The sequence below is a fragment of the Rhodopseudomonas infernalis genome (assembly GCF_022271405.1).
In the GTDB taxonomy this organism is placed as follows: domain Bacteria; phylum Pseudomonadota; class Alphaproteobacteria; order Rhizobiales; family Xanthobacteraceae; genus Rhodopseudomonas; species Rhodopseudomonas infernalis.
In genome coordinates, this window is the sequence record NZ_JAJNAL010000018.1 from 1 (window position 1) to 55987 (window position 55987).

Genomic DNA, 55987 nt, shown 5'->3' on the forward strand with positions numbered 1-55987 from the left:
GTCGCTCACTCCAAACCCAGCGCCACCCGGAGGATATGGTCGCAATGCGCCTTCACGGTGTGGTGGGCCAGCACGTGGTCGCGCGCGGCCGTCGCCATGGTGCGCAGCTTGTCCTTGTCGGCGAGTGCACCCAGCACGGCGCGCTCCAGTCCGCCGGGCTCGATGTCGTAATAGACGCCGTGCTGGCCCGCCAGCAGCGGCGCGTAGCGCGCGATGGTCGGGTTGTTCATCACCGGCACCGCCTGCACCAGCGGCGCCTCGTAGTGGCGATAGCAGTCCCAGCCCATGCCTTCCGGCGACCACGCCAGCCAGGAATGCGACATCCGCTCCATGAAGGCATCGTAGGGTAGCCGCTCGGTCGGCTGGTCGATCCGCACCCCGGCGGCCCGCAGCCGCTCCAGCTCGGCGAGCCCTGCGGCGCGCACGGTCGAGTTGCCGACGATGCCGCCGGAGAAGAACAGGTCGTGAGTCTTTTCCGGAAACGGCGCGTCGCGCCAGCGGCTCTCGAATCGATATTGCGGCAGTGAGATCGGTCGCAGCCGCTCGATGCGTTGCTGCCATTTGGCGCTGCGCCGGTAGCGCAGCGTCGGCAGATGCGGGTGCACCGTGCCGGCCAGCACCTGCCAATTGTCGGCCGGTAGCTCGCGTTTGAAATACGCCTTGGCCTTGTCGAGCAGGAACACGCTGCTCTTGGAGATCTGGAACGAGTCGTCCATCTCGACCGCGACCAGCGGCACCGGCACGTCGAGCCAGCGCAGCATGCTGGGTCCGAACTGCCGCGTCAGCGCGGCCCACGGGTTGGTCGGGGTGTAGAAGATGCCGCGCGCCCAGTAGCGCGGATGCCAGGGCGAATAGCGCAGGCTGTTGACCACGACGACATCATAGGCCCCGTCTCGCGCCGCGCGCAGCTCGCGCCAGATCCGATCCGGCGTCGAGAAGCCGTCGAGCTTGCCGAAATCGTCGGTGAGCTTGGTCCAGGTCCACAGGCAGGTGGTCCGCTCGGGATACTGCAGCTTGAAATAGCCGCCGCCGATCTCGAGGATCCGGGCCTGCGAAAGATCCTTGCTGGTGGTCGGACGGTGGTCGGCGGGTTTGGGCGTTGCGGGATGATCGCTCATGAAGGTGGGATCGCCTGCAGGCACGCTCGCCCTGAATTCGCGCGGATCGACGTGATCCCGCATCCGCGGCCGGCACGCATGCGCCGCTGGCCGGTTCGGCGCTTGCCTAGCATGGGGTTTCTTGCCATTCAATGCGGCGGAAAACGGCCGTCGCGACACGAGGGCGCGTGCATTTGACAGCCATTCCGGCAGCCGTCCGCGAACGTGGACGCACCGGGACGAGGCTCCAGCCCAGGACTGCGCGATGCGATTGTCTCGTCGAATTCTCGTCAGCGGCGGCGCCGGCTTCATCGGCTCGCATCTGTGCGACAAGCTGCTGGCCGAAGGCCATGAAGTGCTCTGCGTCGACAACTACTTCACCGGCTGGCGGCGCAACATCGAGCATCTGGTCGGTGCACCGCGCTTCGAGGTGATGCGCCACGACGTCACCTTCCCGCTCTATGTCGAAGTCGACGACATCTACAATCTCGCCTGCCCGGCCTCGCCGGTGCACTACCAGCACGATCCGGTGCAGACGCTGAAGACCAGCGTGCACGGCGCCATCAACATGCTGGGCCTCGCCAAGCGCACGCGCGCGAAGATCTTTCAGGCCTCGACCAGCGAGGTGTACGGCGATCCGAACGTGCATCCGCAACCCGAGAGCTATTGGGGCCACGTCAATCCGCTCGGCATCCGTGCCTGCTACGACGAGGGCAAGCGCGCCGCCGAGACGCTGTTCTTCGACTACCACCGCCAGCACAAGGTGCGGATCAAGGTAGCGCGGATCTTCAACACCTACGGGCCGCGGATGCATCCGAACGACGGCCGCGTGGTGTCGAACTTCATCGTCCAGGCGCTGTCCGGCCAGGACATCACCATCTACGGAGACGGCAGCCAGACCCGCTCGTTCTGCTACGTCACCGACCTGCTCGACGGCTTCGCCAGGCTGATGGCGAGCGACGACGCGTTCATCGGTCCGGTCAATCTCGGCAACCCGGTCGAGTTCAGCATTCGGCAGCTCGCCGAGTTGGTGATCGAGTTGACCGATTCGAAATCCAGGATCGTCGCGCTGCCGCTGCCGTCCGACGATCCGCGGCAGCGCCAGCCGGATATCACGCTGGCGCGCAACGCGCTCGGCTGGGAGCCGAAGGTCGCGCTCGCCGACGGGTTGAAGGAGACGATCGTCTACTTCCGCACGCTGTTGGCGTCGTGAGCGAGCCGGCGCCCACCGAGTCCCCATTGTACCGGCGCAATGTCGGCATCGCGCTGTTTAACCCCGAGGGCCGCGTGCTGATTGGCCGCCGGTTTCGCGACGACGGTCCTGAGATCGTCCTGCCCGGCCTCGAATGGCAGATGCCGCAAGGCGGCATCGACGAAGGCGAGGTGCCGGAGGTCGCGGTGATGCGCGAGCTGTGGGAGGAGACCGGCGTGCGGCACGCCGACATCCTCGGCGAAACGGACTGGATGAATTACGACTTCCCGCCTTACGACGGGCCGCCGCATCGGCTCGGGATGTTTCGTGGCCAGCGGCAAAAGTGGTTCGCGCTGCGCTACACCGGCGACGAAAGCGAGATCGACCCGCTCGCGGTGCGCAACGACATGCCGCCGGAATTCGACGCCTGGCGCTGGGAGCGCCTCGACCGCGTCGCCGATCTGGTGGTGCCGTTCCGGCGCGACGTCTACCGCGAAGTGGCGCGGAGTTTTGCGCGGTTCGTGTGACCCATCTCCCCCGTCATTCCGGGGCGCTTGCGTAGCAAGCGAACCCGGAATCCCGAGCTGGTGAGCAATCGTTTCCACAACCTCCGGATTCCGGGTTCGCGGGCTTCGCCCGCGCCCCGGAATGACATGGCTTGGGCCCCAGGCAGTGATTTAGTTCAGCACCGCAAAGCGAACACCGGCCCGCGGCTCAGTGCATCGCGGTGGTGTTGAGCTGGTGCTGGATGCTCTTGTAGTGATCCAGCCGCTCGATCGAGCGGTCGAGTTCGTCGCCGACCTTGCCGGGGAGCTGCTGCTCCATGGTGGTGATGGTCTCGGCAAAGCCCTGCAGGTCCATCTCGGTCGCCGCGGTGGCGACGTCGGCCAGCACGGTCAGACCCTTCTCGGACACTTCGGCGATGCCGCCCAGCACCACGATCTTGCGCTGGCTGCCGCCGGCCGTCACCGTCAGGATGCCGGGACGGATCGTCGCCACCACCGGCGCGTGGCCGGCGAGCACGCCGAAATCACCCTCGGTGCCCGGGATGTCGACCTGATCGACCTCGCCGGAGAAGGCGACCATTTCGGGCGAAACCAGATCGAAGTGGAAGGTGGCCATTGGAAGTACCTGCGAATAGCGAATAGCGAATGGCGAATGGCGAGGGAGCAGCGGCGGCGAGACTATTCGCTATTCGCTACTCCCTATTCGCTCTCTTAGGCCGCTTCCGCAGCCAGCTTCTTGCCCTTTTCGACGGCTTCTTCGATGGCGCCGACCATGTAGAACGCCGCTTCCGGCAGGTGGTCGTACTTGCCTTCGCAGATCGCGCGGAAGCCCTTGATGGTGTCGGCGAGGTCGACGAACTTGCCCGGCGAGCCGGTGAAGATTTCGGCGACGAAGAACGGCTGCGACAGGAAGCGCTCGATCTTGCGGGCGCGGGCGACCGCGAGCTTGTCCTCTTCGGACAGTTCGTCCATGCCCAGAATGGCGATGATGTCCTGCAGCGACTTGTACTTCTGCAGCACCTGCTGAACCATACGGGCGGTCTGGTAGTGCTCCTCGCCGACGATCAGCGGCGACAGCATGCGCGAGGTCGAGTCGAGCGGGTCCACCGCCGGGTAGATGCCCTTTTCGGAGATCGCGCGGTTCAGCACGGTCGTCGCGTCCAGATGGGCGAACGAGGTGGCGGGCGCCGGGTCGGTCAAGTCGTCGGCCGGCACGTAGATCGCCTGCACCGAGGTGATCGAGCCCTTATGGGTGGTGGTGATGCGCTCCTGCAGCGCACCCATGTCGGTCGCGAGCGTCGGCTGATAACCCACCGCCGAAGGAATACGGCCGAGCAGCGCCGACACTTCCGAGCCGGCCTGGGTGAAGCGGAAGATGTTGTCGACGAAGAACAGCACGTCCTGGCCCTGATCGCGGAAGTGCTCGGCGACGGTCAGACCCGACAGCGCGACGCGGGCGCGGGCGCCGGGCGGCTCGTTCATCTGGCCGTACACGAGGGCGCACTTGGAGCCTTCGCCGCCGCCCTTCTTGTTCACGCCGGATTCGATGAACTCGTGATAGAGGTCGTTGCCTTCGCGGGTGCGCTCGCCGACGCCGGCGAACACCGAGTAACCACCGTGGGCCTTGGCGACGTTGTTGATCAGTTCCTGAATCAGCACGGTCTTGCCGACGCCGGCGCCGCCGAACAGGCCGATCTTGCCGCCCTTGGCGTAGGGCGCCAAGAGGTCGACGACCTTGATGCCGGTGACGAGAATTTCAGCTTCGGTCGACTGGTCGGTGTAGGTCGGCGCTTCGGCGTGGATCGGGCGAAGGCCTTCGTTCGACACCGGGCCCTGCTCGTCGACCGGCTCGCCGATGACGTTCATGATGCGGCCGAGCGTACCGACGCCGACCGGCACCATGATGGGCGAACCGGTGTCGGTGACTTCCTGGCCACGGACCAGACCCTCGGTGGTGTCCATCGCGATGGTGCGGACGGTCGATTCGCCGAGATGCTGGGCGACTTCGAGCACCAGGCGGTTGTCGCCGTTCTTGGTCTCGATCGCGTTCAGAATGGCCGGCAGGTGGCCTTCGAACTGCACGTCGACGACGGCGCCGATGACCTGGGTGATGCGTCCGGTCTGATTGGCGGGTGTAGCCATTAAACTCTCTCCCTGAAGTCCGAAATCGAAATCGCGGTCGTCGACCGGATGTAAGCCTGAAGAAGTGCGGTCAGATCGCCTCGGCGCCCGAGATGATCTCGATCAGTTCCTTGGTGATCATCGCCTGCCGGGTGCGGTTGTAGATCAGCGTCTGCTTCCTGATCATGTCGCCTGCGTTGCGGGTGGCGTTGTCCATTGCGCTCATCTGCGCGCCGTAGAACGATGCGTTGTTTTCCAGAAGCGCCCGGAAGATCTGCACCGCGAGGTTGCGCGGCAGCAGCGTCGAGAGGATCTCGTCCTCTTCGGGCTCGTAGTCGTAGGACGTCGCCACGGTGCCGGCGGCGGGCGCCTCGACAACCAGCGGGATCAGCTGCTGCGCGGTCGGGACCTGCGAGATCACCGATTTGAAGCGCGAATAGAACAGCGTGCAGACGTCGAATTCGCCGTTGTTGAAGCGGGCGATCACCTTGCGGGCGATGTCTTCGGCGTTGACGAAGCCGAGCTGGCGCACGGAGCGCAGCTCGATGTTCTCGATGATCTGCTTGTCGAAGGTGCGGCGCAGCTGCTCGTAGCCCTTGCGGCCGACGCAAAAGAATTTGACTTCCTTGCCCTGGTTCATCAGCGCCAGCGCGCGTTCGCGCGCCAGGCGGACGATCGACGAGTTGAACGCGCCCGACAGGCCGCGCTCGCCGGTGCACACCAGCAGCAGATGAACCTGATCCTTGCCGGTGCCGGCGAGCAGAACCGGTGCGCCGGGCGAGCCCGCCGCGGCGCCGGCGATGTTCGAGATCACCGCGTCCATTTTCTCGGCGTAGGGCCGGGCGGCTTCCGCCGCGGTCTGGGCGCGGCGCAGCTTCGAAGCCGCGACCATCTGCATCGCCTTGGTGATCTTCTGCGTCGCCTTGGTCGAGGCGATGCGGACGCGCATGTCCTTAAGTGAAGCCATTCTCAGTCCACCCCGACGATCAGATCGACAATCCGACCGCAAACCTCACATTCGTCATGCCCGGGCTCACCCCGGGCATCCACGATTTTGAAATCTCGCGCACAAGATGCGGATGGCCGGCTTACGCCGGCCACGACCGCTCTTAGGCGAAGGTCTTGGCGTAGCTCTCGACCACCGCCTTCAGCTTGGCGGCCGTGTCGTCCGACAGGTCGCGGCTGGTGCGGATCGCGTCGAGGATCGCCGACTCCTTGCCGCGCAGCAGCGACAGCAGGCCGTCCTCGAAGGCGCGAACCTTGGCGACCGGCAGCGCATCGAGATAGCCGTTGGTGCCGGCCCAGATCACCACCACCTGCTCTTCCATCTTCAGCGGCGAGAACTGCGGCTGCTTCAGGAGTTCGGTGAGGCGCGAGCCGCGGTTCAGCAGACGCTGGGTCGAGGCGTCGAGGTCGGAGCCGAACTGCGCGAACGCCGCCATTTCGCGGTACTGCGCGAGCTCGCCCTTGATCTTGCCGGCGACCTTCTTCATCGCCTTGGTCTGCGCCGACGAACCGACGCGCGACACCGACAGACCGACGTTCACGGCCGGACGGATGCCCTGGAAGAACAGATCGGTTTCCAGGAAGATCTGGCCGTCGGTGATCGAAATCACGTTGGTCGGGATGTAGGCCGACACGTCGTTGGCCTGGGTTTCGATGACCGGCAGGGCGGTCAGCGAGCCGGCGCCGTGATCGTCGTTCAGCTTGGCGGCGCGCTCGAGCAGGCGGGAGTGCAGATAGAACACGTCGCCCGGATAGGCTTCGCGGCCCGGCGGACGGCGCAGCAGCAGCGACATCTGGCGATAGGCAACGGCCTGCTTGGACAGATCGTCATAGATGATGACGGCGTGCATGCCGTTGTCGCGGAAGTATTCGCCCATCGTGCAGCCGGTGAACGGCGCGATGTACTGCATCGGCGCCGGGTCCGACGCGGTGGCGGCGACGACGATCGAATATTCCAGCGCGCCCTGCTCTTCCAGCACCTTGACGAACTGGGCGACGGTCGAACGCTTCTGGCCGACCGCGACGTAGACGCAGTACAGCTTCTGCGATTCCGGCGCGCCTTCGACGTTGAGCGGCTTCTGGTTCAGAATGGTGTCGAGCGCGATCGCGGTCTTGCCGGTCTGACGGTCGCCGATGATCAGCTCGCGCTGGCCGCGGCCGACCGGGATCAGGGCGTCGATCGCCTTGAGGCCGGTCGCCATCGGCTCGTTCACCGACTTGCGCGGAATGATGCCGGGCGCCTTGACGTCGACGCGCTTGCGTTCGGTCGCCTGGATCGGACCCTTGCCGTCGATCGGGTTGCCGAGCGCGTCGACGACGCGGCCGAGCAGGCCCTTGCCGACCGGCGTATCGACGATCGAGCGCGTGCGCTTGACGGTCTGGCCTTCCTTGATCTCGCGGTCGGCGCCGAAGATCACGACGCCGACGTTGTCGGTTTCGAGGTTCAGCGCCATGCCGCGCGTGCCGTTCTCGAACTCGACCATTTCACCGGCCTGAACGTTGTCGAGACCGTAGACGCGGGCAATGCCGTCGCCGACGGACAACACCTGTCCGACCTCGGTGACTTCGGCTTCCTGGCCGAAATTCTTGATCTGGTCCTTGAGGATCGCGGAAATTTCCGCGGCGCGGATGTCCATCAGCCTGCCTCTTTCATCGCGTGCTTAATCGAATTGAGTTTGGTGCGGATCGAACTGTCGACCATGCGGCTGCCGAGCTTAACGACAAGCCCGCCGATGATCGCCGGATCGACGTTGACATTGAGGGTGACGTCTTTGCCGGTCACCGACTTCAGCGCGGTCTTCAGCGCTTCCAGATTCTTGTCGCTGAGGTTCTCGGCGACGGTGACGTCGGCGGTCGCCTCGCCCTTGAACCTTGCCACCAGCGACCGAAAGGCGCGGATCACATCGGCGACCACGAACAGGCGGCGATTGGCGGCGAGCAACTTCAGGAAGTTGGCGCTGATGCCGGCGATGCCGGCCTTGTCCAGCACCGCGCCGAGCGCCTTGGCCTGAACGTCGGCGCCGAACACCGGGCTGCGCACCAGGCGCAACAGGTCCGGGCTGTCCTTCAGCAGGGCGCTGAACTTGTCCAGATCGGCCTTGACCACATCGATGACTTTCTCATCGCGGGCCAGTTCAAACAGGGCGGTCGCGTAACGACCAGAGACTCCGGAAACCGATGGATCTTCAGATGCCACAGACGCGCTCTTTTGTGCTGTCAAATTGCCAAGAGACAAACCGTCGCCAAGTCGCGGCGCCCCGATTTAAGCCCTTGGAATTCAAGCTGGACTTGGATTTTGGACCGGCACGACGGAGCCGGCGACCTTTAAAATCGCGGCTTTGCTAACATAGCGCGCGCACGCGTGCAACATGACGCACCACGTCCGGACGGTCTGTCGCATTTCTTCTTTGCGGCAACGCCGCGCGGCGGAATTCGGCGCGAGCCTCCCGCCCGCCGCTCCGGCCTCCCGGCGCCGGCTCCAAAGCCGTTGCAGAGGCCCACCGGTGCCTGCCAGCGCCTCCATCAAGTCTTGCGCTCGACTTGGCGAACCAAAGGTTGGCCCTAATAAAGACTTACGCCTTTAGTATTCGAGTGTATCCGAAAGCCGTAGTAAGAATTTCCGCGTAACGCAATGCTGGGCTTTTTGATCCGGCTCATCGCTTCAAAGTTTATTTCAGCGGAGAAACGATTCGATCGTTCGTCAACATCTTGCCTCATTACGCAGCGAACGCTCCACCATCGTAAATGGGACGGGGGTTCCACTTACCGCACGTGTGGTAATACTGAGGGCTTACATTAATGACTAATACGAAGAAGTCTCCGCCGGGACTCGTAACCCGGCCGCGTACGGCGGTTGCCTTGATCGCCGCCACTGTCCTGATCAGCGGGGCTATCACCAGCGAAGCCTCGGCGCGCTCGAAGCGCCATCATCACCACCACAGCCACAGCCACAGCCATCATCACCGCCATCACGCCCAGACCGATTGGCGCGACGCCAATGCGTCGCTTGCCTCGAACGGCGGCGGCCGCAGCTTCTCCGGGATGGCGTCGTATTACGGCAACGAGTCCGGCAGCCGCACCGCCTCGGGTCAGCGCTTCAATGCCGGCGCCATGACTGCCGCCCACCGCAGCCTGCCGTTCGGCACCAAGCTGCGCGTCACCCATGGCGGCCGCAGCGTCGTCGTCACCATCAATGATCGCGGGCCGTTCATTCGTGGCCGAGTGCTCGATCTGTCGACCGGCGCGGCGCGCGCGATCGGTCTCACCAGCCGCGGGGTCGGCCGTGTGGTTGCGGAAGTGATGTAACCGCAGAGCGGTCCGCTTCCTCTCTTTAGAAAAACATATCGAGTCCGAATGGCCGCGATCCGTCGCGCGCCCAATCTGCGGCCTGCCGTCAGCCCGACGGCAGGCTTTCTTTTTGCGCGTCGGGCGAGTGTGCCTGCGCGACGTGCGCATCGGCTGCACGTGAGTAACGCACCAACCACCGCAAGGTTTCGGCCGATCACGGATCGAACAAGACTACAGGAAGCTTTGCGGATCGACGTCGACTTCGAGCTTGAGATTTCCCTTGGTCTTCGGTGCCTGCGCCAGCCATGAGCGCAAATAGTTCGACAGATCGAACGATCGCACCGATTTCACCAGCAGCCGGAATCGATAGCGCCCCTTGATCACCGCGAGCGGCGCCTCGGCGGGGCCGAGCACCTGGACGCGCTCGTCGACCGGCGCGCAGCCCGCGAGCTTGCGGGCGAAGCCTTCGGCGGTCGGCCGGTCGCCGGCCGAAATGATCAGGCTGGCGAGTCGGCCGAACGGCGGATACAGCGTGCGCTCGCGGAGATCGATTTCGCTGGCGTAGAAGGCCTCGCGATCGGACGCGACCAGCGCCTTCATCACCGGATGCTCCGGCTGATGGGTCTGCAGGAAGCCGACGCCGCGGCCCTGCTCGCGGCCCGCGCGGCCGATCACCTGATTGAGCAACTGAAAGGTGCGCTCGGCGGCGCGCGGATCGCCGTTGCTGAGGCCCAAATCCGCATCGACCACGCCGACCAGATTGAGCCGCGGAAAATTGTGGCCCTTGGCGACCAGCTGGGTGCCGATGATGATGTCGACGCGGCCCTCGGCGATGTCGTTGAGCTCGCTCCGCATCGCCTCGATCGAGGTGATCAGGTCGCTCGACAGCACCATGGTGCGCGCATTCGGAAACAGGCTCGCCGCTTCTTCTTGCAGCCGCTCGACGCCGGGTCCGACCGCGACCAAAGATTCCTCGGCTCCGCAATGCGGGCACTGATGCGGCCGAGGCATCGAGAAGCCGCAGTGATGGCAGACCAGCCGCTGCCGGAAGCGATGGTCGACCAGCCAGGCGTCGCAGATCGTGCAGGCGAAGCGATGGCCGCAGGCCCGGCACAGCGTCAGCGGCGCATAGCCGCGCCGGTTGAGAAACAGCAGCGCCTGCTCTTTGCGCTCGATGGCGTGGCTGATCTGCTCGGCCAGCACCGGCGAGACGAAGCGGCCGCGCGGCGGCGGTGCGCGCCGCAGATCGATCGCCTCGATCTGCGGCATGTGCTGGCCGCCGAATCGCGACGGCAGCGGAATCCGCTGGTAGCGGCCCTTGCGGGCATTGACCTCGGTCTCCACCGACGGCGTTGCGGAGGCCAGCACGATCGGAATCTTGGCGATGCTCGCCCGCACCACCGCCATGTCGCGGGCGTGATAATGCGCGCCGTCTTCCTGCTTGTAGGCCTGGTCGTGCTCCTCATCGACGATGATCAGGCCGAGATCGGCGTAAGGCAGAAACAGCGCCGAGCGGGCACCGACCACGACGCGTGCCTCGCCGGCCGCGATCGCCGCCCAGTTGCGGGCGCGGGTGCGCGGCGTCAGTTCGGAGTGCCATTCGAGCGGCCGCACGCCGAAGCGCAGCGCGAAGCGGTCGAGGAATTGCCCGGTCAGCGCAATCTCGGGCATCAGGATCAGGGTCTGACGGCCCTGCCGAATCACATCTGCGACGGCTTCGAAATACACTTCGGTCTTGCCGGAGCCGGTGACGCCGTCGAGCAGCGCCGCCCGGAAGCCGCCGCCCGCTTTGACCAGTTCGCGCATGGTCTCGGCAGCTTGCGCCTGATCGGGCGAAAAATCCGCCGGCGCGAAATCCGGATCGGGCAGCGGCGCCGCCGGCTCGCGCGGCATCGCTTCGACGTGCAGGGTGCCTTCGTCGACCAGGCCGTCGATCACGCCGGGGCTGACGCCCGCTTCCCTGGCGACGTCGGATTTGCCGTGCAGCAAGCCGTCAGACAGGATCTCGATCAGCCGCCGCCGTGCCGACGTCATCCGCTGCGGCGGCGGTCCCACCAGCCGCACGCCCATCCGCTGACGTTCGGGACCGAGCTCGCCCATCCGCAGCGTCATCCGCAGCACCTGGCCGCGCGGCGACAGCGTGTAATTGGCGACCCAGTCGACCATCCGCCGCAGCTCTTCGCGCAGCGGCGGGATGTCGAGCTTTTCGGAGACGTCCTTGAGCCGGTTGTGCAGCCGCGGGTCGGGATTGGGATTCTCGGCCCACACTACGCCCAGCACCTCGCGCGGCCCGAGCGGCACGCCGACGACATCGCCCGGCTTCAGCTCGAGCCCGCGCGGCACCCGGTACGAATAGGCCTGATCGACCGCGACCGGCACCTGCACGTCGACAACGCGCATCGCCGAAGGCGAGGCCGGGCTGGTTCGGGAGTCGTCCATCGCCCCGGTGTGACGCCAAAGCCGGCTTTCATCAATGGGAAAGGAAATCGGCTATGATCGGCCACGACCTCCGCGTCATTGCGAGGAGCTAAGCGACGAAGCAATCCAGCTCCGTGCACTGCGCTGGATTGCTTCGCGGAGCCTGTCATCGGGCGGCGCTTTGCGCCGACCCGTTGGCTCGCAATGACGGAGAGGCTCCCGTTTCAATCGGCATTCACATAAGCACCACATGGCCAAAGCACAGCCTGCCCCCGCCCCGATCGATCTCGACTGCGCGGCCGCTGACCTCAATGCGGAGTTCACCCGCTGGCTGGCGCATCTGCGTGCCGAGCGGCGGCTGTCCGGCAAGACGCTGGAGGCCTATGCGCGTGACCTGCGGCAGTTTCTGCTGTTTCTCTCCGGCCATTGGGGCGGCGAAGTCACGCTCGGCCGGTTCGCGCGGCTGGAGGCGACCGACGTGCGCGCCTTCATGGCGGCGCGGCGGGCCGATGCGATTGCCGGCCGCTCGCTGATGCGGGCGCTGGCGGGGCTGCGCTCGTTCGGCCGTTTCCTCGAACGCGAGGGCAAGGGCCGGGTCGGCGCGCTGGCGGCGGTGCGGGCGCCGAAGATCAAGAAGAGCCTGCCGAAGCCGATCCAGATCGCCGCCGCCAAGCGGCTGGCCGACGCCGATGAACGCGCCGGCGAGGATCGCGAAACCTGGGTGCTGATTCGCGACGCCGCCGTGATGGCGCTGCTGTACGGCTCCGGCCTGCGTATCTCCGAAGCGCTCGGGCTGAAGCGCCGCGACGTGCCGGCGCCCGGCAAGGGCGATACGCTGATCGTGCTCGGCAAAGGCAACAAGACCCGGATGGTGCCGGTGCTGCCGAGCGTGCTGGCGCAGATCGCCGACTACGCGGCCGCCTGCCCGCACCCGCTGCCGCCGGACGGCCCGATGTTCCTCGGCGCCCGTGGCGGGCCGCTCAGTCCCCGCATCATTCAGTTGGCGATGGAGCGGCTGCGCGGCGCGTTCGGGCTGCCGGATTCAGCCACCCCGCATGCGCTGCGCCACTCCTTCGCAACGCATCTGCTCACCCGCGGCGGCGATCTGCGCGCCATTCAGGAATTGCTCGGCCACGCCTCGCTGTCGACGACGCAGGTCTATACCGGCATCGACACTGAACGGCTGCTCGACGTCTATGCCAGCGCTCACCCGCGCGCTTAGGATGCCTCGGGTGAAAAGCGCAGGCGAAGGTGTTAGCAGCCCATCGCCGGGCTTGACCCGCTCTGCCTTCCAACTGACAAGTTCCTGATCTGATGATCACCAGCCCCGCATCGGGGCATGACGAATCGATGACAGGAGATACGCATGGGCGCGCACGAGAGCATGGAGCATGCCGAACACGCGGAGCATGCATCCGGCTCGAACAAGAAAATCGCGCTGCTGATTTCGGTCATCGCGCTGTTTCTCGCCTTCTCGGAAACGCTCGGCAAAGCATCACAAACGGAATCGCTCGCCAAGAACGTGGAGGCGTCGAACCTGTGGGCGTTTTTCCAGGCCAAGAGCATTCGCCGCACCGTGGTGCAGACGGTATCCGAAGAGGCGCGGCTCAGCATGAGCACGGTCGGCGACGAAGCCGCCAAAGCCGCGCTGCAAAAGCAGATCGAGGAATGGCAGAAGACCGCGCAGCGCTATCGCTCCGAGCCGGAGACCGGCGAAGGCTCCGAGCAGCTCGCGGCGCGCGCCAAGCACGCCGAGCATGACCGCGACCTGGCCCAGGCCCGCTACCATCATTACGAGCTGGCATCGGCCGCCTTCCAGATCGGCATCGTGCTGGCCTCGGCGACCATCATCACCGGGATGATCGCGCTGGCCTGGATATCCGGCGCGCTCGCCTTGACTGGACTCGCCTTCACGGCGATCGGCCTGTTCGCACCGCACGCGGTGCACCTGTTCTGATCGAAGCTTTTATTGATCGAAGAGGCGCCGCACCTCAGCGCGTCGCCCGGATGCGCTTGCGAAACTGCATTGCCTTGCGCAGCACGCGCTTGAACGGGCCGTCGCCCTCGCCGACGAAGGCGCTTAGTTGCGCGCGAATGCGCGCCATCACCGGGGCGACGATGTCGTGCGCCTTGGCCTTCACCCTCAGCACGAAGTCATAGACGCGCACGAACCACGCCATCTGCATCAGCTTCGGCTTGGTGACGTCGAAGATGAAGGCGATCAGGCCGAGCCCGACGAACTGCGCCAGGGCGAAGGCCAGGATGCCGGCGACGAAGTGCTGGGTGGCGATCAGCCACAGCGCGAAAAGCTTGAACGGGTAGAGCGGGATCAGCGGCACCACGAACACGATCAGCGCCATCGGCGGCGACAGGTGCGCGACGCGTTCGGTCGTCCAGGCCTTGATGGCGCGCAGCGGGACCGCGGCGACGATCCGCGCCACCCACGGTTCGAGATGCTCCCACAGCCACGCCTCGACCAGAAACAGGACGGCGAGGATGAACCAGAGCGGCTGCAGCAGACGGCGTTTCATGTCCCTCACGCTCCTGCCCGGCGCATGGCCCGGGCAGGTCATAGGCGAGAGTCACATATGGATGGCGCGTTTTCCGACCGCAAGCGCGGCTTCCTTTACGGCTTCCGAGCGGGTCGGGTGGGCGTGGCAGGTTCGGGCCAGATCCTCGGCGGAGCCGCCGAACTCCATCAGCACCGCCGCCTCGTGGATCATCTCGCCGGCCTCGCGGCCGACGATGTGGACGCCGAGCACGCGGTCGGTCTTGGCGTCGGCGAGGATCTTCACGAAACCATCGGTGGTCTGGTTGACCTTGGAGCGGCCATTGGCGGTGAACGGGAATTTGCCGACCGTGTAGGCGATTCCGGCCTGCTTGAGGTCTTCCTCGGTCTTGCCGACGCTGGACACTTCCGGCGTCGTGTAGACCACGCCCGGGATCACGTCGTAGTTCACGTGCCCGGCCTTGCCGGCGATGATCTCGGCGACCGCGACGCCCTCGTCTTCGGCCTTGTGGGCCAGCATCGGCCCGCGCACGACGTCGCCGATCGCGTAGACGCCCTTCACGGCGGTGGCGAAGTGATTGTCGATCTGCACCCGGCCGCGCTCGTCCAGCGCCACGCCGGCTTCCTTGAGACCGAGGCCCTCGGTGTAGGGCACGCGGCCGATCGCCACCAGCACGACGTCGGCTTCGAGCGTTTCCGGATTGCCGCCGGCCGAAGCTTCGACATTGACCTTGAGCTGATTGCCTGAGCTGTCCACGCCGGTGACCTTGGCGCCGAGCTTGAAGGCAAAACCCTGCTTCTCGAGGATGCGCTGGAACTGCTTGCAGACCTCGCCGTCCATGCCGGGCAGGATGCGGTCGAGGAATTCGACCACGGTGACCTGCGCGCCGAGCCGGCGCCACACCGAGCCGAGCTCGAGGCCGATCACGCCGGCGCCGACCACGATCAGCTTGCCCGGGACCTTGTCGAGCGCCAGCGCGCCGGTCGACGACACGATGCGCTTCTCGTCGATCTCGATGCCCTTGAGCTGGGCAACCGCCGAACCGGTGGCGATGACGATCGACTTGGTGTCGACGGTCTGTGCTTTGCCGTCGTTGCCGGTCACTTCGACCTTGCCGGTACCCAGCACCTTGCCGCGACCGACAATGACGTCGATCTTGTTCTTCTTCATCAGGTATTCGACGCCCTTGACGTTGCCGTCGATGCCCTGCTGCTTGAAGTCCATCATTGCCGGCAGATCGAGCTTCGGTGCCGGCACCGAGATGCCCATCTTGGCGAACGAATGCCCGGCCTCTTCGAACAGTTCGGAGGCATGCAGCAATGCCTTCGACGGCATGCAGCCGACGTTCAGGCAGGTGCCGCCGAGCGTGGCGTTCTTCTCGACCACCGCGACTTTGAGGCCGAGCTGGGCTGCGCGGATCGCGCAGACGTAACCGCCGGGGCCGGTGCCGATGACGACGAGATCGTAGGAGGCCATAGAACAATCCTGTAGTTGGCGCCGGGACGGCTAACGTCCGCCCGAGATATCGAAGATGGCGCTGGTGACATAGGAGGCCTCGTCCGACAGCAGCCAGACGACGGCATTGGCGATTTCGTCGGCGCGGCCGACGCGCCGCATCGGCACGTTGACGCTGAGCCGATGCGCGCGGTCCGGATCGCCGCCGGACGCGTGGATCTCGGTATCGATCAGACCCGGGCGGATCGCGGCGACGCGGATGCCTTCGCCGGCGACCTCGTGACCAAGCCCGATGGTGAAGGAATCGATCGCGCCTTTGGAGGCTGCGTAGTCGACATAGGTGTTGGGCGAGCCGAGCTTGGCGGCGACCGACGACAAATTGACGATGACGCCGCCCTGGCCGCCATGACGCGTCGACAGACGCTTCACGGCCTCGCGCGCGCACAGGATGCTGCCGGTGACATTGACCGCCATCATCCGCTGGATACGCTCGGCCGACATCTCATCGACCCGCGCGGTGGGACCGACGATGCCGGCGTTATTGACCAGGGCGCCGAGCGGGCCGAACCGGTCGGCCGCCGCGAACAGCGCCAGAATATCCGCCTCGCTGCCGACGTCGCATTTCACCGCGATCGCCTTGCCGTTGCTGGCTTCGATCTCCGCCACCGCCTCGTCGGCCGCGGCGGCGTTGCTGGCGTAGCCGACCACGACCTTGAAGCCGCGCTTCGCGCAGCCGAGCGCAGTGGCGCGGCCGATGCCGCGGCTGCCGCCGGTGATGATGACGACGCGATCGGTCATGCGCACCTCAGCTCAGCAGACGGATCAGCATGGCGACCAGCGCCAGCAGCGCCACGAACCAGACGATGCTGCGGGCGAACGGAATCTCGATGATGTAGAGCGGCGCATACAGAGCGCGGGCGACCAGCCAGACCACCGAGGCCGTCGCCGCGTAGCCGCCGGTCTTGCCGGTGACCGCCAGCGCCAGCGCGAGGCCGATGAAGGCCGGGTAGGTTTCGAGCAGGTTGCGGAAGGCGCGCGAGGCGCGGCCGGCGAACCGCCCCTTGGGCGTCCGTGGCTCGTCGCGGGGGCCGGCCTGATAGTCGCCCCCGAGCTCCATGGTGGTCGGGATCGAAGCGAGGAACATCTGCACGATCAGCAGCACCACACTCCAGCCCAGCACCGTGATCTCGGTCGGCATCGGCGGCATCAGTCCCCCCTAAGGTCCGCGGCGGCGCGCAGTATCGCGCCGCTCGCACTGACTTCAGTCTTAGAGATCCAGCACCAGACGGGCCGGATCTTCCAGGCTCTCCTTGACGCGGACCAGGAAGGTCACCGCTTCCTTGCCGTCGATCACGCGGTGATCGTAGCTGAGCGCCAGATACATCATCGGCCGAATTTCGATCTTGCCGCCGACCACCACCGGACGCTCCTGGATCTTGTGCATGCCGAGGATGCCGGACTGCGGCGCGTTCAGGATCGGCGTCGACATCAGCGAGCCGTAGATGCCGCCATTGGTGATCGTGAAGGTGCCGCCCTGCATCTCGTCGATCTTGAGCTGACCGTCACGGGCGCGCTTGCCGAAATCGACGATGCTCTTCTCGATGTCGGCGATCGACTTGGTATCGCAGTCGCGCACCACCGGCACGACCAGGCCCTTGTCGGTGCCGACGGCGACGCCGACATGGTAGTAGTTCTTGTAGATCAGGTCGGTACCGTCGATCTCGGCGTTGACGGACGGGATGTCCTTCAGCGCCTGGACGCAGGCCTTGGTGAAGAAGCCCATGAAGCCGAGCTTGGCGCCGTGCTTCTTCTCGAACACGTCCTTGTACTGCGCGCGCAGCGCCATGACGTTGGTCATGTCGACCTCGTTGAAGGTCGTCAGCATCGCGGCGGTGTTCTGAACTTCCTTGAGCCGGCGCGCGATGGTCTGGCGCAGCCGGGTCATCTTGACGCGCTCTTCGCGTGCGGCGTCGTCGGCCGGCGACGGCGCGCGGACCTGCACGGCGGCAGCCGGCTGATTGACCGGGGTCGGCGCGGCGGCGGCCTTCTCGATCGCCGCCAGCATGTCGCCCTTGGTGACGCGGCCATCCTTGCCGGAGCCCGGCACGGTCGAGGCATCGACGCCGCTCTCGGCTGACAACCGGCGAACCGACGGCGCCTGCGGCGCATCGGCCGGCGGCGCCTTCGCGGCTTCCTTGGCGGGAGCCGGAGCAGCGGCCGGAGCGGGCGCAGCCGCCGGGGCCGCAGCTTTGGCGGGCGCCGGCGCAGCAGCGGCCGGCTTGGCGGCGCCACCACCTTCGGTGATTTGGCCGAGCAGCGCGCCGACCGCGACGGTCTCGCCATCCTTGGCGACGATTTCGCCGAGCGTGCCGGCGGACGGCGCCGGCACTTCGATGGTCACCTTGTCGGTTTCGAGTTCGACCAACGGTTCGTCGACCGCCACCGAGTCGCCCGGCTTCTTGAACCAGCGGCCGATCGTCGCTTCGGTCACCGATTCGCCGAGGGTCGGAACGCGAATTTCAGTCATCGTCTGTTTTCCTTTTGCGGCGCTGCGGCCTCGTGCCGGCGCCAGCCCGTGAACCTATTCTCAGGAAGTCCGGAAGGCCGCCGGGCGGCGGCCTCCGCGGCTCAGCGCAGCGCCTCGTCGAGGAACGCCTTGAGCTGAGCGACATGCTTGGACATCAGGCCGGTCGCCGTCGCGGCCGAAGCGGCACGGCCGACATAACGCGGACGACGGTTGGTCGCGCCGGCCTGGTTCTGCACCCACTCCAGATACGGCTCGATGAAGTGCCAGCCGCCCATGTTGCGCGGCTCTTCCTGACACCACACCAGTTCGGCATCCTTGAACCGCGACATCTCGTGCACCAGCGTCTTCAGCGGCACCGGATAGAGCTGTTCGACGCGCAGCAGATAGATGTCGTCGACGCCGCGCTTCTCGCGCTCTTCGTAAAGGTCGTAGTAGACCTTGCCCGAGCACATCACGACGCGGCGGATCTTGGCGTCCGGCACGAGCTTGATCTTCTCGTCCGGCAAGGTCTGGGCATCGTCGAGCAGCACGCGGTGGAAGCTGGTGCCGGGGCCGAGCTCGTCGAGCCGCGACACCGCCCGCTTGTGGCGGAGCAGCGACTTCGGCGTCATCACGATCAAGGGCTTGCGGATCTCGCGCTTGAGCTGACGGCGCAGGGCGTGGAAGTAGTTCGCCGGCGTGGTCGGATACACCACCTGCATGTTGTCTTCGGCGCACATCTGCAGGAAGCGCTCGAGCCGGGCCGAGGAGTGCTCGGGGCCCTGGCCTTCGTAGCCGTGCGGCAGCAGGCAGACCAGGCCCGACATGCGCAGCCATTTGCGTTCGCCCGACGAGATGAACTGGTCGAACAGCACCTGCGCGCCGTTGGCGAAATCGCCGAACTGGGCTTCCCACAGCGTCAGCGTGTTCGGCTCGGCCAGCGAGTAGCCGTATTCGAACCCGAGCACCGCCTCTTCGGACAGCAGCGAGTTGATCACCTCATAGTGGCCCTGATCCGGGCCGAGGTGATTGAACGGCGTGTAGCGGGTCTCGTCTTCCTGGTCGATCAGCACCGAATGGCGCTGCGAGAAGGTGCCGCGCTCGCTGTCCTGACCGGACAGCCGGACGCGATTGCCCTCGTTGAGCAGCGACGAGAACGCTAGCGCTTCACCGGTCGCCCAGTCGATCCCGTTGCCGGAATCGATCGCCTTGGCGCGGTTTTCAAGGAAGCGCATCACCGTGCGGTGCAGGCGGAAACCTTCCGGCACCTTGGTGATCTTGGCGCCGATCTCCTTCAGCGTCTTGAGGTCGACGCCGGTGATGCCGCGGCGCGGATCCTCTTCCTGATCGGCCGACTTGAAGCCGGCCCATTTGCCGTCGAGCCAGTCGGCCTTGTTGGGCCGATAGGACGAGCCGGCTTCGAGCTCGGCGTCGAGCCGGGCGCGCCAGTCGGCCTTCGCCTTCTCGACCTCGCCCTCGGTGATCACGCCGTCGGCGATCAGCCGCTTGGAGTACAGCTCCAGCGTGGTCGGATGGCCGGCGATCTTGCGGTACATCGACGGCTGGGTAAACGACGGCTCGTCGCCTTCGTTATGGCCATGCCGGCGATAGCAGAACATGTCGATGACGACCGGCTTGTGGAACTTCTGCCGGTACTCGACCGCGATCTTGGCGGCGAACACCACCGCTTCCGGATCGTCGCCGTTCACATGGAAGATCGGCGCGTCGATCATCTTGGCGACGTCCGACGGATAGGGCGACGACCGCGAGTAGCGCGGATAAGTCGTGAAGCCGATCTGGTTGTTGACGATGAAGTGAATCGAGCCGCCGGTCCGATAGCCCTTGAGGTCGGACAGCGCGAAGCACTCCGCCACCACGCCCTGGCCGGCGAACGCAGCGTCGCCGTGCATCAGCAGGGGCAGCACCGAGACGCGCTCTTCCGGCAGATCGCCGTGCTGGTCCTGCTTGGCGCGGACCTTGCCGAGCACCACCGGGTCGACGATCTCGAGATGGGACGGGTTGGCGGTCAGCGACAGATGGACCTTGTTGTGGTCGAACTCGCGGTCCGACGAGGCGCCGAGGTGATACTTGACGTCGCCGGAGCCTTCGACTTCGTCGGGGTTGGCCGAGCCGCCCTTGAACTCGTGGAACAGCGCGCGGTGCGGCTTGCCCATCACCTGGGTCAGCACGTTGAGGCGGCCGCGATGCGGCATGCCGAGCACGATCTCGCGCACGCCGAGATTGCCGCCGCGCTTGATGATCTGCTCCAGCGCCGGAATCAGCGCTTCGCCGCCGTCGAGGCCGAACCGCTTGGTGCCGGTGAACTTCAGATCGCAGAACTTCTCGAAGCCTTCGGCCTCGACCAGTTTCATCAGGATCGCGCGCCGGCCCTCGCGAGTGAAGCTGATCTCCTTATCGGGACCTTCGATCCGCTCCTGCAGCCAGGCCTTCTGGGCGCCGTTCGAGATATGCAGGAACTCGATGCCCATGGTCTGGCAGTAAGTCCGCTCGCAGATCGCGACGATCTCGCGCAACGACCCGTATTCGAGGCCGAGCACGTGATCGAGGAAGATCTTGCGGTCGAGATCGGCCTCGGTGAAGCCGTAGCTGCGGATATCGAGCTCTTCGTGATCTTTGGCGGCTTCCAGTCCGAGCGGATCGAGCTTGGCGTGGAAATGGCCTCGCATGCGGTAGGCGCGGATCAGCATCAGGGCGCGAACGGAATCGCGGGTCGCCTGATTGACGTCGGCGGTCGACAGCTCGACGCCCTTGGTCTGCGCCTTGGCCTGAATCTTCTGGCCGACGGTCTTTTCGACCTGGGCCCAGTTGCCGTCGAGCGCCGAGGTCAAATCGTCGCGCGGCGTCAGCGGCCAGTTCGGCTGCTCCCAGGACGGACCCTCGGCGTTCTTCTGGATGTCGCCCGGATTGTCTTTCAGACTCCGGAAGAATGCCTGCCAGTCGGCATCGACGGAAGACGGGTCGTTTTCATAGCGGGAGTAGAGGTCGTCGATGTAGGTGGCATTGGCGCCCTGCAAAAACGAAGAGAGGGCGAAAGCGGCATTCGCGTCCTGGCGAGACATGATTGCTTCCTGATTACATTTATCGCGTCGGACACGCGATAAGCTGATCCGGTTACCGGATCAGCAACATAGTGCACCTTTTACCGAATTTCCTGGAAATGTAAGCTCGGAACTACACAAGGGTTGAATTAGGACTTCAACTTTTCGGCAAGCGTTTTGCCGAGCCGCGCCGGCGAGGGCGAAACGGTGATGCCGGCCGCTTCCATGGCGGCGGTTTTCGACGCGGCGTCGCCCTTGCCACCCGAAATGATCGCACCCGCATGACCCATACGCCGACCTGGAGGGGCGGTGACGCCGGCGATGAAGCCGACGGTGGGCTTGCTGCGGCCGCGCTTGGCCTCGTCGATCAGGAACTGGGCGGCCTCTTCTTCGGCCGAGCCGCCGATTTCACCGATCATGATGATCGAGGTGGTTTTGTCGTCGGCCAGGAACATCTCCAGCACGTCGATGAACTCGGTGCCCTTGACCGGGTCGCCGCCGATGCCGACCGCGGTGGTCTGGCCGAGGCCTTCGCTGGTGGTCTGGAACACGGCCTCATAGGTCAGCGTGCCGGAGCGCGACACGATGCCGACCGAGCCCGGCTTGAAGATGTTGGCCGGCATGATGCCGATCTTGCAGGCGCCGGCGGTCATCACGCCCGGGCAGTTCGGCCCGATCAGCCGCGACTTGGAACCGGCCAGCGAGCGCTTCACCCGCACCATGTCGAGCACCGGGATGCCCTCGGTGATGCAGACGATCAGCGGGATCTCGGCGTCGATCGCCTCGCAGATCGCATCCGCGGCGCCCGGCGGCGGCACGTAGATCACCGAGGCATCGGCGCCGGTCTTCTGCTTGGCTTCGGCCACGGTGTCGAACACCGGCAGGCCGAGATGCGTCGCGCCGCCTTTGCCCGGCGAGGTGCCGCCGACCATCTTGGTCCCGTAGGCGATCGCCGCCTCGGAATGGAAGGTGCCGTTCTTGCCGGTGAAGCCCTGGCAAATGACTTTGGTGTTGCTGTCGATCAGGATGGACATAGGAGAATTGCTTTCGCGGTCGAACGGGTTGGTCGGAAGCGAGCAGGGCCGGGGCGGCCTCAGGCTCCCTTGACGGCGTTGACGATCTTCTGCGCGGCGTCGTCGAGATTGTCGGCGGGCAGCACGTTGAGGCCGGAGTGCTTGATGATCTTCTTGCCCTCTTCGACATTGGTGCCTTCGAGGCGGACCACCAGCGGCACCGAGAGGCCGACTTCTTTGACGGCCGCGACCACGCCCTCGGCGATCACGTCGCACTTCATGATGCCGCCGAAGATGTTGATCAGGATGCCCTTCACGTTCGGATCGGCGGTGATGATCTTGAACGCCGCCGTCACCTTCTCCTTGTTGGCGCCGCCACCGACGTCGAGGAAGTTGGCGGGCGACATGCCGTACAGCTTGATGATGTCCATCGTGGCCATCGCCAGGCCGGCGCCGTTGACCATGCAGCCGATGGTGCCGTCGAGCGTGACGTAGTTGAGGTCGTATTTCGACGCTTCGATTTCCTTGGCGTCTTCCTCGCTCTCGTCGCGCAGCTTCTGGATGTCGGCGTGGCGGTACAGCGCATTGCCGTCGAACGACATCTTGGCGTCGAGGCACTTCAGATCGCCCTGCTTGGTCAGCACCAGCGGGTTGATCTCGAGCATATCCATGTCCTTGGCGACGAACGCCGCATACAGCTTGGCCACCAGCGCTTCCGCCTGCTTGGCCTGCTCGCCCTTCAGGTTGAGCGCCTTGGCGACGGCGCGGCCGTGATGACCCATGATGCCGGTGGCCGGATCGACCGTGAACGACAGGATCTTCTCGGGGGTGTCGTGGGCGACGTCCTCGATCGACATGCCGCCTTCAGTCGAGACCACGAACGAGATCCGCGAGGTGGCGCGATCGACCAGCAGCGACAGATAGAACTCCTTGTCGATCTCGGAGCCTTCCTCGAGGTACAGCCGGTTGACCTGCTTGCCGTCGGGGCCGGTCTGCACCGTCACCAGCGTGGCATGCAGCATCTGCTGGGCGAACTCCTTGACCTCGTCGACCGACTTGGCGAGACGGACGCCGCCCTTGTCGCCGGCGGAGGCTTCCTTGAACTTGCCCTTGCCGCGACCGCCGGCATGGATCTGGCTCTTCACCACCCAGACCGGGCCGCCGAGCTGCTTGGCGGCTGCTTCGGCCTCGGATGCCTTGAAGATCGGGTAGCCGTGCGACACCGGAACGCCGAATTCGCGCAGCACCGCTTTGGCCTGGTATTCGTGAATATTCATCGATTGCCCCTCGCCAGATCGCATCCAGCCGGTTGAGTTGCGGCGCGCTCCCTGGCGGAGCGCGCCACGGTCAGTTCAGGTCGTTAGTGCCCCAGCAGATCGGGGGCGATCTTCTTGCAGGCGTCGACCAGGCCCTGCACGGCGCCGACCGACTTGTCGAACGCTTCGCGGTCCTTGCCGGCGAGCTCGATCTCGACGATGCGCTCGACGCCCTTGGAGCCGATCACCACCGGCACGCCGACATACATGTCCTTGACGCCGTATTCGCCGTTGAGGTGAGCCGCGACCGGCAGCACCCGCTTCTTGTCCTTCAGATAGCTCTCGGCCATCTGGATCGCCGAGGCGGCGGGCGCGTAGAACGCCGAGCCGGTCTTCAGCAGGTTGACGATCTCGGCGCCGCCGTTGCGGGTGCGATCGACGATCTCATCGAGGCGCGCCTGCGAGGTCCAGCCCATCTTCACCAGGTCGGGCAGCGGAATGCCGGCGACCGTCGAGTACTTCACCAGCGGCACCATGGTGTCGCCGTGGCCGCCGAGCACGAAGGCGGTGACGTCTTCGACCGAGACGTTGAACTCATCGGCCAGGAAGTAACGGAAGCGCGCCGAGTCCAGAACGCCGGCCATGCCGACGACCTTCTTGGCCGGCATGCCGGAGGCCTTCTGCAGCGCCCACACCATCGCGTCGAGCGGGTTGGTAATGCAGATGACGAACGCGTCGGGGGCGTACTTCTTGATGCCGGCGCCGACCTGCTCCATCACCTTGAGGTTGATGCTGAGCAGATCGTCACGGCTCATGCCCGGCTTGCGCGGCACGCCGGCGGTGACGATCACCACGCTCGCACCTTCGATCGCCTCATACGAGTTGGCGCCGGTCAGATTGGAGTCGAAGCCGTCGACCGGGGAGGATTCCGCGATGTCGAGCGCCTTGCCCTGCGGCACGCCTTCGGCGATGTCGAACATCACCACGTCGCCGAGCTCTTTCAGCCCGATCAAGTGAGCCAGCGTTCCGCCGATCTGACCAGAGCCGATCAAAGCAATCTTGTTACGCGCCATGGGGAAACAGTCCTTTGAGCCCGAAGGTGGGAGGGGTGGGAAATCCGCTTGGGTGGTTATCCCTTTCGTCGGAAGCGTTCAAGTCGGGCCGGGTTCATTTCTTGGCCGGCCGCCCTGACAAAGGCGCTCCTCATGTCTCGACAAGACCGGTGGTCGCGCCGGTGGCGGCAGAGTCACTGCGCCCGTGCGGCAGCGCCAGATATGATTCCGAGCCCATTTCGATCAGCCGGGAGACGGTGCGATTGAACGCCATCGCTTCGTAGCCATCGGTGGCGCGGTACAGATCAGCCGGCTCCGCCGCGGCCGAGGCCATCAACTTGACAGCGTTATCGTAAAGCGTGTCGACCAGTGTGATGAACCGTTTGGCGGCATTGCGGTCGGCGTAGTCCATCACTGGAACGTGGTCGATGATCAGCGTGTGGTACTCGTGCGCCAGTCGCAGATAATCCGACGCGCCGAGCGGCTTCTCGCACAGACCGGCGAATGCAAAGCGCGCGACGTGATTGTGCGACCTCGGGATGTGTAGCAGCCGCCCCTTGATCGAAATGTCGCGCGGCGCACCGTGCGCGTTGCCGGTAATCCGGTTCCAGGCGCGATCGAGCGCGGCCGTCGCCTCGCCGTCGTCCGGCGTCAGCCAGACCTTCATGCCGGCGAATTTCTCCAGCCGGTAGTCGGTGCGCGCGTCGAGCCGGATCACCTGCATGTGCTGCTTGACCTGGCCGATGAACGGCACGAACAGCGCGCGGTTCAGGCCGCCTTTATAGAGGTCGTCGGGCGCCACGTTGGAGGTCGCCACCACCACGGTGCCGAGTTCGAACAGCTTGCCGAACAGCCGCGACAGGATCATGGCGTCGGCGATGTCCGTGACATGGAACTCGTCGAAGCACAGCAGCCACGCTTCTTCGAAAATCGACCCGGCGGTCAGGCCTATCACGTCGCCGTCGGGGATCTCGCCGCGCTTGATGTTCTGCCGGAACGCGTTGATGCGCTCGTGCGCCTCAGCCATGAACTCGTGAAAATGCGCCCGGCGCTTGTGCACCACCGGGCTGGCCTCGAAGAACAGGTCCATCAGCATGGTCTTGCCGCGGCCGACCTCGCCATGGACATACAGCCCCTGCGGCGGCTCGGATTCGCTGCCGCCGAACAGTCGACCGAAAAAACTCTGCCTTTTCGGGGGCTTATAGCTCGCCAGCAGAATATCGAGGTCGCCAAGGGCCTCGACCGCCCGGGCCTGGGCCGGATCAGCCTCGATGGCGCCGGACGAAACCAGCGACTGATATTGGTGGCGGAATGAGAGCGGAGCGGACATGAACGCTCTTACCGCCCCACCGCGGTGCAAAAAGCAAGAACTGAATGGTGCTGAGAGCTATGCGGTCCGCAGGACCCGGCTCTCCTCGGGGGATTTCAATTCATAAGGCGCCTCGACCACATAGGGCCCCCCGCCGGTCGACGCCCGCGACGAGAACAGCACGAAGCGCTCGGCGCGGAACGCTCGGGTCGGGAAATAGCCGCGGATCGACAGATATTGGGCGACGTCCTGGCAGGACACGTCGCGCAGCCGCGCCAGCGTGACGTGCGGGGTGAATTTGCGGCCCTCCGGATCGAGCCCGACCCGCTGCATCAGCCGCTCCAGCTCCGCTTGCAGCTCGAGCAGCGGCCGGGACGGCACCACCGAAGCCACCACCGCGCGCGGCTTGCGGCCGCCGAAGCTCGACAACCCCTGCAGCTGCACCTCGAACGGCTTGCGGTTCACCCGAAACAGCGTCGAGGCGATCTCGTTGGCGGTGGCGCCGTCGATGTCGCCGATGAAGCGCAGCGTCAGGTGGTAGTTCTCCGGCTCGATCCAGCGGGCGCCCGGCAAGCCGCCGCGCAGCATGGCCAGGGTCTGGGTGATGTCGGTGGGGATCTCCAGTCCAGTGAACAGGCGCGGCATCGGAACTCCCCTTTTTTGGGCCCCGATCGCGGCAGCTGTCCCTGACGTCCGGGACTTTGCACTCCGCAATCGTCCGGCGAATCAACTGACCAATTGTGTAGCCGGTTTGTGTAACAACGCTACCGAGACAACTTCCGGCGGCTGAAAAAGTTGAGGGCAATCCAGCCCTTAGACTGCCGTCTGCCGGTTTTTCAGCGCTTCTGCTCAGCCACCGTTCGGAGGAATGCCTCGACGCTGGGCAAAATGTTCTCGACGACGCGGTCGACGCCGGCGGCGGTCGGATGCAGGCCGTCCGGCTGATTGAGCCCCGACACCGTCGCGACGCCCTCCAGAAAAAACGGGTACAGCGGTACGGAATACTGCTTGGCGAGGTCGGGATAGATCGCGTTGAACTCGCGTGCGTAGTCCGGGCCGTAATTCGGCGGCGCCAGCATGCCGGCGAGCAGCACCGGGATGTTGCGGGCCTTGAGCCGCTTGAGGATTTCCTCCAGCGCCTGCCGCGGCACCTTGGGATCGGTCCCGCGCAGCGCATCGTTGGCGCCGAGTTCCACAATCACCGCATCGGCGTCGGGAGGGATCGACCAGTCGAGCCGCTCGAGCCCGCCACTGGCGGTATCACCCGAGACGCCGGCATTGATCATGGTGGTGGCGATGCCCTTGGCGGCGAGCGCCTTCTGCAGCTTGACCGGGAACGCTGCGTCGGCGGGGAGTCCGTAACCGGCCGTCAGCGAGTCACCCAGCGCCACCACTTTCAGCGGCGGCGTCTCCTGCGCCCCTATCCCAGAGCCCGGCAACGTCATCGACAGCATTCCGATAACCATCGCCCACGCAAACGTGCGGCCGAGCCTCTCGACCGCCACGAAACAATTGCCATATGCAGCAGCCATGGACAGCAGCTTCATCGAACCCTCGTCGCGGCCCGGCCAACAGCCGGACACCATCTCCATTTCGAACGTCAATCTGTCGCTGGGCAGTGGCGCCGCGCGGGTGCACATCCTCAAGGATATCAGCCTGCGCGTCGCCCAGGGCGAAGCGATCGGCCTGATCGGCCCGTCGGGATCGGGCAAATCCACCCTGCTGATGATCATGGCCGGGCTGGAGCGGCCCGACAGCGGTGAGGTGGTAGTCAACGGCACGGCTTTCAATGGCCTCGGCGAGGACGCATTGGCGCGCTTTCGCGGCCGCGAAGTCGGAATCGTGTTTCAGTCCTTTCATCTGATTCCCACCATGACGGCGCTGGAGAATGTCGCGGTGCCGCTCGAACTGGCCGGCGCGGCCGATGCCGCAGCCCGCGCGGCGCGTGAACTTGCCTCGGTCGGGCTCGGCGAGCGGCTGCATCACTATCCGTCGCAGCTGTCAGGCGGCGAGCAGCAGCGCGTCGCTCTGGCGCGGGCGCTGGCACCCGATCCGGCGATCCTGGTGGCCGACGAGCCGACCGGCAATCTCGACGAGGCGACCGGACGGCAGATCGTCGACCTGCTGTTCACCAAACACGCCGAGCGCGGCATGACGCTGGTGCTGGTCACCCACGACACCAGCCTCGCCGAGCGCTGCGACCGCGTGGTCCGGCTGCGCTCCGGACGGATCGACACCACGCAGCCGGGCCGCGCCGCGCGAGCCTCGGCATGAGCGGCCGATCGCGAATGCCTTGCACAGCATTAGCCCCGTCATTGCGAGCGCAGCGAAGCAATCCAGCGCCGCATGCGGGGCGTGGATTGCTTCGTCGCTGCGCTCCTCGCAATGACGGAGAGGCTTTTCGGAAGGTCACGCATCCATGAGCGTCATCGCCGAACCGATCGCGCGGCCTCGTCGCACCGGCCTGCCGTTCCGCTATGCGCTGCGCGAGATGCGCGGCGGCCTGAACGGCTTCTACGTCTTCATCGCCTGCATCGCGCTCGGCGTGATGGCGATCGCCGGCGTCGGCTCGGTCGCCGCCAGCCTCGGCGAGGGCCTGGCCCGTGAGGGCCGCACGCTCCTCGGCGGCGATGTGGCGTTCTCGCTGATCCAGCGCGAGGCGACGCCGCAGGAGCTGGCCTATCTGCGCGGACGCGCCCCTGTGTCGGTCGCCGCGACGATGCGCGGCATGGCCCGAACGCCGGCCGGCGCTTCGGCGCTGGTCGAGATCAAGGCGGTCGACAATCTCTATCCGATGCTCGGCGAACTGAAGCTGGCGCCGCCGATGCCGCTCGGCGATTTGCTGGCCGAACGCGACGGCGCATTCGGCGCGGCCGCCGACGCCGCTTTCCTCGCCCGGCTCGAGCTCAAGATCGGCGACCGCGTCACGATCGGCAGCGCGACGTTCCAGGTCCGCAGCGTGGTCGAGTCAGAGCCCGACAAGCTCGCCGGCAATGTCGGCTTCGGGCCGCGCTTCCTGATCAGCGAGGACGCGCTGCGCGCGACCCATTTGCTGCAGCCCGGCAGCCTGGTGCGCTGGATCTATCGGGTCCGGCTACCGGACAACCGCACCGACGACAAGGCCGCGCAGGACTTCGCCGACGCCACCCGCGCGGCGCTGCCGCAGGCCGGCTGGGAAATCCGCAGCCGCGGCAACGCCTCGCCGCAGCTCGAACGCACCATCACCCGCTTCACGCAATTCCTGACGCTGGTCGGTCTCGCCGCGCTGCTGGTCGGCGGCGTCGGCGTCGCCAACGCGGTGAAGAGCCACATCGACCGCCGCCGCGACGTGATCGCCTCGTTCAAGGCGCTCGGCGCCACCGGGCGCGACGTGTTCGCGATCTATCTGACGCAGGTGCTGGTGCTGGCGACGATCGGCTCGGTGATCGGGCTGGCGCTCGGCGCCGCGCTGCCATTCGCCATCGTCGGCCTGTTCGGCAAGCTGCTGCCGCTGCCGGTGGTGCCGGCGCTGCATTGGGGCGAGCTCGGCCTGTCGCTGGTCTACGGCCTCCTCACCGCCCTGGCGTTCGGTCTGTGGCCGCTGGCGCAGGTCCGCGACGTGCCGGTCGCGACGCTGTTCCGCGAGGCCGCGACCGCCGACGCGCACCGGCCGCGGCTGCGCTACATCATCGGTATCGGCGCCGTGATCGCGCTGCTGCTCGCGGTGGTGATCGGCCTGTCTTACGACAAGCGCGTCGCGATCGCCTTCGTGGTCGCCTCGGTGCTGGTGTTCGGGCTGCTGCGCGGCGTCGCCGCCGGCCTGATGGCGATCGCGCGCCGCCTGCCGCGCTCGCGCAGCACCATGCTGCGGCTGGCGATCGCCAACATCCACCGGCCCGGCGCGCTGACCCCCTCGGTGGTGATGTCGCTCGGCCTCGGCCTAGCCGTGCTGGTGACGATCGCGCAGATCGACGGCAATCTGCGGCGACAGTTCACGGCGGCGCTGCCCGAAAAGGCGCCGGCGTTCTTCTTCATCGACATCCCGTCGAGCGAAGCCGAGCCGTTCGGCGCTTTCCTCAAGCAGATCGCCCCCAAGGCGACGCTCGAGGACGTGCCGATGCTGCGCGGCCGGATCGTCGCCGCCCGCGGCGTCCGCGCCGAGGATCTGCGGCCGTCGCAGGACGCCGAATGGGTGCTGCAGAGCGACCGCGGCCTGACCTATGCGGCCGACCTGCCGGCCGGCTCCAAGGTCGTCGAAGGCCATTGGTGGCCCAAGGACTACAGCGGCAAGCCGCTGGTGTCGTTCGACAAAAAGCTCGCCGACGGGCTCGGCCTGAAGATCGGCGATCCGGTGACCGTCAACGTGCTGGGCCGCGAGATCACCGCCACGATCAGCAATCTGCGCAGCGTCGACTGGCAGAGCCTCGGCATCAATTTCGTGCTGGTTTTCTCGCCCAACACCTTCCGGGGCGCGCCCCACACCCATATCGCGACGCTGACGGAACCCGACAGCACGCCGCAGAGCGACGCCGCGCTGATTAAGCAGGTGGCCGACAAGTTTCCGATGGTGACCAGCGTCCGGGTCAAGGAAGCGCTCGAAACGGTGGGGGGCGTGGTCAGCAATCTGGCGCTGGCGGTGCGCGGCGCCAGTTCGGTGACGCTGATCTCGGCGATCCTGGTGCTCGGCGGCGCGCTCGCAGCCGGCCATCGCCACCGCGTCTACGACGCCGTGATCCTGAAGACGCTCGGCGCCACCCGCGGCCGGCTGATCGGCGCCTTCGCGCTCGAATACATGATGATCGGGCTCGCCACCGCGGTTTTCGGGGTGATCGCCGGCTCCGCCGCCGCGTGGCTCATCGTCACACGCCTGATGTCGCTGAGCTTCGCCTGGCAGGCCGGTTCCGCCGCAGGAGTGGTGGCGGCGGCGCTGGTGGTGACGGTCGGGCTCGGGCTGGTCGGGACGCTGCTGGCGCTCGGCCAGAAGCCAGCAACCGTGCTGCGGAATCTGTGATCGGCCGGCGGACCGGCCGCCGCGCGTCCAGCCTGCGGACGCGGCGGGCGGGCCTGCCCGGCGGGCGAAGACCCCCGCTGTCTCGACCAAAGTCGTGGCCCGGGGCTTGACGCTGATGCTGCGGAGCGACATTCAGCCGCGCATAAACCCTTGCCCCTATTGTGTTAGTTTCCCACATATCGGAATGGGTCGGGCAGCGCGCCGGTGACCAGATGGGTGACCAATTGGTGACCCGAACTTAACGTCCGCCGCGCATCACTGTCCGGATAGTTTTCATCGGTTGTCGCCACCCTTCGCGACGCCGAACCAACTCAGGATCTCGACCATGTCGGACTTGGACCGTAACTACGCCTCCCCCTTCGGCCGGGCCGCCGGTCGCGTCGACAGCGCGACCGTGGATGCCGGTCTGCGCGCCTATATGCTGCGCATCTACAACTACATGACGATCGGCCTGGCCATCACCGGCCTGGCCGCTCTGGGCGTCTATATGGGCGCCGTCACCACCGACAGCACCGCCGCGGCGGCGCGGGTCGGCAACACCATGCTGACCTCGTTCGGCGTGGCGATGTTCGTCAGCCCGCTGAAGTGGGTGTTCATCCTCGCCCCGCTGGCGATGGTGTTCGCCATCTCGTTCGGCATCAACCGGCTGAAGCCGCAGACCGCGCAGATGCTGTTCTGGGCGTTCTCGGCGCTGATGGGTATCTCGCTGTCGTCGATCTTCCTGGTGTACACTCACACTTCCATCGTGCGGGTGTTCTTCATCACTGCCGCCTCGTTCGGTGCGCTGAGCCTCTACGGCTACACCACCAAGCGTGACATGACCGGCATGGGCTCGTTCCTGATGATGGGCCTGATCGGCATCATCATCGCCAGCCTGGTGAACCTGTTCGTCGCTTCGTCGATGCTGCAGTTCATCGTGTCGGTGGTCGGCGTGCTGGTGTTCGCGGGCCTCACCGCCTGGGATACGCAGCGCCTGAAGAACGACTACATCTACGGCTACGCGTCGCAGGGCGGCGAAGTCGCCGAACGTGCGGCGATCACCGGTGCGCTGTCGCTGTACCTGAACTTCATCAACCTGTTCACGCTGCTGCTGCAGCTGCTCGGACAGAAAGAGTAAGCACTTCGTCAGTGCGGACTATCAAAGCCCCGGCCTCGCGCCGGGGCTTTTTTTGTTGGGTGAGGCTTTTAATGGGGGCCCTTCGATGGGCCGACGGCGTTCCCCACCCCCTCCGGTCATCGCCCGGCTTGACCGGGCGACCCAGTATCCCCGAGTGCTCCGATTAACATGGGCGCTCTGGAATACTGGGCCCTCCGCTTTCGCGGAGGGTGACGGCGGGAGATGGGTGACAGTCGGGGATGGAAACGCGGCCATCGGTTGCGTATGACGGCGGCGTTCGAAGCGCCTATCGCTCGCCTCAGGCCCCGCATGTCCGACCTCATCATCCGCCCGACCGTCTCCGCCGACCTCCCCGCCATCACCGCCATCTATGACGAGGCCGTCCGCACCGGCACCGCCACCTTCGAGCTGACGCCGCCCGGCCTCGCCGAGATGACGCGCCGGTTCGAGACGTTGACCGGCGGCGGCTTTCCATATCTGGCGGCGCTGCTGGACGGCGCGGTCTGCGGCTACGCCTATGCGGGCCCGTACCGGCCGCGGCCGGCCTACCGGTTCACCGTCGAGAATTCGGTGTATCTGGCGCCGGCGGCGCAGCGCCGCGGCGTCGGCACGGCGTTGCTGAACGAACTGATTGCGCAATGCGAGGCGCGCGGCTTTCGCCAGATGATCGCGGTGATCGGCGATTCAGCCAACGCCGGTTCGGTCGGCGTCCACCGCAAGACCGGCTTCGAACTGATCGGAGTCCACCGCAATGTCGGCCTCAAATTCGGCCGCTGGCTCGACACCGTGATGATGCAGCGGGCGCTCGGCGATGGCGGCGAGAGCGTGCCGGAGCAGAGCGGAGTTTAGATCGCGGCGTCAGCGCCACTCTCTGCCGTCACCCTCCGCGCAAGCGGAGGGCCCAGTATCCCAGAGCGTCAGTGAGTAACACGAACGCTCTGGGATACTGGGCCGCCCGGTCAAGCCGGGCGGTGACGTCGGTGGTTGGAGCCGACGTCAGTGGTAGGGCCGCGGTTGACGACGAACGCTGGCGGCCCCGAGCGATCTCACACCAGCGCCAGCTTCCGATCGATCACCAGCAGCACGCGGTCGAGTTCGTGGCCGCGGCGGAGGATTTGGCCGCTGGCGCCGATCACGCTGTAGGCGCCCTGTTTGCGGGCCAGCCGCGGATCCTTGACGATGCGATAGATCGGCACCTCGGAGGCGCGGCGATAGACCGAGAACACCGCCTGATCCTTGAGGAAGTCGATGGCGTAGTCGCGCCACTCGCCCTCAGCGACCATGCGGCCGTAGAGGTTGAGGATGCGGTTGAGTTCGAGGCGGTTGAACGTCACGCGCGGCTGCGACGGAGCGATGCCCTGGCGCTCCGCCGCGCGGCTCTCGCTGGGATCGCCCTCCCCGGAATACAAGCTCATTGGCGCCTCCTGTCACTGGGGTGACATGATTGCGCCGACGAGAGTGCGCCGCAAGGGGACCTAAAGCACGAAGCCGCAAGTGGGCCGCAATGGTGCCCGCCGCACCCGGACACCTCACAGCTTCGTTAAGACGAATCTTATTACCGCCCGAATTTCGCCCAGCGATAGCCAACCCGCGCTGCGAAGTTACGATCACTGCGTTGGCTCGGTCCCTTCGGTTTCGGATTCCTCAGCCCCCAGCCCCCCGAGGCGGTCGGGACCGGGCCTGCGCAGCAGCCGAATCCCCCCACTGGACCGACGCAAGTTGGTCCTTTTTGTTTGTGGGATGTCAATTGAAGCCGCCCGGTCGGGCCGCGACCTGTCGCAGCCGGCAGCTTCCGCGCAGCTCTAGTGCAGCGACGTGAACGCCCCGCCGAGCATCGGCCCGGGCCGCTCCCGGCTTCCGTCCTGGACATAGACGGCGGCCGCGTCGACGCCGTCATGGGCGATATTCTCCAGCGGCACCGACCAGCTGCCGGCCGCGCCGGTCCAGTCGCCGACCTTCAGCAGATTGCGCACGACGTTGTGATAGGTGACCTCGCGCCCCCGGTTCTCGCCGCGCGCGATCGCGATCGGCACCGCCTTGGACACCGCGCAGATCCAGACCTCGCCCTGCCGGGCGCCCGCGCCATTCGGCGCCGCCGCCACCGACACCTTGATCTCCTTGCCGCTCACCGCCATCGCCACCGGCACCGTCATGATGCCGGTGCCCTTGTGGGTGGTCTTGATGGCGTCCTCGATGCCGGTGCGATTGCTGCCGACCAGATGCGCCGAGCCGTTGACCACGACCTGCGGGGTGTAGACGTCGCGGTCGCCGCGCATCTGCGAATAGGCTTTCTGGCGCGCGCTGAAGCGGGCGTCCGCCAGCGTATCCTTCCAGCCGAGATAGTCCCAGTAGTCGATCGGCATGCTCAGTGCGATGACGGACGGATCCTTGGCCAGATCGCCGATGATCTTGTCGGCGGGCGGGCAGGACGAGCAGCCCTGCGAGGTGAACAGCTCCACCACCGCACGCGGCTCGGCGGCCGACGCATGCGTCGCCGCGACCAGTGCGCACACACCGAGTGCGCCGGACCATCGCGAAAAGCCAGGAATTCGGATCATCGTCGCCTTTGCCGGGAGCAGGCGACGGCTGTGCGCCGCCGCTCGGGGGTGCCTTGAAAACGAAAAGGCGGCCTTTTGCATAGGCCGCCTTCCGTTCACCTGCCACTCACTTCGCAGTGAGGCTTTTCGGCCACGCTTGGGGCCGAGGAACTCGCTTAGGCCGCTCGCTTAGGCAGCGAGCTTGCGCAGCACGTAATGCAGGATGCCGCCGTTACGATAGTACTCCAGCTCGTCGAGCGTATCGATGCGGCACAGCAGAGGCACGCGGCGCGTCTTGCCGGCCGCCGACTTGATCTCGGCCTCCAGCATCTGCCGCGGCTTGAGATCGCCCTGCAGACCCTTGATGGTGACCGTCTCGTCGCCCTTGAGGCCGAGCGACGACCACGAGGTGCCGTCCTCGAAGGTCAGCGGCAGCACGCCCATGCCGACCAGGTTCGAACGATGGATGCGCTCGAAGCTCTCGCAGATCACGGCGCGGACGCCGAGCAGGCGGGTGCCCTTCGCGGCCCAGTCGCGCGACGAACCGTTGCCGTATTCGGCGCCGGCGAACACGACGAGCGGCACCTGCTCGGCCTGGTACTTCATGGCGGCGTCGTAGATCGACATCTGCTCGCCGTCCGGCCAGTGCTTGGTCAGGCCGCCTTCCGGGATGTTGCCGTCGGCGCCCTTCAGCATGAAGTTCTTGATGCGGATGTTGGCGAAGGTGCCGCGCATCATGACTTCGTGGTTACCACGACGCGTGCCGTACTGGTTGAAGTCGGCCGGGCGCACCTGGTGCTCCGACAGATACTTGCCGGCCGGCGACGTCAGCTTGATCGAACCCGCCGGCGAGATGTGGTCGGTGGTGATCTTGTCGCCGAACAGCGCCAGGATGCGGGCGTCGACCACGTCGACGATCGGCTCCGGCTGCATCTTCATGCCTTCGAAGTAAGGCGGATTCTGCACGTAGGTCGACGACATGTTCCACTTGTAGGTCTCAGAGTCGACCGTCTTGATCTTGCGCCAGTTGGTGTCGCCCTTGAACACGTCGGCGTAGCGCGCCTTGAAGATCTTCGACGTCACGTACTTCTTGACGAAGGCGTTGATCTCCTTGGTGGTCGGCCAGATGTCCTTCAAATAGACGGGCTTGCCGTCACGGCCGGTGCCGATCGGGTCGACCGAGAGATTCTTGGTCACGGTGCCGGCCAGCGCGTAGGCGACCACCAGCGGCGGCGAGGCCAGATAGTTCGCCTGCACGTCCGGCGAGACGCGGCCTTCGAAATTGCGGTTGCCCGACAGCACCGCCGCGGCGACGATGCCGTTGTCGTTGATCGACTTCGAGATCTCCTCCGGCAGCGGGCCGGAATTGCCGATGCAGGTGGTGCAGCCGAAGCCGACCAGATTGAAGCCGACCTTATCGAGGTCCTTCTGCAGGCCCGAATTCGCCAGATACTCGGCGACGACCTGCGAGCCCGGGGCCAGCGAGGTCTTGACCCACGGCGCGGACTTCAGCCCCTTTGCGGCGGCATTGCGGGCCAGCAGGCCGGCGCCGATCAACACGCTCGGGTTCGAGGTGTTGGTGCAGGAGGTGATCGCGGCGATCACCACGTCGCCATGGCCGAGGTCGAAATTGCGGCCGTCGACCGGATAGCGCACGCCGTCCAGCGCTTTCTTGTACTCGGTCTCCATCGCGGCGGTGAAGCCTTCGGCGACTGCGGGCAGCGCGACGCGGCCCTCGGGACGCTTCGGCCCGGCCAGCGACGGCACCACGTCGGCGAGGTCGAGTTTCAACGTCACGGTGAACACCGGGTCCGGCGACTTGGCGGTGCGGAACAGCCCCTGCGCCTTGGCGTATTTCTCGACCAGGGCGACACGCGCCGAGGCGCGGCCGGAGGTCTTGAGATAGCCGAGGGTTTCGGCGTCGACCGGGAAGAAGCCGCAGGTCGCGCCGTATTCCGGCGCCATGTTGGCGATGGTCGATTTGTCGGCGACCGACAGATGGTCGAGGCCGGGGCCGAAGAACTCGACGAACTTGCCGACCACGCCCTGCTTGCGCAGCATCTGCGTCACGGTCAGCACCAGATCGGTGGCGGTGACGCCCTCTTTCAGCGCGCCGCTCAGCTTGAAGCCGACCACTTCGGGCAGCAGCATCGACAGCGGCTGGCCGAGCATCGCGGCTTCCGCCTCGATGCCGCCGACGCCCCAGCCGAGCACGGCGAGGCCGTTGACCATGGTGGTGTGCGAATCGGTGCCGACCAGCGAATCCGGATAGGCGACTTCGAACGTGCCGGTCTTGCGGCCGATCGTCATCTTCTGCTTCCGGGTCCACACCGTCTGCGCCAGATATTCGAGATTGACCTGATGGCAGATGCCGGTGCCGGGCGGCACCACCGAGAAGTTCGAGAACGCCTTCTGGCCCCACTTCAGGAACTCGTAGCGCTCCTGGTTCTGCTTGTACTCCTCGGTGACGTTCTTGCCGAACGCCTTGTTGTCACCGAAGAAGTTGACGATCACCGAGTGGTCGATGACGAGGTCGACCGGGACCAGCGGGTTGATCTTTTCGGCGTCGCCGCCGAGCGCCTGCATGGCGTTGCGCATCGCCGCCAGATCGACCACCGCGGGAACGCCGGTGAAATCCTGCATCAGCACGCGCGCCGGGCGGAAGGCGATTTCGTGCTCGAGCTTCTTCTTCCGCATCCACTTGGCGACCGCCATGATGTCGGCCTTCTTGACGGTGCGGTCGTCCTCGTTGCGCAGCAGATTTTCCAGCAGCACCTTCATCGAGTACGGCAGGCGGGAGATGCCTTTCAGGCCGTTCTTCTCGGCGGCAGGCAGGCTGTAATAGACGTAAGACTTGCTGCCGACCTTGAGGATCTTCCGGCATTTGAAGCTGTCGAGCGAGGTCATGTAAGGCGGTCCCAGGATTTTTCGTTGTCGACGGGCAGGCGGTGGGCCGACGCCAGAGGAGAAGCCGTCCGGCTTGCAGGCGTCGATGGTGTGCTGCATCAAGTTCCGGCTTATAGAACCTTTCCAGATGCACCGCCAGTTCGACAATGACTAGCGGCGGCATCGTTTATGAGCAAGACGAACCCGCTGCGACAACCCAACAGGCGAACGACGAATGCGGCTGCGTGGACTGGGCCTGCGATGCATCCGAGGCGGCCGTGAGGTATTCGACGGACTCGACTTCGAGGTCGCGCACGGCGAAGCGCTGGCGCTGGTCGGACAGAACGGCGCAGGCAAGACGTCGCTGCTGCGACTGATCGCCGGACTGCTGCAACCGGCCGCTGGTAGCATCACGGTCGACGGCGGCGAACCCGACACGCCGGTCGCCGAACAGGCGCATTATCTCGGCCATCGCGACGCCCTCAAGCCATCACTCAGCGTCAGCGAAAATCTGGCGTTCTGGCGCGAGTTCCTCGGCGGCGAAACCACGGACCTCGCGGCCGCGATCACCGCGGTCGGGCTCGGCCACGCGGCGGAACTGCCGGCTGCTTACCTCTCCGCCGGGCAGCGCCGGCGGCTGTCGATCGCTCGCCTACTGGTGGTGCGCCGGCCGATCTGGCTGCTCGACGAGCCGACCTCCGCGCTGGATGCAAAGGGGCAAGAGCTGTTCGTGACCCTGATGAGAGATCACCTCACCCGCGGCGGACTGATCGTCGCGGCGACGCATCTGCCGCTCGGGATCGAGGCGCGCGAGATGCGGATCGGAGTGAGGGCATGAGCGAGCGGGTCATGAGTTGGTCTACAGCTGCAGCTCTTCCATCGCACGCGCTGTGCTCGGGGACCCCCACCCCCGACCCCTCCCCGCAAGGGGGAGGGGGGACGAGGCGCCGTGCCATTTCGTTCTCTCGTAACTCCGACTTCCTCTCGGGATCCACTGACTGCACCTCTCCATCCGCTCCCCTCGCGGCCCCCAGGCTCCCCTCCCCCTTGCGGGGAGGGGTCGGGGGTGGGGGTGCCGCGGGGAACGGCATTCGTCATGGACACCCGCGCGCCGCAGGAGCCGTCCGATGACTGCGCTCGGCGCCATCATCCGTCGCGACATCGCGATCGCGCTGCGGGTCGGCGGCGGGGCGCTGATCGGGGTGCTGTTCTTTCTCACCGTCGTGGTGCTGATGCCGTTCGCGGTCGGGCCCGACCTCAACCTGCTGCAGCGGCTCGGGCCGGCGATCCTGTGGCTCGGCGCGCTGCTGGCCAGCCTGCTGACGCTCGACCGGCTGTTCACCGCCGACGCCGAGGATGGCTCGCTCGACCTGATCGCGATGAGCCGCACCCCGCTGGAACTGACCTGCGCCGCCAAGGCGCTGGCGCATTGGGTGGCCACCGGCCTGCCGCTGATCGTCGCGACCCCGGTGCTCGGCCTGCTGCTCAACCTCGACGGCAGCGCCTCGCTGGCCGTGATGGCGACGCTGCTGGCCGGAACCCCGGCCCTGACCTTCACCGGCATGATCGGCGCGGCGCTGGCGGTGACGTTGCGCCGCGGCGGCTTGCTGCTGGCCGTATTGGTGCTGCCGCTGGCGATCCCGGTGCTGATCTTCGGCGTCGCCGCCTCGCAAGCCGCAATCGTCGGCCCAGTGCCGTTCGGCACGCCGTTCTCGATCCTGTGCGCGCTGTCGCTGGCCAGCCTGGTGATCGGCCCGATCGCAGCCGCCGCCAGCCTCAGACAGGGGCTGGATTAGTCGCCTCGGGAACCGATGAACGCGATACGGGTTCATCTTGTGAGAGAAAGAAAGATCACCTATTCTTTCTTGAGCAAGAGGAGTGCGAAATGATCGCCGTCCTGAACCGGTCCCCGGCCGTATCCGATAAAGGCCAGGTGCTCACCAAGGCCACCATCAAGGCGGCCGAACGCCTCGGCCTGTCGCAGAAGGCGCTGGGCAACGTCATCGGTCTGTCGGAATCGGTGGTCTCGCGGATGAAGAGCGGCGACTACGTGCTGGGTGGGGGTAAGCCTTACGAGCTCGCCGCGCTGTTAGTCCGGCTGTACCGCTCGCTCGATGCCATCGTGGCCGGGGACGAGATCGCTGCGCGCGCGTGGATGAAGAACCACAACCTCGCGCTGCGGGGATCGCCGGCCGAACTGATCCAGAAAATCCAGGGGCTGTTTCATGTCGTCCAGTACCTGGATACGCGACGCGCTCCGGTCTGAGCAGGCGAGGCTTTCGGGACGGTTCTGGCGCATCGTCGAGGCGCAGCATCAATCGGCGACGATGAAGCTGACGGACTCGCTCGAGGAACAGGCGCTGCTCGAGGAAATCGTCGAGGAGACCAAACCGCCGATTCCGCCGGACTGCGATGGCCTCGACTTCCTGCTGATGACGCCGTTCCGCTACAGCGCCATGAACCCCTGGGGCTCGCGCTTTCGGCGACCCAATGCCGAGGCTGGCGTGTTCTATGCGTCCGCGCATCCATCGACCGCGATCGCCGAGGCGGTGTTTCACCGCCTGACATTCTTCGCCGAATCGCCCGGCACGCCGTGGCCGCAGAACCCGGCCGAATACACCGCTTTCGCGGTCGAGCTGACCTCGGAGCGCGCGCTCGATCTCACCGTGCGGCCGCCGCACGACATCGCCACGATCATGAGCCTTCAGAATTACGCCGCCGGGCAGGCGTTCAGCGAAGCGGCGCGGGCGGACGGCGGCAAGATCATCAAGTATCCTTCGGTCCGCGACCCGCAGGGCGGCGCCAACGTCGCGGTGCTGACGCCGCACGCATTCGGCGCCAGGGCGCCGGTCGAACGCCAGAGCTGGCGCATCCACCTCGACCGCAACGGCGCGCGCGCGTTCTGCGAAGCGCCGCGCAGCTCGCTTGCGTTCGGCCGTACTGCGTTCAACGCCGATCCACGCATGAGCGGGTTGGTGTGGGACCGCTGAGGCGCGATCGACGCCCGGCCACATCTCCGGTTTGGCCCGGATGCCGCCGCAAGCCCGCAGCCGCTAACTTGCTGCGGTGCGATAGCCCGGCGGCCCGGACTATCGTCGCGATCAACTCCGCAGCAGGTTCTGCGCGGCGTCATTGCCTGCGGCCGCCCGCCCCATTATCAGGAACGACATGACGCTGACCGAACTCGCCAATCCGACCCGGTTCCTGTCGCTCGCGGGCCGCCTGCTGCCGTGGCTCGCGGGGCTGACGGTGCTGCTGCTGGCCATCGGTCTTATCCAGTCGATGCTGGCGCCGGACGACTACCAGCAGGGCGCCACCGTCAAGATCATGTTCGTGCACGTGCCGAACGCCTGGCTGGCGATGTTCGTCTGGGGGGTGATGAGCGTCGCCTCGCTCGGCACGCTGGTGTGGCGGCATCCGCTCGCCGACGTCGCCGCCAAGACCGCCGCCCCGATCGGCGCCGCCTTCACGTTCCTGGCGCTGCTCACCGGCTCGCTGTGGGGCCGGCCGATGTGGGGCACCTATTGGGAATGGGATGCGCGGCTGACCTCGATGCTGATCCTGTTCCTGATGTATCTCGGCCTGATCGCGCTGTGGCGCGCGGTCGAGGACCCGTCCCGTGCCGCCCGCGCCGCCGCGGTGCTGACGCTGGTCGGCGCCATCAACCTGCCGATCATCAAGTTCTCGGTCGACTGGTGGAATACGCTGCACCAGCCGGCGTCGGTGATGCGGATCGGCGGGCCGGCGCTCGACAAATCGTTCCTGATGCCGCTGCTGGTGATGGCGATCGGCTTCTCGCTGTTGTTCCTGACGCTGCACATCGCGGCGATGCGCAACGAGATCCTGCGCCGCCGGGTGCGCTCGCTGCAGATGATGCAGGCCAGCCGCGCAGAGGCCGCGTGATGTTCGGTCGCTACGCGGAGTTCATCGTCTCGTCCTACGCCGCCACCGCGCTGGTGGTGGCGATCCTGACCGCCTGGGTGGTGATCGATTATCGCCGCCAGAAAGCGCGGCTGCGCGACCTCGAAGCCCGCGGCGCGACGCGGCGCTCCGGCCGCAGCGCGACGGACATGTCATGAGCACGCCCGTCACCGACTCCGCTTCGCCGAAGCGGCGCTCCTGGCTGGTGGTGCTGCCGGTGCTGGTGTTTGCGGGGCTGGCGGTGCTGTTCTGGTTCAGGCTCGGCGACCGCGACATCTCCAAGATTCCCTCGGTGCTGATCGGCCGCGAAGCGCCGCAGACCGTGCTGCCGCCGCTCGAGGAGCTGGCCCGCGACGGCACGCCGGTGCCGGGCATCGCGCCGGCGCTGTTCGCCGGCAAGGTCAGCGTCGTCAATGTCTGGGCGTCGTGGTGCGTGCCCTGCCACGACGAGGCGCCGCTGCTGACCGCGCTCGGCGACGACCGGCGCATTCAGATCGTCGGCATCAACTACAAGGACAAGCCCGACAACGCCCGCCGCTTCCTCGGCCGCTACGGCAATCCGTTCGCCGCCGTCGGCGTCGACGCCAATGGCCGCGCCGCGATCGACTGGGGCGTCTACGGGGTGCCGGAAACCTTCGTGGTCGGCCGCGACGGCAGGATTGCCTACAAGCTGGTCGGCCCGATCACGCCGGATAATCTCGACAAGATACTCAAGCCCGAGATCGAGAAGGCGCTGGCGAAGTCCTAACAGCGTTCATCCTCACCCCCTCCCCGACCGCCGCGAGCCCCCTCTCCCGCTCGCGGGAGAGGACTGGGGTGAGGGAGCCCCAAGCAGTGACTCAGCGACTCGCGGAGCGGAGTGCCCTCACCCGCCGCGCTTCGCGCGTCGACCTCCCCCGCAAGCGGGGGAGGTCGCGCTGCGCCGCGTGGACAGCTCGCCCCACGCAAATAATTATCAGCGTTTATCGGCGGTTCATTTGACCGCCATGGACCCGCCATGAATCGACGGCTAGCTTGGTTGCATTACTAACAACGTCCGTGGAGGACACCCCATGCGTACTTCGAAGCTGCGCCACCTCGCCCTCGCTCCGCTCGCCGCCGCGCTGGCATTCGGCCTGCTCGCCAGCGGCCCGGTGATGGCCCAGGGCACCCAGACCGCGCCGTCCGGCACCATGGCGCCGCCGCCCAAGGCCGATACCAAGATGGCCCCGGCCAAAGACAGCAAGATGGCGCCCGCCAAGGCGGAGAAGACCGAGCTGCTCGATATCAACTCGGCCACCGCCGAACAGCTCGACGCACTCCCCGGTGTCGGCAAGGCCTACTCGGCCGCCATCATCAAGGGCCGCCCCTACAAGGGCAAGGACGAGCTGGTGCAGAAGAAGATCGTCCCCGAGAAGACCTACGAGGGCATCAAGGACAAGATCATCGCGAAGCAGAAGAGCTGAGCGGGGGCGCAATCCGTCGCCACGACTTAACACGTCATGCCCGGGCTTGACCCGGGCATCCATCACTTCAAGAAGGATGGATTGCCGGGTCAAGCCCGGCAATGACGGCTGTGGAGATAGTGCCGAAGCCCTTCTACCAATCCGAGCCGTCATTGCGAGGAGCGTAGCGACGAAGCAATCCAGCGCCGTGTACTGAGCTGGATTGCTTCGCTGCGCTCGAAATGACGGGGAGGGGCCGCCCGGAAAATCGCGCTTAGCGCCCCGACACGTCGCCTTCGTCGGACGCGCTCTTGTCGAGCGTCGCGGGTTCGGCGGTGTAGCGCTTGGCCAGCGGCATCTGCAGCATGGCAAACGCCATGGTGAGCGGGATCATGCCGAACACCTTGAACGACACCCAGAACTCGGTCGACTGCGTCCGCCACACCGTCTCGTTCAGCACCGCCATCGCGGCGAAGAACAAGGCCCAGCGCGCCGTCAGCTTGCGCCAGCCTTCCGGCGTCAGGTTGAACACCTGGTCGAACAGGATGGCGATGAAGCTGCGGCCGAACAGCAGGCCGCCACCGAGCACCGCGGCGAACAGCGCGTACACGATGGTCGGCTTCATCTTGATGAAGGTCTCGTCGTGCAGCACCAGCGTCAGCGTGCCGAACACCAGCACCACCACGGCGGTGACGATCGCCATGATCGGCACGTGCTTCGTCACCACATAGGACGCGATGATGGCGGCGATTACCGCCACCATGAAGGCGCCGGTGGCGGCGAATAGATTGAACTTGGCATTGACGAAGAAGAACACCAGCAGCGGGCCGAGTTCGGTCGCCAGCTTGAACAGCGGATGCGGCTGCTTTTTGTCGATCAGTTGGTCGCTCATGCGGCCTCCGTGCCGGCGATCGCCTTGGCGAAATCGCGTGCGGTGAACGGCGCCAGATCGTCGACGCCCTCGCCGACGCCGACGAAATGCACCGGCAGCTTGTGCTTCTCGGCGATGGCGACCAGGATGCCGCCACGCGCGGTGCCGTCGAGCTTGGTCATCACCAATCCAGTCACGCCGGCCGTCTTGGTGAAGGCTTCGACCTGCGACAGCGCGTTCTGGCCGACGGTGGCGTCGAGCACCAGCAGCACCGCATGCGGCGCCGTCGCATCGACCTTCTTGATGACGCGCACGACCTTTTCCAGCTCGTTCATCAGCTCGGCGCGGTTCTGCAGCCGGCCGGCGGTGTCGATCAGCAGCACGTCGCGGCCCTGGTCCTTGGCGGCGGTCAGCGCGTTGAACGCCAAACCCGCGGAGTCCGAGCCCTGCGCGCCGGCGATCACCGGCGTGCCGGTGCGGTCGCCCCAGACCTTGAGCTGCTCGATCGCCGCGGCCCGGAAGGTATCGCCGGCCGCCATCATGACGCTGTGCCCTTCCGCCGCGAAACGGGCCGAGAGCTTGCCGATCGTGGTGGTCTTGCCGGAGCCGTTGACGCCGACCACCAGCACCACGAACGGCTTATGGGCCGTATCGATGGTGAGGGGCTTGGCCACCGGCGCCAGCACCTTCTCGACCTCGGCGGCGACGATCTCCTTGACGTCGCTGGCCGCGATCATCTTGTCGTAGCGGCCCTCGCCGACCGCCGCGGCGATCCGCGCCGCCACCTCGGTGCCGAGATCGGCGCGCAGCAGCACGTCCTCGATCTCCTCGAGCATCGCCCGGTCGAGCTTGCGCTTGGAAATCAGATCGGTGAGCGCCGTGCCGATCTGGCTCGACGTCCGTTTCAGTCCGCTGGACAGCCGCCGCCACCAGCTCGTTTTGCCATTTTCCGTGTCACTCATCAGGGCGCTGTGTTAGCCGTTTCGGACCATGAACGAAAGCCACGCAGATCAATTCGACGTGCCGGAACTGACGCCGGACGAGATCCAGGCGCGGGTGCTGCATCGCGACGGCCTGATGCTGGTGATCGACAAGCCGCCCGGCCTGCCGGTGCATCGCGGCCCGAAGGGCGGCCCCAACCTCGAAGCCTCGTTCGACGCGCTGCGCTTCGGCCTGCCGCGCCCGCCGGTGCTGGCGCATCGGCTCGACCGCGACACCTCCGGCTGCCTGGTGCTCGGCCGCCACCGCAAGGCCACCGCCACGCTGGGATTGCTTTTCAAACACAGCAAGATTTCCAAGACCTATTGGGCGATCGTCGAGGGCGGCCCGGTCGAGGACGAAGGCAGCATCGACCTCCCGATCGGCCGCCTCAACGCCGAACGCGGCTGGTGGCAGAAGATCGATCCGGAAGGTCTGCCGTCGCTGACGAAATGGCGGGTGATGGGGCGATCCTTCTCCCCTCCCCCTTGCGGGGAGGGGTTGGGGGTGGGGGTCGACAACGGGACGCTCACCTCGGGGCTCCCTCACCCCAACCCTCTCCCGCAAGCGGGAGAGGGAGCTCGCCCTGCGCGGGGCGAGGCTGATGATCTGTCTCGCAAGCCGGGCGCGATCGTCGGCGCCCCGCCTCCGACACATCTGACCTGGCTGGCGCTCGAGCCGATCACCGGCCGCACCCATCAGTTGCGGGTGCATTGCGCCGCGATGGGCTGGCCGATCGTCGGCGACAACATCTACGGCAACGGCCCCCGCTTCGGCGAACCGCGGCTGCACCTGCATGCCCGCGAGATCGTCATCCCGCTGTCGCGCAACAAGCCGCCCGTGGTGGTGACGGCACAGCCACCGGCGCACATGCATCCGCGGCTGCAAGCGTGCGGATGGGCGGGCGATTAGTTCGCGCGCGCCCACCCCATCCACAAACCGTCATCCCCGCGAAGGCGGGGATCCAGTATTCCAGAGCGCTGCTGTTAGTAGTAAGCGAGCGCTCTGGGATACTGGGTCGTCCGGACAAGCCGGACGATGACGTCGGCGGATGAGGCAATGCCGCGCTCACACGGTGAGCTTGGCTCCATCATGGCCACGGATGGCCATCGCTCGCACTTCACCCGGAACTCCGCCTTCGATCGCGACTGGGATGAAGTGCTCCGTCCGGCCCTGCGTGGCGCTTTCGATCAGCACCGCGCGGGTGGCGCCGATTTCCGCCTGCAGGCGCCGCGCCAGCGCCGCTTCGCCGGCGGCACGCAGACGCGCGGCGCGGTCGCGAATGACGCGGCCGTCGAGCTGCGGCATTCGCGCGGCCGGGGTGCCGGGGCGTTTGGAATAGGGGAAGACGTGCAGGAAGGTGAGGCCGCAGTCCTCGACCAGATCCAGCGAGCGCTGAAACATCTCATCGGTTTCGGTCGGAAAGCCGGCGATCAGATCGGCGCCGAGAACGATGTCCGGCCGTAGCCGGCGGACCTCATTGCAGAATGCCACGGCGTCGGAGCGGGCGTGCCGCCGCTTCATCCGCTTCAGGATCAGATCGTCGCCGGCCTGCAGCGACAGATGCAGATGCGGCATCAGCCGCTCTTCACTGGCCAGCGCGTCGATCAGGTCGCGGTCGACCTCGACCTGATCGATCGAGGAGATCCGCAGGCGCTGCAGCTCGGGAACGTGGCGTAAGACTTTCTTAACCAGCGTGCCGAGCTTCGGCGCGCCCGGCAGGTCGGCGCCGTAGCTGGTGAGGTCGACGCCGGTCAGCACGATCTCGGCATGGCCGCGCTCGGCCAGCGCGCGAACCTGATCGACCACCGCGCCGACCGGCACCGAGCGCGAATTGCCGCGGCCGAACGGGATGATGCAGAAGGTGCAGCGATGGTCGCAGCCGTTCTGCACCTGCACGAACACCCGCGGCAGCCCGCGCTGATACCCATCGACGAGATGCGGCGCCATTTCGCGCACCGCCATGATGTCGGCGACGGCGATCTTCTGCTCGCGCCCCAGCCCGAACGCGTCGGCGTCGAACGCCGTCCGCGCCGCGCGCCAGGCGTCGCCGCGCATCTTGTCGTCATTGCCGATGACGCGGTCGACTTCGGCCATTGCGGCGAAGGTCGCGGGCTCGGTCTGCGCCGCGCAGCCGGTGACGACGATGCGCGCACCGGGCCGCGCGCGCTTCAGCTTGCGGATCTGCTGGCGCGCCTGCGCGACCGCCTCATTGGTGACGGCGCAGCTGTTGACCACAATCGTATCAGCGAGGCCGGCGCCCTCCGCCTCGCGGCGGATCACTTCGGATTCGAACGCGTTGAGGCGGCAGCCGAAGGTGACGATCTCGACCGTCATCAGGCCGGATTGGAATTAAGCGACGGCGCGAACAGCGCCGAATCGAACCGGCCTTCAAACTCGAACTCGGCCCCGCCCGTCATCAGCACGTGATTGTCGGGCTCGCGCCACTCGATGGTGAGTTGGCCGCCCGGCAGCGTCATCTCGACGACACGGTTCGTCCGCCGCAGCCGCGCCGCCGCCACCGCCGTCGCGCACGCCGCCGAGCCGCAGGCCTTGGTCAGCCCGGCGCCGCGCTCCCAGGTCCGCATCGTGATGTGATCGCGATCGACGATGTGGGCGAGCGTGATGTTGGCGCGCTCCGGAAACATCGGATGGTTTTCGAGCAGCGGCCCGAACTTGCCCAGATCGTAAGCCTCGATGTCGTCGACCCAGAACACAGCATGCGGGTTGCCCATGCTGACCACCGACGGCGTATGCAGGATCGGCGCGTCGATCGGGCCGATCTGCAGCTCGATGCCGCGGGTGTCGCGAAACTCTTCGGCGAGCGGAATGTCCTGCCAGCCGAACTTCGGCTCGCCCATATCGACGGTGAACAGCCCCTCGGCCGGACCGCGCCAGCAATTGAGCAGGCCGGCGCGGGTCTCGAAGGTCAGGCCCTGCTTGTCGCTGCCGGCGAACATCTGCGAGGCGACGCAGCGCATGCCGTTGCCGCAGGCGCCGGATTCCGAGCCGTCATTGTTGTAGATGCGGACGAACGCCTCGGTGCCGGGCAGCCGCGCCGGCTGCAGCAGCATCAGCTGATCGTAAGGCACATGCGCCGCCACCGCGCGGGCGTCGTCGGGTGTCACCGGCGCGGTCTGGTCGCGCAGGTCCACCACCACGATCTCGTTGCCGATACCGTTCATCTTGGCAAACAGGCGATTGTCCAGTGCGCTCATGCTCGATGTCCTTGTCGCGCCTATATGGCGAAGGACGGCGGCTTTGGCCAGTCCGCCACAGTCAAGCCACATGCCGATCGCAAGGGACGAAGGCGCCTGCCGGATGTTAGGAAGGACGCGGCGCCGATGATCCGCCGGGCGCGTGCGGATCGCGGCGATCGGCAGCGTCCGCTGCGGCCAGGGAGACATTTGGAATGAACCGCCCCCGCTTGATCCGCCCCGTTTGGCTCGGGCTCACCTCCGCGGCGGCTTTGCTGCTCGGCGTCACCGGCGTGCTCGCCCAGACCGAAACCAAGCCCGCCGACACGCCACCGGCCGCGGCAACGCCGGCTCCGGCGACGCCTTCTGTGCCGGCCCCGCCCGCAACGCCGGCCACACCAGCAGCGCCCGCCACGCCGCCGGCCGCAACCGAGACGCCTGCAACGCCGCCGCCCGCCGCCCAGGCGCCGACCACGCCGCCCGCCAAGGTGCAAACCGCCGATCCGTTCGGCGAGGAGATCACGCTGGAGCCGAAGTCCGCGGTGATCATGAAGGGCAAGGCGAGCTGGGACAGCGCCTTCGAGGCGTTGATGGAGGCGTTCAAGGCGATCACCGCAACGCTGGACAAAGCCGGCCTCAAGCCCAACGGCAATCCGATGATCGTCTACACCTCGACAGACGACAACGGCTTCACCTTCCAGGCCGAGATGCCGGTGCCGGAAACGCCGAAGAACCTGCCGAAGACGATGAGCATGGGCACCACGCCGGACGGCAAGGCGCTGAAGTTCGTCCACCGCGGTTCGTACGACAATATGGACAACACCTACGAGGCGATCACCAACCACCTCGACGACAAGAAGATCGAGGCCAAGGACACCTTCGTGGAAGAGTACCTCACCGATCCGCTGACCACCGCGGAAGACAAACTGATCATCAACGTTTATGTGCCGATGAAATGATGCAACTTCGCTCTCTGCTCGCTGCCGTCGCCCTCTCCGTCGTCGCTGCCGCGCCGCTGCATGCGCAGCCGGCACCGCCGCCGCCGCAACCGCAGCAGCCGGCCATCACGGTGGTCGGCGAGGCCCGCAAATCGGTCGCGCCGGACATCGCCCAGATCGAGGCCGGCGTCTCCAATATGGCCAAGACCGCCCGCGGTGCCGCCGAGGCGAACAATCTGGCGATGGGCAAGGTGCTGCTCGAGCTGAAGAACGCCGGGCTCGACGGCAAGGACATCCAGACCTCGCGGCTGTCGATCCAGCCGCAATACGCCTCCTCCAACCGGCCCGGCCCCACCGAGATCAACGGTTATCTGGCCAGCAACATGGTGACCGTGCAGGTGCGCGACATCGCCCGGGTCGCCAACCTGATCGACACGCTGGTGCAGGCCGGCGCCAACGAGATCCGCGGCATCAGCTTCCGCGTCGCCGATCCGTCCAAGGTGCTGGACGACGTCCGCGCCGAGGCGGTCGCCGACGCCCGCCGCAAGGCCGAGATCTACGCCCGCGCCGCCGGCGTCACCCTCGGCGCGCCGGTGGTGATCACCGAGGACGCGCAGCCGGGCGTCGCGCCGATGCGCAAGATGGCGATGACGCAATCCGCCAGCGCCCCCATTGCGCCCGGCGAAGAAGCGCTGAGCGTCACCGTGCTGGTGAGCTGGGCGATCAAGACGCCGTAGCTGCGGCAGCTATTGATGACGGCGTAGCCCCAAGTCCGTCATTGCGAGCCAACGGGTCGGCGCAAAGCGCCGCCCGATGACAGGCTCCGCGAAGCAATCCATCTCCGTGCACGCGGCGTGGATTGCTTCGTCGCTTCGCTCCTCGCAATGACGGAGATTTGCCCCTTTGGGCGACCATCAAATCTCGAACACCTGCCCGGGCTTCAGCACCTGGAAGCGCTCCCGCGGGACGCTGGCGGCATCGAGCGCCGCGGTCAGATCCTGCTCCGGCGCGTCGATCGCCTCGTCGGTGAGCTGGAATGTGTAGTGGTGATTGGCGAGCGCCTGCTGCGCCCCGCAATCTGCTAGCGCCATTACGGCATCCGCCGGATTCATGTGCTGATCCTTCATGAACCAGCGCGGCTCGTAGGCGCCGATCGGCAGGATCGCCAGCCGCAGCGGCCCATGCTGAGCGCCCACATTCCGGAAGTGCTTGCCTTCGCCATAGCCGGAATCGCAGACCACATAGATATTGCCGGCCGGCGTCTCCAGAACGAAGCTCGCCCACAGCGCGCGGTTGCGATCGAACGCGCCGCGCGCGGTCCAGTGCCGGGTCGGGACCAGCGTCACCGCGACGCTGTCGCCGAGCACGACGCGGTCCTGCCAATCGTAGGCTTCGGCGCGGATAGCCTTATCGTGGCCTGTCATGGTGAGATCGTTGCCGAGCGGCGTGATCACCCGCGGCGCATGCGTCGCCGCAAGTCGCGACAGCGTCGCGAGATCGAGGTGATCGTAATGGCCGTGCGACACCAGCACGATGTCGATCTTGGGCAGCTTGTCGAACGCGATGCCCGGATCGTTGTGACGCTTCGGCCCGGCGAAACTCACCGGCGACACCCGCTCGGACCACACCGGGTCGACCAGGATGTTGAGCCCGCCGGTCTGGATCAGCCAGCTCGCATGGCCGACATAAGACAGCCGCGCGGTGCCGCCTGTGACCCGCGGCGGCGGCGTATCGGCGAACGGACTCGGCACCCAATCGGCCCATCTGGACGGCTTGGTAGTTAACCGCCAGCGCAACACGTCCAGCCAGCCCTTCGGCGGCACGCCGTCACGGTCGAAGAAGCGCTCACCGTCGAAATGATCGGTGATCGGGCCCTTATACGAGGTCATGCGGGATACCCAGAAAGAGGACAGGCCGGCGGTCGTAGCGAGGCCGGCGATGCTCGCCAGAAGGCGGCGGCGGGTGATCAACGTCATACGCTCATGCGCCGACCAGCCCGACGCCTTCGGCCTCCGCGGCCCGGACAAGCGCCTTGTCGAGCGTCGCCAGCTCGATCCGCTCGCGCTGTGCGAGTTCGAGATAGGCGGCGTCGTAGAAGGTCAGGCGATGGCGCTGGGCCAGCTCGAACAGCGCGTTCGACGATGATGGAAGGCGATCAAATGTGATGGCCGCGCGATTGATGCGGTCCAACACGCGTTTGATCTGCTGATTGTCGATACGACCTCGCCTCGATCCGATCAATAAGGCGTTCCGGAGTTCAAACCAGAACAGCGCGGGTGCCACCGCGGTTGCACTGCCTTGGAGGCGTGCAAACGCGGCATCGGCGACGGACTCATCCTCATCGTCGAAATAATAGGCCGCCGCGACGGGGGCATCGAGCACGAAGCGCATTTAGAAGCGACGACCTTCGTCACGCCAAGCGATAATCTCTTCTGCGGTAGCTGGCCCAGACTTCTTGCGCAGCTCTTTCAGTTCTTCGATAGCTCGCCGGGCATCCGCCCGATTGCTTTCGTCAAACGGAGGTGCCAGCTCAACCGACCGCACCCCCTCACGGCTGATCGTAACCGTCTCGCCCCGCTCGACCTCGTCGAGCAGTTCCGCGATATTGGCGCGCGCATTCGCCAAACTGACGTGCTTCATATGCCTCGCCCTCGTTAAGCACCGGATATATAGCAGCTTTTCGATTGCCCAACAGTCCCCGCCAAGACCTGAAGCGCCGCAATTCTTGACTTTCCGGCGTCGTCGCGTGTAGATGCCGGCGAAATCTCGGAAAGTTCTCTTTTCGATCCGCCGACCGGTCCTCGAGGCCGGAGGCCAACGTCCGACAGCGCGATGCGCCCTCGGGCGCCATAAGTGTTTGCTTCTGTAGGCCTTTCACCGAAGGGCCGTCGCTGGAATTGGGCCGATGTTCGACAATCTGTCGGAAAAGCTTGGTGGCATTCTCGATCGGCTGACCGGGCGCGGTGCGCTCAGCGAGGCCGATGTCGATGCGGCGATGCGCGAGATCCGCCGCGCGCTGCTGGAAGCCGACGTCGCGCTCGAAGTGGTGCGCTCGTTCACCGACAAGGTCCGCGAGCAGGCGATCGGCGCCACCGTGGTCAAGTCGGTCAAGCCCGGCCAGATGGTGGTCAAGATCGTCAATGACGAGCTGATCGCCATGCTGGGCTCCGAAAGCCAGGCGATCGACCTCAACGCCGTGCCGCCGGTGCCGATCATGATGGTCGGCCTGCAGGGCTCCGGCAAGACCACCACCACCGCCAAGCTGGCGCGCCGCATGACCGAGCGCGACAAGCGCAAGGTGCTGATGGCGTCGCTCGACGTCTATCGCCCGGCCGCCATGGAGCAGCTCGCGGTGCTCGGCCGCGACCTCGAGATCGACACGCTGCCGATCGTCGCCGGCCAGAAGCCGCCGGATATCGCGCGCCGCGCGATGGAAGCCGGCAAGCTCGGCGGCTACGACGTTGTGCTGCTCGACACCGCCGGCCGCACCACGCTCGACGAAGACATGATGAGCGAGGCGGCCGAGATCAAAGCCGCCGCCAATCCGCACGAAGTGCTGCTGGTCGCGGACTCACTGACCGGTCAGGACGCCGTCAACCTCGCCCGCGCGTTCGATCAGCGCGTCGGCCTCACCGGCATCGTGCTGACGCGAATCGACGGCGATGGCCGCGGCGGCGCCGCGCTGTCGATGCGCGCCGTCACCGGCAAGCCGATCAAGCTGATGGGCACCGGCGAAAAGACCGATGCGCTCGAAGACTTTCACCCCAGCCGTATCGCCGGCCGCATCCTCGGCATGGGCGATATCGTCTCGCTGGTCGAGAAAGCCGCCTCGACGCTCGACGCCGAGAAGGCCGCCGCCGTCGCCGAGAAGATGCGCAAGGGCAAGTTCGACTTGGCCGACATGCGCGAACAGCTGCTGCAGATGTCCAAGATGGGCGGCATCGGCGGGCTGATGGGGATGATGCCGGGCATCTCCAAGATGAAGAACCAGATCGCCGCCGCCGGCGTCGACGACAAGGTTCTGCTCCGCCAGGTCGCGATCATCGATTCGATGACCCGCGACGAGCGCAAGAACCCCGACATCCTCAAGGCCAGCCGTAAAAAGAGGATCGCCGCCGGCGCCGGCATCAAGGTCGAGGACGTCAACAAGCTGCTGAAAATGCACCGCAACATGGCCGACATGATGAAGGCCGTGGGCCGCGGCAAAGGCGGCCCGATGGCCGGCTTCGCCAAGGCGATGGGTTTTGGCGGCGGCATGCCGTCGGCCGACGAGATCAAGGCGATGCAGGAGAAGATGAAGGGCGGCGAGATGCCCGGCGGCCTGCCCGAATTGCCGAAGGATCTGCCCGCCAGCCTGCGCGGCGGCCTGCCCAATCTGCCCGGCCTCACCGGCCTGCCCGGCAAGCCGACGCTGCCGGGCCTCGGCGGCCTGTTCGGGAAAAAGAAATGAGTCGGCGAGCAATCACCTCTCTTTTGTCATTCCGGGGCGCCGCGCAGCGGCGAACCCGGAATCTCTCTCGCAGAACAGCTCGGGATTCCGGGTTCGCGCTACGCGCGCCCCGGAATGACGAACTAACTATTCACTGAAACACACCGAACCCCACCTCAGGAGAACTTCATGTCCGTCGTCATCCGCCTCGCGCGCGCTGGTACCAAGAAGCGCCCGTTCTACCACGTCGTCGTCGCCGACTCGCGCTTCCCGCGCGACGGCCGCTTCATCGAGCGCCTCGGCTACTTCAACCCGCTGATGGCGAAGGACAACGAAGCCCGCCTCAAGCTCGACCTCGACAAGGTCAAGGACTGGCTCGCCAAGGGCGCGCAGCCGTCCGACCGCGTCGCCCGCTTCCTCGACGTCACCGGCGTCAAGAAGCGTGAAGCGCGCAACAACCCGGAAAAGGCCGTGCCGCGCAAGGAGCGCAAGGCCGCCGCCGAAGCCGCCGCCAAGAAGTAAGCGCCGGTGCCGTCCGGGCAGACCTCCGACGCCCGGCAAGTCTGCGTCGCCCGGATCGGTGCGCCGCACGGCGTGCGCGGTGCGGTGCGGCTGTGGAGCTTCACCGCCGATCCGTTCGCGGTGAACGACTACGGGCCGCTCGCCACCAAGGACGGGGCGCGGTCGTTCGAGATCGCGACCGCGCGCGAGGCCAAGGACCATCTGGTGGTGACGCTGAAGGGCGTCACCACGCGCGACGAGGCCGAGCGCCTCAACGGCATCGAGCTCTACGTGCCGCGCGACGCGCTGCCGCCCACCGATGAAGATGAGTACTACCACGCTGATTTGATCGGCCTCGCCGCGGTCACCACCGCCGGCGAGCCGCTCGGCCGTGTGGTGGCGCTGCATGATTTCGGCGCCGGCGACATCATCGAGATCGCGCCTCCCTCGGGCCCGACGCTGCTGCTGCCCTTCACCAACGCGGTGGTCCCGACCGTCGACCTCGCGGCCGGCCGGGTGATGATCGAACCGCCGGGCGAGATCGAAGGCGACACGCCGAACCATCCGGAGGCGTAGCCTCACGCAATCCCGTGTCCCGGACGCGACGCACCACGCCGTGCTGCCTCGCAGATCCGGGACCCCGGTAGCTTGCTTCGCCGGCTCCAAAAAACGGGGCGCCGGATCTGCAGCGCATCACGCCTTCGGCGCGCTGCGCTTTGTCCGGGGCTCGGTGATGTAGTAATCGTCGTCATCGCCGGGCTTGACCCGGCGATCCATCCTCTTGCGAAGAAGATGGATGCCCGGATCAAGTCCGGGCATGACGTCTAAATTCGCTGCACGGCCTCCTCATGACCTGGCGAGCCACTGTTCTGACCCTGTTTCCGGAGATGTTTCCCGGCCCGCTCGGCGTCAGCCTGGCGGGGCGGGCGCTGGCGTCCGAGGTCTGGGCGCTGGAGGCGCGCGACATCCGTGACTCGGCCATGGACCGGCACCGCAGCGTCGACGACACCCCGGCCGGCGGCGGCCCCGGCATGGTGCTTCGCGCCGACGTTCTGGCGGCGGCGATCGATGCGGCGGATGCGACGTCCGAGCGCCCCCGCCTGGTGATGAGCCCGCGCGGCCGGCCGCTGACCCAGGCGCGGGTCGCGGACCTCGCCGCCGGCCCCGGCCCGCTGATTGTCTGCGGCCGGTTCGAGGGCATCGACCAGCGGGTGATCGACGCCCGCCAGCTCGAGGAAGTTTCGATCGGCGACTATGTGCTGTCCGGCGGCGAGATCGCCGCGATGGCGCTGATCGACGCCTGCGTCCGGCTGCTGCCGGGCGTGATGGGCAAGCTGGAGTCCTCCACCGAGGAGAGCTTTTCGGCCGGTCTGCTGGAGTATCCGCAGTACACGCGGCCGCAATTGTTCGAGGACCGCCCGATCCCCGAGGTCCTGACGTCGGGCGACCACGCCAAGGTCGCGGCGTGGCGGCAGGCCGAGGCCGAAGCCCTGACCAGGGCCCGCCGGCCCGACCTCTGGGCGCTCCGGCCGGCGCAAATCACGGGTCCGAAAAGCGAATCGCGAAAATCACCAAAAAACAAGACGGACGGGTGACAAACCCCCAGGATTGCCGTATAGCACCGGCAAATCCGTGCAATGGCAGGACAGTGGATCTTCGCGCAGCCCGCGCCGGGATGGTCGGGCGCGCCGCCGATGGAGAATTACCGATGAACCTCATTCAGACGCTCGAAAAAGAGCAGTTCGACAAGCTGTCCGCCGGCAAGACGATTCCGGAGTTCGGTCCCGGCGACACCGTGATCGTCAACGTGAAGGTCGTCGAAGGCGAGCGTTCGCGTGTGCAGGCCTATGAGGGCGTGTGCATCGGCCGCTCCGGCGGCGGCATCAACGAAAGCTTCACCGTGCGCAAGATTTCGTACGGCGAAGGCGTCGAGCGCGTATTCCCGCTGCTGTCCCCGATGATCGACTCGATCAAGGTGGTGCGCCGCGGCAAGGTGCGTCGCGCCAAGCTGTATTACCTGCGCAACCTGCGTGGTAAGTCGGCCCGCATCGTCGAGAAGAAGCAGGACCGCCCGGCCAAGGTCGCCGCTGGCGCCGCCGAGTAATCAGCTTCGTCGACTGAAGTTTCGAAAGCGCGGCCTTCGGGTCGCGCTTTTTTGTTGCGCCTGCCGTGCTCCCCTGCGCGACCTCGGCACATTGTCGGCCGCGCTTGTCGTGCTATATGGATGGAATGTTTCCAGATTGCACCCGCATCGTCCTGGACGACCGCAGCCGCCTGCCGTGGCGGTTTTTCGGCCGGCTGACCACGGCCGCGCTGATTAGCTGATCCGCCGGCGGCGCATCCGCGTCGCGCGATCGCCTCCCTTTTCGACGATTCAAAGATCCTTCCAAAGGACCGACACCATGTCCGCT

At 66.3% G+C, this 55987-nt stretch carries 55 protein-coding genes (1 of these 55 cut by a window edge); 26 read left to right on the plus strand and 29 right to left on the minus strand.

Annotated elements, in window-relative coordinates; translation table 11 throughout:
• Positions 1-5: 5 nt before the first annotated feature.
• A complete protein-coding gene (locus LPW26_RS13605; RefSeq protein WP_238735918.1) occupies positions 6-1118 on the minus strand; it encodes a glycosyltransferase in 1113 nt (370 codons plus the stop codon).
• Between the two features lie 244 nt (positions 1119-1362).
• Here LPW26_RS13605 and LPW26_RS13610 point away from each other — a divergent pair, with 244 nt between their 5' ends.
• Together LPW26_RS13610 and LPW26_RS13615 are read left to right on the plus strand one after the other, a co-directional pair.
• Positions 1363-2310 carry a UDP-glucuronic acid decarboxylase family protein gene (locus LPW26_RS13610; RefSeq protein ID WP_238735919.1) on the plus strand — a complete coding sequence of 316 codons (948 nt, stop codon included), beginning with the start codon at positions 1363-1365 and terminating at the stop codon, positions 2308-2310.
• A 26-nt stretch (positions 2311-2336) separates the two neighbouring features.
• A complete protein-coding gene (locus tag LPW26_RS13615) occupies positions 2337-2816 on the plus strand; it encodes an RNA pyrophosphohydrolase (protein ID WP_238735920.1) in 480 nt (159 codons plus the stop codon).
• A 187-nt stretch (positions 2817-3003) separates the two neighbouring features.
• Here LPW26_RS13615 and LPW26_RS13620 read toward each other — a convergent pair whose 3' ends face one another.
• From LPW26_RS13620 to LPW26_RS13640, 5 genes are all read right to left on the minus strand, one after another.
• A complete protein-coding gene (locus tag LPW26_RS13620) occupies positions 3004-3411 on the minus strand; it encodes a F0F1 ATP synthase subunit epsilon (protein WP_238735921.1) in 408 nt (135 codons plus the stop codon).
• A 95-nt stretch (positions 3412-3506) separates the two neighbouring features.
• Positions 3507-4937, minus strand: coding sequence for a F0F1 ATP synthase subunit beta (gene atpD, locus LPW26_RS13625; protein WP_238735922.1), 1431 nt, complete (start codon positions 4935-4937; stop codon positions 3507-3509).
• A gap of 70 nt (positions 4938-5007) precedes the next feature.
• Complete coding sequence (locus LPW26_RS13630) at positions 5008-5883, minus strand: F0F1 ATP synthase subunit gamma (RefSeq protein ID WP_238735923.1); 876 nt, start codon at positions 5881-5883, stop codon at positions 5008-5010.
• Between the two features lie 142 nt (positions 5884-6025).
• Positions 6026-7558 carry a F0F1 ATP synthase subunit alpha gene (gene atpA / locus LPW26_RS13635; RefSeq protein ID WP_238735924.1) on the minus strand — a complete coding sequence of 511 codons (1533 nt, stop codon included), beginning with the start codon at positions 7556-7558 and terminating at the stop codon, positions 6026-6028.
• Positions 7558-8118, minus strand: coding sequence for a F0F1 ATP synthase subunit delta (locus LPW26_RS13640; protein WP_238736040.1), 561 nt, complete (start codon positions 8116-8118; stop codon positions 7558-7560). Before LPW26_RS13640 ends, atpA begins: the two co-directional genes overlap by 1 nt.
• A 602-nt stretch (positions 8119-8720) precedes the next feature.
• Between LPW26_RS13640 and LPW26_RS13645 the strand changes: the two genes are divergently transcribed.
• The gene (locus LPW26_RS13645; RefSeq protein WP_238735925.1) at positions 8721-9227 is read left to right on the plus strand and encodes a septal ring lytic transglycosylase RlpA family protein; all 507 of its coding nucleotides are present in this window, start codon (positions 8721-8723) and stop codon (positions 9225-9227) included.
• A 213-nt stretch (positions 9228-9440) separates the two neighbouring features.
• Here the strand turns inward: LPW26_RS13645 and LPW26_RS13650 are convergent, their stop codons facing one another.
• Positions 9441-11648, minus strand: coding sequence for a primosomal protein N' (locus tag LPW26_RS13650; protein ID WP_238735926.1), 2208 nt, complete (start codon positions 11646-11648; stop codon positions 9441-9443).
• Between the two features lie 229 nt (positions 11649-11877).
• Between LPW26_RS13650 and LPW26_RS13655 the strand changes: the two genes are divergently transcribed.
• Together LPW26_RS13655 and LPW26_RS13660 are read left to right on the plus strand one after the other, a co-directional pair.
• The gene (locus LPW26_RS13655) at positions 11878-12849 is read left to right on the plus strand and encodes a tyrosine recombinase XerC (RefSeq protein WP_238735927.1); all 972 of its coding nucleotides are present in this window, start codon (positions 11878-11880) and stop codon (positions 12847-12849) included.
• A gap of 144 nt (positions 12850-12993) precedes the next feature.
• Entirely contained in the window at positions 12994-13584 is a 591-nt protein-coding gene (locus LPW26_RS13660) for a DUF4337 domain-containing protein (protein WP_238735928.1), read from the plus strand.
• A gap of 34 nt (positions 13585-13618) precedes the next feature.
• On the opposite strand, the gene LPW26_RS13665 is transcribed toward LPW26_RS13660, so the two are convergent.
• The 12 genes from LPW26_RS13665 to LPW26_RS13720 form a co-directional block, all read right to left on the minus strand.
• The gene (locus LPW26_RS13665) at positions 13619-14158 is read right to left on the minus strand and encodes a hypothetical protein (protein WP_238735929.1); all 540 of its coding nucleotides are present in this window, start codon (positions 14156-14158) and stop codon (positions 13619-13621) included.
• A gap of 51 nt (positions 14159-14209) precedes the next feature.
• Positions 14210-15613: a dihydrolipoyl dehydrogenase gene (gene lpdA / locus LPW26_RS13670; protein ID WP_238735930.1), complete on the minus strand. Its 1404-nt coding sequence runs from the start codon at positions 15611-15613 to the stop codon at positions 14210-14212.
• A 30-nt stretch (positions 15614-15643) separates the two neighbouring features.
• Positions 15644-16390 carry an SDR family oxidoreductase gene (locus tag LPW26_RS13675; RefSeq protein ID WP_238735931.1) on the minus strand — a complete coding sequence of 249 codons (747 nt, stop codon included), beginning with the start codon at positions 16388-16390 and terminating at the stop codon, positions 15644-15646.
• Positions 16391-16397: 7 nt separating this feature from the next.
• On the minus strand, positions 16398-16799 hold the full coding sequence (locus LPW26_RS13680) for an MAPEG family protein (protein ID WP_238735932.1): 402 nt from the start codon (positions 16797-16799) through the stop codon (positions 16398-16400).
• 60 nt (positions 16800-16859) lie between these two features.
• Entirely contained in the window at positions 16860-18119 is a 1260-nt protein-coding gene (gene odhB / locus LPW26_RS13685) for a 2-oxoglutarate dehydrogenase complex dihydrolipoyllysine-residue succinyltransferase (RefSeq protein WP_238735933.1), read from the minus strand.
• 101 nt (positions 18120-18220) lie between these two features.
• A complete protein-coding gene (locus tag LPW26_RS13690) occupies positions 18221-21178 on the minus strand; it encodes a 2-oxoglutarate dehydrogenase E1 component (RefSeq protein WP_238735934.1) in 2958 nt (985 codons plus the stop codon).
• Between the two features lie 128 nt (positions 21179-21306).
• Positions 21307-22191, minus strand: coding sequence for a succinate--CoA ligase subunit alpha (gene sucD, locus LPW26_RS13695; protein WP_238735935.1), 885 nt, complete (start codon positions 22189-22191; stop codon positions 21307-21309).
• 59 nt (positions 22192-22250) lie between these two features.
• Positions 22251-23447, minus strand: coding sequence for an ADP-forming succinate--CoA ligase subunit beta (sucC, locus tag LPW26_RS13700; protein WP_238735936.1), 1197 nt, complete (start codon positions 23445-23447; stop codon positions 22251-22253).
• Between the two features lie 83 nt (positions 23448-23530).
• Positions 23531-24499, minus strand: coding sequence for a malate dehydrogenase (gene mdh / locus LPW26_RS13705; RefSeq protein WP_238735937.1), 969 nt, complete (start codon positions 24497-24499; stop codon positions 23531-23533).
• A 130-nt stretch (positions 24500-24629) separates the two neighbouring features.
• Complete coding sequence (gene zapE / locus LPW26_RS13710; RefSeq protein WP_238735938.1) at positions 24630-25808, minus strand: cell division protein ZapE; 1179 nt, start codon at positions 25806-25808, stop codon at positions 24630-24632.
• A 57-nt stretch (positions 25809-25865) separates the two neighbouring features.
• A complete protein-coding gene (thpR, locus tag LPW26_RS13715) occupies positions 25866-26432 on the minus strand; it encodes an RNA 2',3'-cyclic phosphodiesterase (RefSeq protein WP_238735939.1) in 567 nt (188 codons plus the stop codon).
• A 191-nt stretch (positions 26433-26623) separates the two neighbouring features.
• A complete protein-coding gene (locus LPW26_RS13720; RefSeq protein WP_238736041.1) occupies positions 26624-27232 on the minus strand; it encodes an arylesterase in 609 nt (202 codons plus the stop codon).
• Between the two features lie 85 nt (positions 27233-27317).
• Between LPW26_RS13720 and LPW26_RS13725 the strand changes: the two genes are divergently transcribed.
• The 4 genes from LPW26_RS13725 (at position 27318) to LPW26_RS13740 (ending at position 32743) form a co-directional block, all read left to right on the plus strand.
• On the plus strand, positions 27318-28061 hold the full coding sequence (locus LPW26_RS13725) for an ABC transporter ATP-binding protein (RefSeq protein ID WP_238735940.1): 744 nt from the start codon (positions 27318-27320) through the stop codon (positions 28059-28061).
• Positions 28062-28206: 145 nt separating this feature from the next.
• Positions 28207-30777, plus strand: coding sequence for an ABC transporter permease (locus tag LPW26_RS13730; RefSeq protein WP_238735941.1), 2571 nt, complete (start codon positions 28207-28209; stop codon positions 30775-30777).
• 325 nt (positions 30778-31102) lie between these two features.
• Positions 31103-31894, plus strand: a complete 792-nt coding sequence (locus LPW26_RS13735; protein ID WP_238735942.1) for a Bax inhibitor-1/YccA family protein — start codon at positions 31103-31105, stop codon at positions 31892-31894.
• A gap of 309 nt (positions 31895-32203) precedes the next feature.
• On the plus strand, positions 32204-32743 hold the full coding sequence (locus tag LPW26_RS13740) for a GNAT family N-acetyltransferase (protein WP_238735943.1): 540 nt from the start codon (positions 32204-32206) through the stop codon (positions 32741-32743).
• Between the two features lie 197 nt (positions 32744-32940).
• Here the strand turns inward: LPW26_RS13740 and LPW26_RS13745 are convergent, their stop codons facing one another.
• From LPW26_RS13745 to acnA, 3 genes are all read right to left on the minus strand, one after another.
• A complete protein-coding gene (locus LPW26_RS13745; protein WP_238735944.1) occupies positions 32941-33309 on the minus strand; it encodes a DUF2794 domain-containing protein in 369 nt (122 codons plus the stop codon).
• A gap of 387 nt (positions 33310-33696) precedes the next feature.
• Positions 33697-34452, minus strand: a complete 756-nt coding sequence (locus tag LPW26_RS13750; RefSeq protein ID WP_238735945.1) for a DUF1223 domain-containing protein — start codon at positions 34450-34452, stop codon at positions 33697-33699.
• Between the two features lie 168 nt (positions 34453-34620).
• Complete coding sequence (gene acnA / locus LPW26_RS13755; protein WP_238736042.1) at positions 34621-37338, minus strand: aconitate hydratase AcnA; 2718 nt, start codon at positions 37336-37338, stop codon at positions 34621-34623.
• Between the two features lie 214 nt (positions 37339-37552).
• On the opposite strand from acnA, the gene ccmA reads away from it, so the two are divergent.
• From ccmA to LPW26_RS13795, 8 genes are all read left to right on the plus strand, one after another.
• A complete protein-coding gene (gene ccmA / locus LPW26_RS13760) occupies positions 37553-38155 on the plus strand; it encodes a heme ABC exporter ATP-binding protein CcmA (RefSeq protein ID WP_238735946.1) in 603 nt (200 codons plus the stop codon).
• Positions 38156-38444: 289 nt separating this feature from the next.
• Positions 38445-39113: a heme exporter protein CcmB gene (ccmB, locus tag LPW26_RS13765; protein WP_238735947.1), complete on the plus strand. Its 669-nt coding sequence runs from the start codon at positions 38445-38447 to the stop codon at positions 39111-39113.
• Positions 39114-39202: 89 nt separating this feature from the next.
• Entirely contained in the window at positions 39203-39583 is a 381-nt protein-coding gene (locus LPW26_RS13770) for an MbcA/ParS/Xre antitoxin family protein (RefSeq protein ID WP_238735948.1), read from the plus strand.
• Complete coding sequence (locus tag LPW26_RS13775) at positions 39543-40307, plus strand: RES family NAD+ phosphorylase (RefSeq protein WP_238735949.1); 765 nt, start codon at positions 39543-39545, stop codon at positions 40305-40307. The genes LPW26_RS13770 and LPW26_RS13775 overlap by 41 nt, the downstream gene beginning before the upstream one ends.
• A 178-nt stretch (positions 40308-40485) precedes the next feature.
• Complete coding sequence (locus LPW26_RS13780; protein WP_238735950.1) at positions 40486-41220, plus strand: heme ABC transporter permease; 735 nt, start codon at positions 40486-40488, stop codon at positions 41218-41220.
• Positions 41220-41396 carry a heme exporter protein CcmD gene (gene ccmD / locus LPW26_RS13785; RefSeq protein WP_238735951.1) on the plus strand — a complete coding sequence of 59 codons (177 nt, stop codon included), beginning with the start codon at positions 41220-41222 and terminating at the stop codon, positions 41394-41396. Before LPW26_RS13780 ends, ccmD begins: the two co-directional genes overlap by 1 nt.
• Positions 41393-41986, plus strand: a complete 594-nt coding sequence (locus LPW26_RS13790) for a DsbE family thiol:disulfide interchange protein (RefSeq protein ID WP_238735952.1) — start codon at positions 41393-41395, stop codon at positions 41984-41986. Before ccmD ends, LPW26_RS13790 begins: the two co-directional genes overlap by 4 nt.
• A gap of 304 nt (positions 41987-42290) precedes the next feature.
• Complete coding sequence (locus LPW26_RS13795) at positions 42291-42683, plus strand: ComEA family DNA-binding protein (RefSeq protein ID WP_238735953.1); 393 nt, start codon at positions 42291-42293, stop codon at positions 42681-42683.
• A 253-nt stretch (positions 42684-42936) separates the two neighbouring features.
• Here LPW26_RS13795 and LPW26_RS13800 read toward each other — a convergent pair whose 3' ends face one another.
• Complete coding sequence (locus LPW26_RS13800; RefSeq protein ID WP_238736043.1) at positions 42937-43539, minus strand: septation protein A; 603 nt, start codon at positions 43537-43539, stop codon at positions 42937-42939.
• Between the two features lie 11 nt (positions 43540-43550).
• Complete coding sequence (gene ftsY / locus LPW26_RS13805) at positions 43551-44495, minus strand: signal recognition particle-docking protein FtsY (RefSeq protein WP_238735954.1); 945 nt, start codon at positions 44493-44495, stop codon at positions 43551-43553.
• 28 nt (positions 44496-44523) lie between these two features.
• On the opposite strand from ftsY, the gene LPW26_RS13810 reads away from it, so the two are divergent.
• A complete protein-coding gene (locus LPW26_RS13810; protein ID WP_238735955.1) occupies positions 44524-45423 on the plus strand; it encodes an RluA family pseudouridine synthase in 900 nt (299 codons plus the stop codon).
• 156 nt (positions 45424-45579) lie between these two features.
• Here LPW26_RS13810 and mtaB read toward each other — a convergent pair whose 3' ends face one another.
• Complete coding sequence (mtaB, locus tag LPW26_RS13815) at positions 45580-46848, minus strand: tRNA (N(6)-L-threonylcarbamoyladenosine(37)-C(2))-methylthiotransferase MtaB (RefSeq protein ID WP_238735956.1); 1269 nt, start codon at positions 46846-46848, stop codon at positions 45580-45582.
• Positions 46848-47729 carry a diaminopimelate epimerase gene (gene dapF, locus LPW26_RS13820; protein WP_238735957.1) on the minus strand — a complete coding sequence of 294 codons (882 nt, stop codon included), beginning with the start codon at positions 47727-47729 and terminating at the stop codon, positions 46848-46850. The genes mtaB and dapF overlap by 1 nt, the downstream gene beginning before the upstream one ends.
• Before the next feature lie 194 nt (positions 47730-47923).
• Between dapF and LPW26_RS13825 the strand changes: the two genes are divergently transcribed.
• Positions 47924-48667: a GyrI-like domain-containing protein gene (locus LPW26_RS13825; protein ID WP_238735958.1), complete on the plus strand. Its 744-nt coding sequence runs from the start codon at positions 47924-47926 to the stop codon at positions 48665-48667.
• Positions 48664-49383, plus strand: coding sequence for an SIMPL domain-containing protein (locus tag LPW26_RS13830; RefSeq protein ID WP_238735959.1), 720 nt, complete (start codon positions 48664-48666; stop codon positions 49381-49383). Before LPW26_RS13825 ends, LPW26_RS13830 begins: the two co-directional genes overlap by 4 nt.
• 177 nt (positions 49384-49560) lie before the next feature.
• Here LPW26_RS13830 and LPW26_RS13835 read toward each other — a convergent pair whose 3' ends face one another.
• The 3 genes from LPW26_RS13835 to LPW26_RS13845 are packed head-to-tail and all read right to left on the minus strand — an operon-like array spanning position 49561 to position 51286.
• On the minus strand, positions 49561-50622 hold the full coding sequence (locus LPW26_RS13835) for an MBL fold metallo-hydrolase (protein ID WP_238735960.1): 1062 nt from the start codon (positions 50620-50622) through the stop codon (positions 49561-49563).
• Between the two features lie 4 nt (positions 50623-50626).
• On the minus strand, positions 50627-51037 hold the full coding sequence (locus tag LPW26_RS13840) for a type II toxin-antitoxin system VapC family toxin (protein WP_238735961.1): 411 nt from the start codon (positions 51035-51037) through the stop codon (positions 50627-50629).
• Positions 51038-51286: a type II toxin-antitoxin system prevent-host-death family antitoxin gene (locus LPW26_RS13845; RefSeq protein ID WP_238735962.1), complete on the minus strand. Its 249-nt coding sequence runs from the start codon at positions 51284-51286 to the stop codon at positions 51038-51040. It lies immediately after the preceding gene.
• Between the two features lie 265 nt (positions 51287-51551).
• On the opposite strand from LPW26_RS13845, the gene ffh reads away from it, so the two are divergent.
• The 6 genes from ffh to leuC form a co-directional block, all read left to right on the plus strand.
• Positions 51552-53096: a signal recognition particle protein gene (ffh, locus tag LPW26_RS13850; protein WP_238735964.1), complete on the plus strand. Its 1545-nt coding sequence runs from the start codon at positions 51552-51554 to the stop codon at positions 53094-53096.
• 168 nt (positions 53097-53264) lie between these two features.
• The gene (gene rpsP, locus LPW26_RS13855; protein WP_238735966.1) at positions 53265-53597 is read left to right on the plus strand and encodes a 30S ribosomal protein S16; all 333 of its coding nucleotides are present in this window, start codon (positions 53265-53267) and stop codon (positions 53595-53597) included.
• Positions 53598-53603: 6 nt separating this feature from the next.
• On the plus strand, positions 53604-54152 hold the full coding sequence (gene rimM / locus LPW26_RS13860; protein ID WP_238735968.1) for a ribosome maturation factor RimM: 549 nt from the start codon (positions 53604-53606) through the stop codon (positions 54150-54152).
• Between the two features lie 272 nt (positions 54153-54424).
• Positions 54425-55171 carry a tRNA (guanosine(37)-N1)-methyltransferase TrmD gene (gene trmD / locus LPW26_RS13865; RefSeq protein WP_238735969.1) on the plus strand — a complete coding sequence of 249 codons (747 nt, stop codon included), beginning with the start codon at positions 54425-54427 and terminating at the stop codon, positions 55169-55171.
• 113 nt (positions 55172-55284) lie between these two features.
• Positions 55285-55680, plus strand: a complete 396-nt coding sequence (gene rplS / locus LPW26_RS13870; RefSeq protein ID WP_011439250.1) for a 50S ribosomal protein L19 — start codon at positions 55285-55287, stop codon at positions 55678-55680.
• 298 nt (positions 55681-55978) lie between these two features.
• Positions 55979-55987 carry the 5' portion of a 3-isopropylmalate dehydratase large subunit gene (gene leuC, locus LPW26_RS13875; protein WP_238735970.1) on the plus strand. The gene runs 1401 nt beyond the window's last position, so the window shows 9 of its 1410 coding nt (coding positions 1-9); it begins with the start codon at positions 55979-55981; its stop codon lies off the right edge, out of view.

Bases quoted from the DNA above. Each gene is read 5' to 3' on its own strand.
- LPW26_RS13605 (WP_238735918.1), bottom strand. From the start codon at position 1,118: ATGAGCGATCATCCCGCAACGCCCAAACCCGCCGACCACCGTCCGACC.
- LPW26_RS13610 (WP_238735919.1), top strand. From the start codon at position 1,363: ATGCGATTGTCTCGTCGAATTCTCGTCAGCGGCGGCGCCGGCTTCATC.
- LPW26_RS13620 (WP_238735921.1), bottom strand. From the start codon at position 3,411: ATGGCCACCTTCCACTTCGATCTGGTTTCGCCCGAAATGGTCGCCTTC.
- atpD (WP_238735922.1), bottom strand. From the start codon at position 4,937: ATGGCTACACCCGCCAATCAGACCGGACGCATCACCCAGGTCATCGGC.
- LPW26_RS13630 (WP_238735923.1), bottom strand. From the start codon at position 5,883: ATGGCTTCACTTAAGGACATGCGCGTCCGCATCGCCTCGACCAAGGCG.
- atpA (WP_238735924.1), bottom strand. From the start codon at position 7,558: ATGGACATCCGCGCCGCGGAAATTTCCGCGATCCTCAAGGACCAGATC.
- LPW26_RS13645 (WP_238735925.1), top strand. From the start codon at position 8,721: ATGACTAATACGAAGAAGTCTCCGCCGGGACTCGTAACCCGGCCGCGT.
- LPW26_RS13650 (WP_238735926.1), bottom strand. From the start codon at position 11,648: ATGGACGACTCCCGAACCAGCCCGGCCTCGCCTTCGGCGATGCGCGTT.
- LPW26_RS13655 (WP_238735927.1), top strand. From the start codon at position 11,878: ATGGCCAAAGCACAGCCTGCCCCCGCCCCGATCGATCTCGACTGCGCG.
- LPW26_RS13660 (WP_238735928.1), top strand. From the start codon at position 12,994: ATGGGCGCGCACGAGAGCATGGAGCATGCCGAACACGCGGAGCATGCA.
- LPW26_RS13665 (WP_238735929.1), bottom strand. From the start codon at position 14,158: ATGAAACGCCGTCTGCTGCAGCCGCTCTGGTTCATCCTCGCCGTCCTG.
- lpdA (WP_238735930.1), bottom strand. From the start codon at position 15,613: ATGGCCTCCTACGATCTCGTCGTCATCGGCACCGGCCCCGGCGGTTAC.
- LPW26_RS13675 (WP_238735931.1), bottom strand. From the start codon at position 16,390: ATGACCGATCGCGTCGTCATCATCACCGGCGGCAGCCGCGGCATCGGC.
- LPW26_RS13680 (WP_238735932.1), bottom strand. From the start codon at position 16,799: ATGCCGCCGATGCCGACCGAGATCACGGTGCTGGGCTGGAGTGTGGTG.
- odhB (WP_238735933.1), bottom strand. From the start codon at position 18,119: ATGACTGAAATTCGCGTTCCGACCCTCGGCGAATCGGTGACCGAAGCG.
- LPW26_RS13690 (WP_238735934.1), bottom strand. From the start codon at position 21,178: ATGTCTCGCCAGGACGCGAATGCCGCTTTCGCCCTCTCTTCGTTTTTG.
- sucD (WP_238735935.1), bottom strand. From the start codon at position 22,191: ATGTCCATCCTGATCGACAGCAACACCAAAGTCATTTGCCAGGGCTTC.
- sucC (WP_238735936.1), bottom strand. From the start codon at position 23,447: ATGAATATTCACGAATACCAGGCCAAAGCGGTGCTGCGCGAATTCGGC.
- mdh (WP_238735937.1), bottom strand. From the start codon at position 24,499: ATGGCGCGTAACAAGATTGCTTTGATCGGCTCTGGTCAGATCGGCGGA.
- zapE (WP_238735938.1), bottom strand. From the start codon at position 25,808: ATGTCCGCTCCGCTCTCATTCCGCCACCAATATCAGTCGCTGGTTTCG.
- thpR (WP_238735939.1), bottom strand. From the start codon at position 26,432: ATGCCGCGCCTGTTCACTGGACTGGAGATCCCCACCGACATCACCCAG.
- LPW26_RS13720 (WP_238736041.1), bottom strand. From the start codon at position 27,232: ATGACGTTGCCGGGCTCTGGGATAGGGGCGCAGGAGACGCCGCCGCTG.
- LPW26_RS13725 (WP_238735940.1), top strand. From the start codon at position 27,318: ATGGACAGCAGCTTCATCGAACCCTCGTCGCGGCCCGGCCAACAGCCG.
- LPW26_RS13730 (WP_238735941.1), top strand. From the start codon at position 28,207: ATGAGCGTCATCGCCGAACCGATCGCGCGGCCTCGTCGCACCGGCCTG.
- LPW26_RS13735 (WP_238735942.1), top strand. From the start codon at position 31,103: ATGTCGGACTTGGACCGTAACTACGCCTCCCCCTTCGGCCGGGCCGCC.
- LPW26_RS13740 (WP_238735943.1), top strand. From the start codon at position 32,204: ATGTCCGACCTCATCATCCGCCCGACCGTCTCCGCCGACCTCCCCGCC.
- LPW26_RS13745 (WP_238735944.1), bottom strand. From the start codon at position 33,309: ATGAGCTTGTATTCCGGGGAGGGCGATCCCAGCGAGAGCCGCGCGGCG.
- LPW26_RS13750 (WP_238735945.1), bottom strand. From the start codon at position 34,452: ATGATCCGAATTCCTGGCTTTTCGCGATGGTCCGGCGCACTCGGTGTG.
- acnA (WP_238736042.1), bottom strand. From the start codon at position 37,338: ATGACCTCGCTCGACAGCTTCAAATGCCGGAAGATCCTCAAGGTCGGC.
- ccmA (WP_238735946.1), top strand. From the start codon at position 37,553: ATGCGGCTGCGTGGACTGGGCCTGCGATGCATCCGAGGCGGCCGTGAG.
- ccmB (WP_238735947.1), top strand. From the start codon at position 38,445: ATGACTGCGCTCGGCGCCATCATCCGTCGCGACATCGCGATCGCGCTG.
- LPW26_RS13770 (WP_238735948.1), top strand. From the start codon at position 39,203: ATGATCGCCGTCCTGAACCGGTCCCCGGCCGTATCCGATAAAGGCCAG.
- LPW26_RS13775 (WP_238735949.1), top strand. From the start codon at position 39,543: ATGTCGTCCAGTACCTGGATACGCGACGCGCTCCGGTCTGAGCAGGCG.
- LPW26_RS13780 (WP_238735950.1), top strand. From the start codon at position 40,486: ATGACGCTGACCGAACTCGCCAATCCGACCCGGTTCCTGTCGCTCGCG.
- ccmD (WP_238735951.1), top strand. From the start codon at position 41,220: ATGTTCGGTCGCTACGCGGAGTTCATCGTCTCGTCCTACGCCGCCACC.
- LPW26_RS13790 (WP_238735952.1), top strand. From the start codon at position 41,393: ATGAGCACGCCCGTCACCGACTCCGCTTCGCCGAAGCGGCGCTCCTGG.
- LPW26_RS13795 (WP_238735953.1), top strand. From the start codon at position 42,291: ATGCGTACTTCGAAGCTGCGCCACCTCGCCCTCGCTCCGCTCGCCGCC.
- ftsY (WP_238735954.1), bottom strand. From the start codon at position 44,495: ATGAGTGACACGGAAAATGGCAAAACGAGCTGGTGGCGGCGGCTGTCC.
- LPW26_RS13810 (WP_238735955.1), top strand. From the start codon at position 44,524: ATGAACGAAAGCCACGCAGATCAATTCGACGTGCCGGAACTGACGCCG.
- mtaB (WP_238735956.1), bottom strand. From the start codon at position 46,848: ATGACGGTCGAGATCGTCACCTTCGGCTGCCGCCTCAACGCGTTCGAA.
- dapF (WP_238735957.1), bottom strand. From the start codon at position 47,729: ATGAGCGCACTGGACAATCGCCTGTTTGCCAAGATGAACGGTATCGGC.
- LPW26_RS13825 (WP_238735958.1), top strand. From the start codon at position 47,924: ATGAACCGCCCCCGCTTGATCCGCCCCGTTTGGCTCGGGCTCACCTCC.
- LPW26_RS13830 (WP_238735959.1), top strand. From the start codon at position 48,664: ATGATGCAACTTCGCTCTCTGCTCGCTGCCGTCGCCCTCTCCGTCGTC.
- LPW26_RS13835 (WP_238735960.1), bottom strand. From the start codon at position 50,622: ATGACGTTGATCACCCGCCGCCGCCTTCTGGCGAGCATCGCCGGCCTC.
- LPW26_RS13840 (WP_238735961.1), bottom strand. From the start codon at position 51,037: ATGCGCTTCGTGCTCGATGCCCCCGTCGCGGCGGCCTATTATTTCGAC.
- LPW26_RS13845 (WP_238735962.1), bottom strand. From the start codon at position 51,286: ATGAAGCACGTCAGTTTGGCGAATGCGCGCGCCAATATCGCGGAACTG.
- ffh (WP_238735964.1), top strand. From the start codon at position 51,552: ATGTTCGACAATCTGTCGGAAAAGCTTGGTGGCATTCTCGATCGGCTG.
- rpsP (WP_238735966.1), top strand. From the start codon at position 53,265: ATGTCCGTCGTCATCCGCCTCGCGCGCGCTGGTACCAAGAAGCGCCCG.
- trmD (WP_238735969.1), top strand. From the start codon at position 54,425: ATGACCTGGCGAGCCACTGTTCTGACCCTGTTTCCGGAGATGTTTCCC.
- rplS (WP_011439250.1), top strand. From the start codon at position 55,285: ATGAACCTCATTCAGACGCTCGAAAAAGAGCAGTTCGACAAGCTGTCC.